The organism is Niveispirillum sp. (genome assembly GCF_017996735.1).
Classification (GTDB): domain Bacteria; phylum Pseudomonadota; class Alphaproteobacteria; order Azospirillales; family Azospirillaceae; genus Niveispirillum.
On record NZ_JAGOGJ010000044.1, the window covers coordinates 1 to 48,269 of the forward strand.

Here is a 48,269-nt window from a genome sequence, read left to right on the forward strand (position 1 = left end):
CGTGCTGTGGCACCTCCAGATCGCCGGAAACCTCGCTGATGGTGCGGAAGGCGGAGGCTGACTTGGACGCCCCTGCCTTGGCCCGCGCCCCATCGCTGGTTTCCTCGATCATCGACGGGTTCAGCCTTTCGCGGCGTCTTCAAACCGCTCGTTGATGCGGCTTTTCAGGACGTGGGAAGCGCGAAAGACCAAGACCTTGCGCGGCAGGATGGGCACTTCCTCCCCCGTCTTGGGGTTACGGCCGATGCGCTCCCCCTTGGATCGGACGGCGAAGCTGCCGAAGGAGGAAATCTTGACCATGTCGCCATTGGCCAGGGCGTCGGCAATCTCATCCAGCACGCTTTCCACCAGATCGGCGGATTCGTTCCGGGAGAGGCCAACTTCCTGGTACACGGCTTCGCTCAACTGCGCGCGGGTGACAGTCTCAGTCATGTTCATCCTCCCCCGGTTATATTGGGAAGACGGTACTTTGACCGGAGAAATCCGTCAATTCAGATGGTTGGCAGGATTTGCTGATCCCATGCGGCAGAAATGCCGGGGGAGGGGGGCTCAGAACCGCACCAGGGCGCCGCCCCAGGTGAAGCCGCCGCCCATGGCCTCCAGCAACAGCAGATCGCCGCGCTTGATACGGCCGTCATTCACGGCCTCGGCCAGGGCCAGCGGGATGCTGGCGGCCGATGTATTGCCGTGGTGATCGACGGTCACAACCACGCGGTCCGCCGACAGCTTCAGCTTGCGTCCGGTGCCTTCGATGATGCGGCGATTGGCCTGATGCGGGACCAGCCAGTCGATGGCATCGGCGGCAAGGCCGTTGGCGGCCAGTGCTTCCTTCACCACATCGGCCAGATTGACGACCGCGTGTTTGAACACTTCCTGCCCGCGCATGCGGACATGGCCTACTGTCTGCGTGCTGGAAGGGCCGCCATCGACATAGAGCAGGTCGTGATGGTTGCCGTCGGAGTGCAGATGTGTGGATAGGATGCCCTGATCATCGGATGTCCCGGCGCCATCCGTGGCGCGCAGCACCACGGCACCGGCCCCGTCACCGAACAGCACGCAGGTCGTGCGGTCGTTCCAGTCCAGGATGCGGGAGAAGGTTTCGGCGCCGATCACCAGAACCGTCTTCGCCTGACCAGCCTTGATGAAATTATCGGCCACCGACAGCGCATAGACAAAGCCGGAGCAGACGGCCTGCACATCGAAGGCGGCCCCCCGTGTCATGCCCAGGCGGGCCTGCACCTTCACGGCGGTGGCGGGAAAGGTGTTGTCGGGGGTGGCGGTGGCCAGGACAATCAGGTCCAGTTCATCCGCCGTCACCCCGGCATGGGCCAGGGCAGAAATCGCCGCGTTATAGGCCAGATCGGAGGTCAGTTCACCGTCGGCCGCGATGTGGCGCGACTTGATGCCCGTGCGTTCCGTGATCCATTCGTCTGAGGTGTCAACGAACTGCGCCAGATCGGCATTCGTCATCACCTTTGCGGGCAAATAGGACCCGCAGCCCAGGATCACAGACCGGATGGCCATTACTGTACCGCCGTTTCGCTGCCCGTTGCGCTCTCATCCTTGGCCTTGTCGGCGGCGGCGGCCAGGGCCGCCTGCAACACCGCCAACTGGTCGCGGATCTTGTCGTTGAAGCCATGGCTGGCCATGTTGAAGGCCGTCGCAATGGCGTTGGAAAAGCCGACGGCATCGGTGCCGCCATGGCTTTTCACACAGATGCCGCGCAAGCCCAGGAACATGCCGGCATTGTACCGGCGCGGGTCCATGCGCTGACGCAGCTTGTTGAAGGCACCGGACGCCAGGACATAGCCCAGCTTGGCCAGAAGCGACGATCCGAACGTCCGTTTCAGAAATTCGGCATAGAGCTTCGCGGTGCCTTCCGCCGTCTTCAGGGCGACATTGCCCGTGAAGCCGTCGGTGACCACCACATCCACCGTGCCCAATCCCAGATCATTGCCTTCGATGAAGCCATGGAAATAGGGGGCAAGCGGGGTTGCCCGCAGGGCGGCGGCCGCCTCGCGGATCTGCTCATGCCCCTTCTGTTCCTCCGACCCGACATTCAGCAGGCCGATGGTCGGGTTCAGCAGGCCCAGGACGGTCCGGCTGAACACAGTGCCCATCACGGCGAACTGCACCAGATTGTCGGCGTCGCATTCCAGGTTGGCACCCAGGTCCAGCATCACCAGCTCCCCACGTTGCGTGGGCAGGATGGAGGCGATGGCTGGCCGGTCGATGCCCGGCAGGGTTTTCAGCACGAATTTGGCGATGGCCATCAACGCGCCGGTATTCCCGGCCGAAACCACGCAGGCGGCGTCACCGGCCGCGACCGCGTCGATGGCCAGCCGCATGCTGGAGTTGCGCCCAGCGCGAAGCGCCACCGACGGCTTGGCGTCCATCGCCACGAAATCAGGCGTGTGCCTGACTGTGGAGATGGGCTTCAAGGCCGGATGGCGCTCAAGCAGGGCGTTGATGCGTGCTTCGTCGCCGACGAACAGGAAGTCGGCATTCGGGCAACGCTCCCTGGCAAGGTCGGCGCCAGCGACGACCATGTCAGGTGCATGGTCGCCACCCATGGCGTCCAAGGCGATGCGCAGGCGCGTTGTCGTCACTTCCGTTCGACGTCCCTAAACCGCGAAACCTGGACCCGTACCGGCGCGATCAGGCGGCAACCGGGGCGGTCACGGTCACTTCGCGGCTGTCATAATGGCCGCAGGAGCCGCAGACATGGTGGGGGCGCTTCAGCTCACCGCACTTGCCGCATTCGTTGTAGGCGGCGGCGGTCAGCCCGTCGTGCGAACGACGCATGTTGCGCTTCGACTTGGAGGTCTTCTTCTTAGGAACGGCCATGATCGTAACTCACAATGTTTTAAGGCGACCGCAAGGGCCGCCCGGACAGAGGCGCTTGAATACTGGATATGGTTTGCCAGGGCAAGTACGAAACCCGGTCAAGAGGGTTTCTTTAAGCGGGACAGGGCCGCAAAAGGGTTCTGGCGGGGTGGTTCGGGGGGCATATCCTCGGTCAGGGACAGCGTATCCGGCCCCACATCCTCCAGAATCGGGGTGAATTCCACCCCATCCTTGCGCGGATACGGGTCCAGCGCCAGTGACAGATTTTGGGCAACCAGTTCACCGATGTCGATACGTCCACCCGGCATAGGCTCGGGGAAGTCCTCGTCCCCGCCCAGGAACTGGAAATGGTCGCTTTCCCCATCCTCCTCCTCCTTGGGAATCAGGTGATCGGGCGCATAGAGGGCGGAGAACTCCTCCTTCACATGGGCGGGCACCGGTTCCAGCGTGACCACGCACCGCTGAACCACATCGGCTTCCAGTTCGCCGGTAACCTTGATGAAGTCCGCGCGCACGCGGCGCAGGCGCATCTTTGCGGTCAACCCGGCGATAGAGATCAGGTCGAATCGTTCGGCCAGGGCGGCGCATTCGGAATCGGTCGCCTTTACGACCTCATGCCCGCCGCCCGTGGTCACCCTGTCGGCGATGACGATGCGGGACAGTTCGGGGGTGGGGGCGGACATCGGGGAACCTCAGCGTTGGTGCGATACATTATATGGTAGGAGATGGGGCCAGTCATACCGGCAGGAATTCAACCTGTCCCGCAAGCAGCCGGTCGATGGGAAAGGCTTCCAGATGGGCCAGTTGCCGGCGGACATAGCGGGCCAGGGCCGTCACATGCGCGGCGTCCGGCAGGGTGGAGCCATAGAGATTGCGGTCCAGGGCCGATTCCAGCACGGACGGGTCGTCCTTGGCGGCGATGCCTGCGTCATAGGCGCCCACGCGGCCATAATAATGGCTGGCCAGGTCCTTGACCTTGTCCCCCACCTTCATGTCGCCCGCCCCCATTTCACGCAGGTTGAAATCCAGGTCGGCGAACATGAAATCGAACAGGCCCTGATTAAAATCGGCCACCGGCTTGCCACCCATGGCCAGCCGCCGCATCACCATCCAGGCATGCAGCGACACGGTTTCGAACCGTCCCTCCAGCGTGTCGGGCACGCCCAGATCGGCAAAAAACACGGGCAACCGGGACTGGGCCACAATGGCGCCATAGAGGGCGGCAATGGTGCGTTCACGCCGGGGGCGCTGGAACAGGCGGCTGAACAAAGCCTTCTCCCTCTCTCTGCTGGCTGCGGACATTGACATTGCGCCAAGGCCGGTGCCAATGTCACCGGCCAGATAGGGGGCGGCAGCCCTGCCGTCAAGCCTGTGCGCATGCCCGTAACGGGGTAACGCGGGCAATGTCGGCAAATCGCCGCTGGTGCAAGGGGGCCTGCCCCGTGCATTGTCCGGCACCATGCCGTTGGTCACACCAAGGTTCGAGAGACGTCACGTTGATGCGCAAGACCCATGCAACCGCCCTGCTGACCTTCGGCCTTATGGGGCTTGGTCTGACCGGATGCAGCCCCATCGTCGCCCAGCGCGGCAATCTGGTGGAAGATACGCGTCTGGCCCAGATCCAGGCCGGCCAGACCACGCGGGAGCAGGTCCAGTATGTGCTGGGCACGCCAAGCTCCACCGGCGTCATTGATGGTTCCACCTGGTATTATATCGGCCGCCGGACCGAGAAGACGGCCTTCCTTGACCCGGAAGTGGTGGCCGAACGCATCATCCGCGTCCGCTTCGATGACGGCGGGACGGTGCAGGAGATCAAGGAACTCGACGGTATGGCCGAGGCGACCTATGTCGAGCCGGTGGCCCGTGTGACCCCGACCGTCGGCCATGATCTGAACTTCTTCGAGCAGTTGCTGGGCAACCTGTCCAAGCCGACGCGCAAGAAGAAGGACGACAAGAAAAAGAAGCGTTGAGGGCACGGGCGGCGTTTATGCCGCCCGCAACCGCTGCCGCAGCGCCAGCACACGCTCGCCATAGTCGCGGGCGCGTGGCACATCCATCCAGGTATGGTAGCGGCCGACGGCCAGCGCCGGATCGTCCGGCAGGCTGTCCAGTGCCTCGCGCAGGATGCCGGCTCCGACGCGCAAATTGATTTCCGCATGCAGCAGGTGGCTGATATCGGGCACGCGGTGCCCGTGCCAGCGCACATTCACCTGCATCCAGCCCAGATCAGCATCCTTCACCTCTTCCGCAGGCAGCCGGTGGATCAGGTTTACGGCCGCGGTGAAATCCTCCGGGAAGTGGGATTCGCGTGCCGTGCGCACGGCATAAGGCCAGGGACCCGTGCGCCCCTTACGGTCCTGCCGGCTTTCCACATAGGACACGGCATAGAGCAAATAGGGGTCCAGCCCGGCCAACTGGCCCGTTTCCTCCCAGATCGTGCCGGACAGCGTGAAAGCCCGCGCTGGCAACGCGCAGGCCAGCCCTAACCCGGCAACCGCCGTCGCCAGCAAGGCGCGACGAGAAAAGCGGTGATGATCAGGTGAAAAGTTCATGGACTCTCTTATAGCCTCCGGGTGGCGGGGCGTCCAGCCGGCCGGGAACGGCACCGGGCGAGCCGGATTGTCCACCATCGCCATAAATTATCCCCGGTGATGAAGCGGGCACAACCAACCATGGTGCGCGCAAAGGTGCCACGTCCGGTCTCCGCTTGATCTGGGTGTCTGTCGGACGCAAGTTATTGGTCATGGCTAATCTCTCAACCACTTATGATGATATCCTTCGCTGCGCGCGGTCCCTGATCGTCGCGGGCGGCTATAACGGGTTCAGCTATGCCGACATCGCAAAGGTGGTCGGCATCCGCAATGCGAGCATTCACCACCATTTCCCCGCAAAGGCCGATCTGGTTCACACGCTGGTCACGCGATACAGGGAGGAGGTTGCGGTCGGGCTGGCCGAACTGACGCTTCATGTCCCGGACCCTGCCGGACAGATCCAGGCCTATATGAGCTACTGGCAGGACTGCATCACCACCGGTTCTGCGCCCATCTGTGTCTGTGCGTTGCTTTCCAGTCAGATGCAGATGCTGCCGACGGAAGTGGCGGCAGAGGTGCGGGCGCATTTTCAAACGTTGTCAGACTGGTTGACCGGCGTCCTGTCCCGGGGGGCTGAGCAAGGCACTGTTGTTCTGACCGACTCCGCAGAGGCGGAAGCCGCGTTGCTGCTGGCCACAATCCACGGCGCTATGCTCTCTGCCCGTGCCCATGGCGACGCCGGCATCTTCGGTGTGATTGCCCGCCCGGCACTGCGGCGCCTTTTTATCCAGCATTAATGCCATTTCGGTTTCTTTGCGGACGATCGCTGTGCGCATGCTCACAGACTACATACTAGTAGGTAGGCAGATTCGAGATATTCCAACCCCTACCCACGAAGGGACCTCGTCATGTTCGGCATTTCACCGCCGGGTTGGCTGCATACGCTGGGCAGCCTTCCCGCCATTCCCGCCGCTCTCTACATGTTGGGGCGTCACGGGCGGATCGTTCCCCGATCGCGATCGGGCCTTATCTATTTTGTCTCGATGCTGACCGGCGCGGCCACGATCCCGCTGGTGGCACATCAGCCGGCAAGTTACGGCATCGGCGTTGCCACGATTGTGTTTCTGCTGGCCGGTTACGGCATCGGACTGCTGCCCAGCCTTCAGAAGACAGGGAAATATATCGAGACGATATTTCTTAGCCTCACGGTGTTCCTGTTGATGGTGCCGACCGTGTCTGAAACCCTGCGACGGGTCCCGGATGGCCATCCGTTGGTCACCGCTATGGACGCGCCATTGCTGTTGGGGGCGCAGGCCAGCTTGCTGTTGATTTTTATCGTCGGCGTGACGGTCCAGATCCTCCGGCTGCGTCGCGGCAATGGGATTCCGGCAAACTGACAAGTGTCGCCCCTTCCTTGCGCATGGCACGCGAAACGGGTAGCGTTCGCGCTGCAACATGGGGATAGGGGACGACCTTGGGACAATCGGCCAATGCGGCGCATGACGCCCCGCGTTCGTCTTTTGGTATGCTGTTCCTGTCCGCAATCGGGGTGGTGTTCGGTGATATCGGCACCAGCCCGCTTTATGCGATGAAGGAAGCATTCGCCGGCCCCCATCCGCTGCCGGTGGACCGGATGCATGTGCTGGGCGTCCTGTCGCTGATCTTCTGGACCGTCCTGCTGGTCGTGTCGGTCAAATATGTCGCCATCATCATGCGTGCCGACAATGAAGGGGAGGGCAGTTCCTTTGCCCTGCTGGCCCTGTTACAGAAGGCGCTCGCCGGCAATCCCGGTATGACGACCCTGGCCGGGACGCTGGGTGTGTTCGCCGCCGCCCTGTTCTATGGCGACAGCGCCATCACGCCCGCCATCTCCGTCCTGTCGGCGGTGGAGGGGCTACAGGTGGCGGCGCCCAACCTGGCCCCCTGGACCGTGCCCATCGCCATTGTCATCCTGGTGGCCCTGTTCGCGATCCAGTCAAAGGGATCGGCTGCCCTGGGCGGCGCCTTCGGCACCATCATGGTGATCTGGTTCATTGTTCTGGCCGTCCTGGGCGTCAGCAATATCGGCAAGTCGCCGGGCGTGCTGGCGGCGCTGTCCCCGCATTATGCCGTGGCATTCCTGGCGCATGATGGCTGGATCGGGTTTCTGGCGCTGGGGTCTGTGGTTCTGTCGGTGACGGGTGCGGAGGCGCTTTATGCCGATATGGGCCATTTCGGGCGGGGGCCGATCCGGCTGGCCTGGTACATGCTGGTCTGGCCGGCGCTGATCCTGAATTATTTCGGGCAAGGCGCGCTGCTGCTGTCCAACCCGGCGGCGGCGGAAAATCCGTTCTTTTTCCTGGGCCCGGCCTGGGCGGCCATGCCGCTGGTGGTGCTGGCGACGCTGGCCACCATCATCGCCAGCCAGGCGGTGATCTCCGGCGCCTTCTCCGTCACCCGGCAGGCGATCCAGCTTGGCTATCTGCCGCGCATGAACATCGTCCACACCTCCGAAAAGGAGATGGGGCAGATCTACATGCCCTTCATCAACTGGTCGCTGATGATTGCGGTGGTGGCGCTGGTCCTGGGCTTCGGCAGTTCGACCAACCTGGCCTCGGCCTATGGTGTGGCCGTGACCGGGACCATGATGATCACCACCACCCTGGTGGCACTGCTGGCCTTCAACCATTGGGGCTGGAACGGCAAGTTCGCGGTCGGGTTTTTTGTGCTGCTGCTGGCCGTCGATGCCGCCTATTTCCTGGCAACGGCGACCAAGATCACGCATGGCGGCTGGTTCCCGCTGGCCGCCGGTCTGCTGGCCTTTACCCTGATGACCACCTGGAAGATGGGGCGCAAGCTGCTGCATGCCAAGCTGCGGGACAGCGCCGTGCCGCTGCAGGAATTCCTGAGTACCGTTTCGTCGCGCATCACGCGGGTGCCCGGCACGTCCATCTTCCTGACGTCGGACCCGGACGGCGTGCCGCTGGCCATGCTGCACAATCTGAAGCACAACCATGTCCTGCATGACCGGGTCGTGGTGATGACGGTCAAGGTGACGGAGCGCCCGCGCGTGCCCATTGGCGAACGGATCGTGTCGGAGAAGCTGCGTGACGACGTGTTCCGCGTCACCATGTATTGCGGTTTCATGGACGACCCGGACGTGCCCAAGGCGCTGGCCAATGCCAAGCGCACCGACCTCGGCTTTGATTACGAACCGCTGCGCATCTCCTATTTCCTGACGCGGGAGACGGTGGTGCCGTCGCCGGAGCCGGGCATGGCGCCGTGGCGGGAGGAATTGTTCGCCTTCATGATGCGCAGCGCCACCACGACGGCCGACTTCTTCCATCTGCCGCTGAACCGCGTCGTGGAACTGGGCGGCCACGTCGAGATCTGACGGGACCGCCGTCCAGTCCGGTCAGACCCCGGTTTCCGCCAGGATCGACCGGTCGATCTCCTTGATCTCCCGCACGCCGGTCAGGGCCATGGCGACGCGCATTTCCTTGGCCATCAGGTCCAGAAGCTGCGCCACCCCGGCCTCCCCTCGGGCGGCCAGGGCATAGAGCCAGGCGCGACCCAGCAGCACGCCCTGCGCCCCCAGGGCCAGCATGCGCACCACGTCCAGCCCGGAGCGCACGCCGCCGTCGGCCAGCACTGTCAGGCGGTCGCCCACCGCGTCGGCAATGGCCGGCAGGGCACGGGCCGACGACAGCACACCGTCAAGCTGCCGACCGCCATGGTTGGAAACGACGATGCCGTCGGCACCGATGGCGGCGGCTTCGCGGGCGTCATCAGGGTCCAGGATGCCCTTGATGATCAGCGGACCGTCCCAGCTCTGCCTGATCCAGTCCAGATCGGCCCAGCAGATCGACGGATCGAAATTGGCGCCCAGCCAGCCCATATAGTCGTTCAGGCCACTTTTGGCGCCCAGCACCGGGGCCAGATTGCCCAGCGTGTGGGGCCGTCCGTTTATGCCGACATCCCAGGCCCAGCCCGGCTTGAACATGGCCTGCAGCACGCGACGCAAGGGGGCGTTGGGGCCGGACATGCCGGAACGGGCGTCGCGGTACCGGGCGCCGGGCACCGGCATGTCGACGGTGAAGACCAGGGCCTTGGCCCCCTGCTCCCTGGCGGTGGCCAGCAGGTCGCGCATGAAGGCGCGGTCCCGGATGACGTAGAGCTGAAACCAGAGCGGCCCGTCAGTGTTTGCCGCCACCTCCGCCAGGGGGCAGAGCGACACGGTAGACAGGCAGAAGGGCAAGCCGGCCTTGTTGGCGGCCCGCGCCGCCTGCACCTCGCCCCGCCGGCGATACATGCCGGAGATACCCACCGGCCCCAGGGCCACGGGCATGCCCAGTTCCTGCCCGAACAGGCTGGTCTTCAGCGAGATGCCGTCCACATTGCGCAATACCCGCTGGCGCAGCGCGATGCCCGACAGGTCATCGACATTGCGGCGCAGCGTCTCCTCCGCATAGGCGCCACCGTCAGCGTAATCGAACAGGAAGCGCGGCAGGCGGCGACGGGCGGCCTCCCGGAAATCGGTGGTGGCGGAAATGATCATGGGTGGCAACGCTCCGGCAGTGCCGGCGAGGTTACCGGCCGTAGTTCACAGTATGGAACAGCGTTTTACATGTTAGTGTCTGATGCGCCTTGCATCAATAGAAGCTGATATCCTTCTCCAGCCCCGCGAAGCGCAGTCCGGCATCGACATACAAGGTCTGACCCGTGGTGACGGCGCTTTGCAGCAGGTAGAGGCAGGCCCTGGCAATATCATCCGCATCCGGCCCGACATGAAGTGGGTTTTGTGCGTGCAGCCGCTCGAACTCCGCCTGTTCCTGTCCGGGGGCGGGGAGGACGTAGCCGGGGGCGATGGCATTGACGCGCAGGCGCGGCGCGCCCGACCGGGCCAGGACCTCCCCCAACCCCATCAGGGCGTATTTGGACAGGGTGTAGCTGAGATGGTCGCCATGCGGGCTGGCCAGTTTCTGGTCCAGGATATTGACGATGCTGCCCGTGACACCATCGGGCAGTTGCGCCAGCAGCGCCTGTGAAAGCAGGGCCGGGGCCACGGTATTGGGCAGGAAATGCGCCAGCATGCGGTCGGCGGTCAGCGTAGATATGTCGTCCCAATCAAAGATCGAGGCGCTGTTGACCAGGGCGGTCAGCGGTCGGCCCAACGCCATTGCCGCCGTCGGCACCACGTCCGGCACCTGGGCGGGATCGGCCAGGTCGGCGGCAATGGCGGCGGCTTTCACCCCCTTGCTGTGCAGGGCGTTCAGCATGTCCGCCACGTCCTGCCCGTCGGTGCGGTAATGGAGGGCGACATCCATGCCGGCCGTGGCGCAGGCCAGCGCCATGGCGGCCCCCAGTCGACGGGCCCCACCGGTGACCAGGACGGCATGGGGGAGGGACATTAATCGCGCTCCAGTTCAATCTGACAGGTGAAGGCGGGGTCGGACGGGCTGTGGATGCCGATCCGTTGCGACAGGATACGCTGGTCGAAATCGAAGATGAACCGGCCCAGCAGTCTGGCAAGCCCCTCGGCATCGGCGAACGGGCCACCATCGCGGAACGGTCCCAGAATGTGGCGCACGATCTTGGAATAATCGACGGTCAGGTTGATATCGTCGGGATCGCCCGTGAAGGGGCCGGTGATGCTGGTGCCCAGCCGCAGGTTGACACGGATATCAAGGTCTGTTGTCCGTCCCGAGACGGGCAGCGCCACCGCCACCTCGCGCACCAGGATCTGGAAATGGGGGGAGGGGATCATGGGTCTCTCGTCCGCCGGCTCGACAAAGGCGCTTGCCGGGCTAATATCAGGCCCCAACGGGAAGGGAAACAGCGGATGCATCGGGCGCGGCAATATAGCGGGATGCGGGCGTGAGCGGCGATCTTCTGCGCCTGCGCGGCCTGTCCCTGACCTATGCCAGCGGCACCAGGGCGCTGGACACTGTCGATCTGGGTGTCCTGGAGGGGGAGTTCCTGTCGCTGCTGGGCCCCAGCGGCTGCGGCAAAAGCACCATCCTGCGGCTGGTGGCCGGCCTGCTGGAACCGACCGGCGGCACGGTGGAGCGGGCGCGTCCGGCCATGCGCGGCGATACGGGGTTCGTGTTCCAGGAACCGACCCTGATGCCGTGGGCCCGGATCATCGACAATGTACGGCTGCCGCTGGATCTGGCCGGCGTGCCGCGGGCAGAGGCGCAGGACAGGGCGGAAGATGGCCTGTCGCGCGTCGGTCTGGGCGATTTCCTGCGGGCCTTTCCGGCGGAACTGTCAGGCGGCATGAAGATGCGGGCAGCGCTGGCGCGTGCCCTGGTTACCGGCCCGCGCCTGCTGCTGCTGGATGAACCTTTCGCGGCGCTGGACGAGATCACGCGCCTGAAGCTGAATGACGATCTGCTGGCCCTGTGGGAGCGGGAGCGGTTCACGGCGATCTTTGTCACCCATTCCGTTTTTGAGAGCGTCTATCTGTCCGGGCGCATCGCCATCATGGGGCCGCGTCCGGGCCGGGTGGTCGATGAGGTGGTGCTGGACCTGCCCTGGCCGCGCGACCTGTCGGTGCGTACCGGTGCCGCCTATGGTGCGCTATGCCGCGACGTGTCGGACCGGCTGCACCGGGCCATGGGGGTGATGCCATGAACGGGATGTGGATGCGCCGTTTGCTGCCGCCGCTGGTCGGGCTTGTGTTCCTGCTGGGCTGGGAAGGGGCGGTGAGAGCGTGGGAGGTGCCGGTCTTTGTCCTGCCGCCGCCCAGCGCCGTGGCGCTGGCCCTGTGGAATGATTCCGGCCTGTTGCTGCAATCCAGTTGGATCACCCTGATCGTCACGGTCCAGGCGTTTCTGCTGGCGCTGGTCAGCGGGGTCGGGCTGGCGGTTCTGTTCAAACAGTCGCGCGCGCTGGAGGCCGCCCTTTATCCCTATGCCGTCATCCTGCAGGTCACACCCATCGTGGCCATCGCCCCCCTGGTGGTGATCTGGGTGGGGTATGAGCGGGTGAACCTGTCCTTGCTGATCCTGGCCTGGATCGTGGCCTTTTTTCCGGTCCTGTCGAACAGTTCCGTGGGGCTGGCCGCCGTGGACCCGAACCTGCGCGATCTGTTCCGGCTGTATGGGGCCAGCCGCAGGCAGATGTTGTGGCGGCTGCAATTGCCCTCCGCCCTGCCCTATATCCTGGCCGGTGCCCGCATCTCCGGTGGGCTGGCCCTGATCGGGGCCGTGGTGGCGGAATTCGTGGCCGGATCGGGTACGGCCACGGGCTTGGCCTGGCGCGTGATCGAGGCGGGGAACCGCCTGAACATGCCCCGGCTGTTCGCGGCGCTGACGCTGCTGTCCGTGCTGGGCATCCTGATCTTCGCCATCCTCACCTGGGTGCAGCGGCGGATGCTTCGCCACTGGCATCCCGGCGCGACAGGGTAGGGGTGGTTCCCCTGAAATAGGTAAGGCCAGCCGGGTAACGCCAATGCGCCCCGCGCCCATTTCCCCCGTCAGGCGTTAACGCCACATGCTGCTGACTGGTCCCCCCAGCCGGCGGCACAACAAAATGACGGAGACTGGAAATGACCACCTACAGCCAATTCAACCGCATCACCGGCACCGGAGCGGCCGACACGCTGACCGGCGGTGTCGCCTTCGATCTGCTGACCGGCGGTGCCGGCAATGATGTGCTGGATGGCGGCGGCGGCCTGAATGCGGCCGTGTTCAGCGGTACCGCCAGCCAGTACGACATTGATGTCGACGATGGTGTCGCCATCATCCGTGGCCCCGACGGGACCGACACCCTGCGCAATGTGCAGTTCGCCATCTTCGGCGACGGGGTGAAGCCCCTGTTCGAGGCGACGAAGCTGCGTGATGGTTTCGATGAGGATTTCTATCTTCAGAGCAATCCCGACGTCTATGCGGCCGTCATGGCGGGCACCTATGAGGACGGAAAGGACCATTTCGAGAAATACGGCCAGTTCGAGAATCGCATCCATCAGGCCACCAACGGATTCGATGCCGCCTATTACGCCGAAGTCTATGGTGACGTGGCGGCGGCCGGTATTCCCGCCATCACCCATTATGCGAACAATGGCAAGGCAGAGGGGCGCAGCACGCATCTCTATTTCGATGCCAATTATTACCTGGAGGCCAACCCCGATGTGGCGCTGGCCAAGGTCGATGCCTGGACACATTTCGAGAATTACGGCTGGCGTGAAGGCCGCGATCCGTCGCCCTTTTTCGACGTTTCAGCCTATCTGACCGCCAATCCGGACGTGGCGGCGGCGGGTATCAATCCGCTCTATCACTATTTGAACTGGGGGCATGATGAAGGCCGTCAGGCCTATATCGATGCGGCCTATCTTAATATTGCCTGACCCATCCTTTGGCGACAGTCCGCGTGCGGGCTGTTGACCGTCCATGACGGTTAATGTCAATTGACATGGTGCGTCGCCCTTTCGATGCGGCGCACCATGGGCCAGGAACGTGCAGACCGGAACCATCACATCCGCGTGGGAAGAAAACCAGTTTGTCCTGGCAGCGGCCGGTCGCTGGGATATCGCGTCCGCCGAACGGCTGGGACCGCAGCTCCGCAACCGGGAGCCGGACCGCAAGGGCGCCCCCGTCTGTCTTGACCTGTCGGGCCTGACGGCCCTGGATACGGCCGGCGCGCTGTTGCTGGACCGGTTGATCCGCCGGCTGCGTGAACAGGGGCATGTCGTGGCCGTGGTCGGCGCGCGTCCCGACCTGTGCGAATTGCTGAAGGATGTGCAGCGGGCGGCGGCCGGGTCGGTTGCCCGCAATCCCGCCCCCGCCGAAAAGGGGCCCGCCTTTCCGCTGGCCGATCGGATCGGTCGCGCAACGGTCGGCATCTGGCATGATATCCTGTCCATGCTGAACTTCCTGGGGCTGGTCACGGTGACGGCGCTGCGCCTGCTGCGTGACCCGCGCCGCATCCGGCTGAAGCCGCTTTTTTTCCATCTGGAGCAGGTGGGGCTGAACTCCCTGCCCATCGTTGGCCTGCTCTCCTTCCTGATTGGCATCGTTCTGGCCTATCAAGGGGCGGATCAGCTCCGTCGTTTCGGTGCCGAAATCTATGTCGTGAACCTGCTGGGCATCGGTGTCCTGCGCGAGATCGGCATTCTGATGACCTCCATCATCGTTGCCGGCCGTTCCGGTTCCGCCTTCACCGCCCAGATCGGGACCATGAAGGTGAACCAGGAGGTGGACGCCATGCGCACGCTGGGCCTGGACCCGCTGGAAATGCTGGTGCTGCCGCGCATGCTGGCGCTGGTCATCGCCCTGCCGCTGGTTGGATTCTTTGCCAATATCGTGGCGCTGGCGGGCGGTGCCGTGATGGCCTATGTCTATCTCGACATCAATTTCGGGCAGTTTGCCCGGCAATTGCAGATCGCGGTCAGTGCCACGACCTTGTTCGTGGGGCTGGTGAAGGCACCGATCTTCGCCGCCGTCATCGCGCTGGTCGGCTGTTACGAAGGGTTGCGGGTCAGCGGCAGCGCCGAAAGCGTCGGCCTGCTGACCACCCGTTCCGTCGTTGTCTCCATCTTTCTGGTGATCGTTCTGGATGCCGCCTTCTCCATCCTCTTCTCCTATATCGGGATCTGACATGACGGCACCCGTCATTTCCGTCCGGGGGTTGAAGACACGCTTCGGCGCGCAGGTCGTGCATGACGGTGTCGATCTGGATGTCACCAAGGGAGAGGTCATCGGCCTGGTCGGCGGGTCGGGCACGGGCAAATCCGTGCTGCTGCGCGAGATTGTGGGGCTGATGGATCCGTCCGCCGGCACGATCCAGGTGCTGGGCAAGGACACGGCTAACCTGTCGGAACAGGAAAGGCTGGCCCTGCAGGCGCGCTGGGGCATGCTGTTCCAGGATGGGGCCTTGTTCAGTTCCCTGACGGTCCTGGAAAATATCAAGGTCCCGCTGAAGGAACATACAAACCTGCCGCCCGACCTGATCGACGAGATAGCGCGGGTGAAGGTGGCCATTGTCGGCCTGCCGCCCGATGCGGGCGACAAGTATCCGTCGCAATTGTCGGGCGGCATGCGCAAACGGGCCGGTCTGGCCCGCGCGCTGGCCATGGACCCGGAAATCCTGTTCCTGGACGAGCCGACGGCGGGGCTGGACCCGATCGGGGCGGCGGCCTTCGATGAACTGATCGGTTCCTTGCAGAAAAGCCTGGGCCTCACGGTTTTCATGGTGACCCATGACCTGGACAGTCTATATGCCATCTGTGACCGCATCGCTGTCCTGGTGGACAAGAAGCTGGTGATCGGTACGATTGACGAGTTGTTGCGCCAGGAGCATCCCTGGATCCGCGACTATTTTCATGGGCCCCGCGGCCGGGCCGCCAGTGCGGCGAAAGGGAGTTAGGGCATGGAAACACGGGCCAATTACACGGCTGTCGGTGCCTTCGTCCTGGCACTGGCCGCGGCGGCGTTTGTCTTTGTCATCTGGCTGGCCAAGGTCCAGTTCGACAAGGCGATCCAGCCCTATTACATCATGGTCACAGGTACCGTGACGGGGCTGGTGGAAGGCGGACCAGTGCGCTATCGCGGTGTCAATGTCGGCACCGTCAGCGATATCCGCATCAATCCCGAGAATGTCGAGGAAGTCCGGCTGACCATCGAGGTGCCAGAGGATACGCCCATCAAGACCGACGCCATCGCCTCGCTGGAGCCGGTGGGCGTGACGGGCGGCGTCTATGTCGAGATCGCGGGTGGCAGCAAGGATGCGCCGATGCTGCGTGATAAGGTGAAGGGCATTCCCGTCATCCCGTCAAAGGAAAGTTCCATCGCCGCCGTTCTGTCCAAGGCGCCTGAGGTGCTTGAGAATCTGATGAAGATCTCTGAACGCCTGACCCAGTTGCTGAATGACGACAACCAGAAATCCATCGGCACGCTACTGGCCAACCTGGCCCAGGCATCGGGCAATGCCAATGACACGATGCGCAATGCCAACCTGCTGATCGTTGATCTGCGGCAGCATGCCGATACGCTGAGCAAACAGGCGGAAGTCCTGATGACCACCGCCAACGATACCGTGGGCAAGGTGGGCCGCGACACGACCGTGATCACCGCTGAACTGGCCAAGACTAGCAAAGAGATCAATAAGTTGTCAGCTTCTCTTGCCGGTATGATTGAAGAGAACCGGGAGCCGATCCGCGATTTCACGGCCACCGGTCTTTACGATCTCTCGCAATTGCTGATCCATCTGCAGGACCTGACCAACAATCTCAGCCGCGTGTCGCGCCGGCTGGAGCGCGATCCGACCGACCTTCTGTTCGGCGGCAACAGCGGAGTGAAAGCGGAATGACCCTTCCCAAATCCCTGAACCGCCGCCATCTGCTGGCGCTCGGCTCCGCCCTGCCGCTGGCCGCCTGCTCGCCCGCCACGTTCCTGACCGGCGGCAAGGCGCAGAAGATTTTTGTTCTGACCCCGGCGCGGGAGTTCACGGCCGGTCTGGCCCGCGCGCCGTGGCAGTTGCTGGTGGAAACGCCGCTGGCCAATGCCGCCATCGATACGCCGCGCATCATGCTGGGGGAGAATTCCAACCGCATGACCTATTATTCCGGCGCCACCTGGGCTGACACGGCGCCGGACATGATGCAGAATCTGCTGGTTGAGAGCTTCGAAAACAGCCGGCGCATTGTGGCAGTCGGCGTTGAACGGTCGGGCCTGCGGGCCGATTTCATCCTGAAGGCCGACCTGCGCGACTTCCAGGCCAATTACAAGGGCCATGATTCGCGCGATACCGCGCCGGAGGCGGTGGTGCGCATCAATGCCAAGCTGGTGCGTCTGCCCCGCCGCAACATCGTGGCTGGCGACACGTTCGAAGCCACGGTGCGCGCCGCAAGCCCCGCGCTGGAGGATATCGTCCGCGCCTTCGATCAGGCGACGGGGGCCGTGCTGCGCCGGATTGTCGAATGGACGCTGCAGCAGGGCATGACCAATGTGGATGCCTATCCGCTGGCCTGGGCCGCAGAGCCGGCTTCTTTCCGTTGACCGGGGATTGAGCGCTTGACCCGTTTTCTATTTTCGTCCGCCCTTGCGGCACTGGCCCTGACGCTGCTGCCCTGCATTGTGCCTGCCATGGCCCAGCAGCCGCAGCCCAAATCCGTCGTCGTGGCCAGCGGGACCGTCACCGGCCTTTATTATCCTGTGGCCGGCGCCATCTGCCGGCAGATGAACCAGGAACGGCCGCGCCATGGGCTGCGTTGTCTGGTGGAGGCCACGGAAGGGCCGGTCCAGAATCTGAATGCGTTGCGGGCGGGTGAGGTCGATCTGGCATTGGTGCAGTCCGACTGGCAGGCGGCGGCCGTGCGGGGCGATGGCCGCTTTGCCGGTGCCGGCCCGTTCACCGATCTGCGTGCCGTTGCCACCCTGCATGCCGAAACCATCACCCTTTTGGTACGACCGGAGGCGGAGATCGATGAGTTGTCCAAGTTGAAGGGCAAGCGCGTCAATCTGGGGCCGCGCGGTTCCGCCCTGCGCAACCTGTCGGATCTGGTGATCGATGCGGCGGGTGTCCGCCTGCCGGACGATGCCGACATGGCGCCCGACGCGGCGCTGGCCGCCCTGTGTGCCGGACAGTTGGATGCGGCCTTCTTTGCCGTCGGTCATCCCAATGCCAGCATCATGCAGGCGACGGCCCAATGCGGGGCGGCGCCGCTGGCCGTGACCGGTGCCGGTATCGACAAGCTTCTGACGGGGCGCAAGGACCTGACGCGCGCCGCCATTCCGGCCAACCTCTATCCCGGTGTGCAGGAAGAGGTGGCGACCATCGGCGTGGCGGCCACCCTGGTCACCCGTGCCAATGTACCCGAGGCCATCATCGCGGAGGTGATGCGCGTGCTGCTGGAGGAACGGTCCGAACTGTCCGGCCAGCATCCGGTGTTCAATGGGGTGACGGTTGATGGCATGGCGGACCGGGGCCGCACGGCCCCCCTGCACCCTGCCGCCGCCGCAGCCTTTGCCGCCACGGGGCCGGCCAAACGCTGATCCAACGATTCGTTGCGTGATCGCCTACGGACAAGGGCCATGCTCCGTCCGGACCGGGTGCCGGGCGCAAAAGACCTATCCTTCCGGATGATGGTTTTAGCTCGCTCTGCGTGGCACGAGTGGTTTGTTTCGGTTTGTTCTTCTTTTTGGCGTTCGCAATTGGCAGCGGCTTGCACTAAATGTTAAGGAAACACGAGCGACGCTTGGCTGCCGGCCGTCAGGCCGCCATGTCATCGCCCGGTCGTCCCAGGGAGGGTTTGTCCACCCCATGTCCGACAAGTTGTCCCAGCAGGATGTTCAGCGGCTGCTGACCGATCCTTCGCCCAATACCCGCGCCGAGATGGCCGGGAAGGTCGCGCAGCATTTCTCCGCGACGGATCTGTCGGCGTCGGAAAGGGTGCTGGCCGAGGACATCGTGCGCATCATGGCGCGCGACGTGACGACCCGCGTGCGGGCCGCCCTGGCCGAAAGCCTGAAGACCAATTCCGGCATCCCGCGTGACATCGCCCTGTCCATGGCGCGTGACGTGGAAGAGGTGTCGCTGCCCTTCATCGAGGTCTCGACCGTCCTGACGGATGAGGATCTGGTGGAGATCATCCGCTCCGGCTCCTCTGAAAAGCAGACGGCGGTCGCCAAGCGCCCCAACGTGACCGAGTCCGTCGCCGACGCCCTGGTCGAACGCGGCAGCGAGAAGGCCGTGGCGACGTTGATGTCGAACGACACGGCCGCTGTCGGCGAAAAGGCCCTTGTCAAGGCATTGGACCGGTTCCCCGATAGCGAGACGGTGGCCGCCCCCATGGTCAACCGGGCCAAGCTGCCCGTGACCGTTGCCGAACGGCTGGTGGCCCTGGTCTCCGAACAGCTACGCGAACGGCTGGTCGCCAAGCATGAACTGCCCAACGATATGGCCGCCGACATCGTCATCCAGACGCGCGAGAAGGCCACCTATGGTCTGGTCGGCGGCGCCGGTGATGCGGATCTGGAAAAGCTGGTGGTGCAACTGCGCCGCAGCCACCGCCTGACCCCGTCGCTGCTGCTGCGGGCGCTGTGCATGGGCGATGTGCCGTTCTTTGAAATGGCCATGGCGCAACTGGGCCAGGTGCCGGTGAACAACGCCCGGCTGCTGATCCATGATGCCGGCCGGCTGGGTCTTAAATCCCTGTTCGACCGTACGGGCCTGCCGCCCAAGCTGTATCCGCCGCTGCGTATCGCGCTGGATGTGGCGAACGAGACGGATTTCGACGGTCTGGACCATGATCTGGAACGTCACCGCCGCCGTATGCTGGAACGTATCCTGACCCAGTTCGAGGAACTGGCCAGTGACGATGTCGATTATCTGCTGACCAAGCTGAGCGACCTGACGGCGGCGGCCTAGGCTTTTGGCGTTGCTCCCTCACCCTCCCGTCTGCTGACGCATCCGGGCCCCTCCCTCTCCCGCAAGGCGGGCGAGGGGAGGAAATTTGCCGCTAGGCTTGATTTTTGCCCCTCGCCCACGAAAGTGGGAGAGGGAGGGGCCCAAGCCGGAAGGCTTGGGAGGGTGAGGGTGAAACGGCAACCCGAACCACGAAACCCGGGAGTGTGTGAGGGTACGAAGCCCCCCACTCCTCACCCCCGTAGATACCATTCCCATTCCAGCGGCGTGACCCGCTGGTTGAACTTGGCGCGCTCGGCCCGTTTTGTGATGGCGTAGGTATCCACGAACGCATCCCCCAGCCAGCGGCGCAGCACGGCCGATCCCTGGAACAGGTCCAGGGCCGCGCCCCATTCATCGGGCAGGCGCGGGGCGTCGGCCTCATATGCGTTGCCTTCCAGGGCCGGGCCGGGATCAATCCGGCCATCCAACCCGTGCAGAAGCCCGGCCAGCATCCCGGCCAGCACCAGATACGGATTCGCGTCGGCCCCGGCGATACGGTACTCGACGCGGCGGCTGTCCGGCCCCCCGGCGGGGATGCGCAGCGGGGCCGTGCGGTTGTTCACGCCCCAGGCGATGACGGTGGGCGCATAGGAGCCGGTCTGGAAACGCCGCCAGCTATTGGCGCCGGGGGCGGCCAGCGCCATGCAGGCGGGCATGGTTTCCGCCATGCCGCCGATGGCATGGCGCAGGGCGTCGGACCCTTCCGCCGCTTCGGCCGCAAAGATGTTGCGGCCGTCCTTGTCCAGCACGCTCATATGGATATGCATGCCGCTGCTGGCTTGATCGCTATAGGGTTTGGCCATGAAACTGGCCTCATACCCATGGCGGTGCGCCACGCCCCGCACCGCCCGCTTGAACAGCACGGCATCGTCGGCGGCGCGCAGGGCGTCGGGGCGATGGGACAGGGTGATCTCATACTGGCCCGGTCCATATTCGGCGATGGCGGTGCCGGCGGGGATACCCTGGGCCTGTGCCGCCGCCGTGATCTCGTCCAGCACCTCCTCGAAATCCTCCAGTTCCATCAGGCCATAGACCTGTGTCCGGTTCTGGGGCAGGCCGCTGCGTTTTGATACGGGCGGGCTGGGCGGTGCGTCGGCGGCGCGGTCGCGGTTGAACAGATAGAATTCCAATTCGATGGCCACCATGGGCGTCAGTCCCCGACGCGACAGTTCCGCCACCAGGGCCTCCACCAGCGCGCGCGGCGCATAGGGGAAGGGGGAGCCGTCGCCATCACGCATGGACAGCATCACCTGACCCAGCGGCTTGGCGGCCCAGGGCACGGGCGTCAGCGTGCCGGCCACGGGGCGGCAGATGCGGTCGGGCACGCCCTTTTCGACGGACATGCCCGTTTCCTCCACCGTGTCGCCGGTGATGTCGACGGCGAAGGTGCAGCCCGGGAAGGCCACGCCCTCCTTCCACACTTTCGACAATTCGTCGATCGGCACCCGTTTACCCCGGAACACCCCGCACAGATCGGGCAGCAGCACATCGACGGCCGTGATGGCCGGATGCTGCTGCCGGAAAATCTCGATCTCGTGGAACAGGTCGGGGCTGCTGGTCATTCCGGGGGGCGTTCCCATCGCGGTTGGTAAGGGGGGCATGGCAGCAGGGGGCGCCGGTGCTGTCAAGGCGGCCGGGCGCCGGGGTGGATTGAAACAATTGTATCCATGGGGGCAGGGCGCGGGTTCTTGCCCCGACCCAAGCCTTGCGCGCATAAAGGAGCAGCTTCTTTGCGACGGGGCCGCAGGGCATGTTCAGGACCATCCGCTTCAAACTGGCCGCGGCGTTCGCGGTGGCCGTGCTGGCGGCCGTGACCATTGGATTGGTGGCGGTGCTGGTGGTGCGGTCCACGGGCGATCTTGTGATCCGCATGTATGACCAGCCGTTGCAGGCCATCAATTACGCCCGGCTGGCCCAGACAAATTTTGTCATGCTGGACCTGATGGTTGATCGGGCCCTGAAATCGCCAAACGGCCTGCCGGAGAATTTCCGCGAGGACCTTGATATCAATGATGAGGATTTCCTGGCCAGTCTGGACGTGGTGGAGGAGCGCGGCCTCAACCCGGAAATCCGTACCTATACGGCCCGCATCCGCGAACAGAATGCCGACTGGCTGGCCGCCGTCCGGCAATTGACGGAGATGCAGGGAACATCCCCTGATCATGCATCGGCTATGGAGGGCATGGAAAGGCTGGGGGCTGGCATCATCACCAACCTTGAAATCGTCACCCAGATGGCCGCGGAGGACGGGTACCGATTCCGCCTGTCGGCTGAAGAAACGATCAAGGCGGCGGCCGACCGGACCACCCTGCTGATCGCGGCCCTGTTCACGCTGGTCGTGGGCATCACCATCGCGCTGATCCGCAATATCGTGACGCCGCTGAACCGTCTGACCCGCGCGACCATCCAACTGGCCGGCGGTAACATGGATGTGGCGGTGCCGCACACATCCCGCCGGGACGAGATTGGCAGTGTCGCCGGCGCACTGGGCGTGTTCAAGGGCGCCATGGAGGTGGTGCGCGAGGCGCAGGAGAAGGCGGAGGCCGCCACCCGCGCCAAGTCCGAATTCCTGGCCATGATGAGCCATGAAATCCGCACCCCCATGAATGGTGTGCTGGGCCTGACGCGTCTGCTGCTGCGGTCGGGCCTGAACGAGGAGCAGGCCAAGCTGGCGACCACGGTCCTGCAATCGGGTCAGTCGCTGCTGCGCATTCTGAACGATATCCTGGATTTCTCCAAGCTGGAGGCCGGGAAGGCCGATATCGAGACCCTGGATTTCGAACTGGTCTCCCTGATGGCCGGCACCAGTATGCTGATGCGCAACCGGGCAGAGGAAAAGGACCTCTGGCTGCGGGAGGAGGTGGACGAGGCGCTGCCCGTCTATCTGAAGGGCGATCCCAACCGGCTCCGGCAAATCATGCTGAACCTTGTGGGCAATGCCATCAAGTTCACGGAAACCGGCGGCGTGACCCTGCGTGCCGGCGCATGCGCCCAGGGGACGCGGCTGCGGGTGGAGGTGGCCGATACAGGCATCGGCATATCGGAGGCGGCGCGGTCCAAGCTGTTCGGCAGCTTCGTCCAGGCCGACAGTTCCATCACGCGGCGATTCGGCGGCACCGGTCTGGGGCTTGCCATCTGCAAGAAGCTGGTGGAGGCCATGGGCGGCACCATCGGCGTGGACAGCGTCCAGGGCCAGGGCAGCACATTCTGGTTTGAAATCCCGCTGGTGGAGGGCAGCCCCATCACGGCGGATGCCGCCGGCGATTATGACGAACATGCGGTGCGGCCGCTGCGTATCCTTGTGGCTGATGACAATGCCATCAACCGCAAGGTGCTGGCCGGCGCCCTGGCCGAGCATGGCCATATGGTGCTGTTTGCCGAGGATGGAGAGACGGCCGTCGCCATGGTGCGCGATGCCGACCCGCCGCTGGATCTGGTGCTGATGGATGTGCATATGCCGCGCATGGACGGCATGACGGCCACACGGGCCATCCGTGCCCTGCCGGGACCGGCATCCGGCGTGCTGATCGTGGCGGCGACGGCCAGCGTCGGCGGCAATGGGGTGCAGCGCTGCCTGGATGCCGGCATGAATGCCTATGTGTCCAAACCCATCGACCCGGCCAACCTGTTCAAGGTCATCCACCGCCTGTTCCCCGATGGCGAGGGGCCGCCGGCTGAATTCGATATCGAGATGGCAGACGCCGGGGCAACCGCCGGCTCGCTGCTGACCGGCACGGAACCCTTCGTGGCCGACATGCTGACCGACATGGCCGACAGCATGGGGCCTGACATGGCGCTGGACCTGATCGACACGTTCTTGTCGATTCTGCCGGAGGTGGAGCCGGACCTGTTCCCCAGCGACGGAACGCCCCAGCCGCAGCAGGTGGCGGAGGTGGCGCATTCCCTGAAATCGGCGGCCGGCAGTCTGGGGCTGGCCCAAGTGTACCGCACGGCGGCATCGGTGGAGGCGGCGGGCCAAACGGGCGACTCGGCGGGTCTGGCTTCCTTGTTATCGCAACTCCGCGTTGATCTGGATGAAGGCGTGGTCTGGCTGCGTGAAAGACGCGCCATGGTCGAGGCCGCCATGGCGGAGGCCGGCCCATGACACCGCTGCGGGATGGCGCCGGGCTGCGCGTTTTGCTGGCCGAAGATAATGCCTTCGAGGCCCGTCTGGTGCAGGGGGTGCTGCGGCAGTTGGGGATCGGCACGATAACCGCCTATCGTGATGGCGCCGAGGCCATATCGGCGGTGACGCCACAGGCGATGCCATTCCATCTGGTCATTTCGGACTGGAACATGCCGGGCGCCACGGGGCTGGACCTGTTGCGCCATGTACGGGCCGTGTGGCGCCACACACCGTTCCTGATGCTGACGGCCCATGCCGGCGTTGACTTCGTCACCAATGCGAAGGCCAATGCCGTCGATGCCTATCTGGTTAAACCCTTCGCCCCGCGTGAACTGGCCAACCGGGTCACGCTGCTTGTCGCCCGCTGAAAAGACGCCCCCCATGCTGACACGTGACCATATACCCGGGTTCGAGAAGCTGAATGTCCTGTTGGTCGAGGATAATGCCTTTGCCCAGCGGTTGGCGCGGCAGGTGCTGGTGCAACTGGGCGTGCAGAATATCCATATCGTGCCTGACGGGAAGGCCGCGATCGAGGCGCTGGAGGACAGCGAGCTTCGTTATGATCTGATCATTTCCGATTGGAACATGCCCAATGTCACGGGGCTGGAACTGCTGCAGCATGTCCGCAAGACGTGGGAGAACATGCCCTTCCTGATGCTGACCGGTAATCAGACGGTGGATTTTGTGCAGGCGGCCCGTGCCAACAAGGTGGATGCCTATATCATCAAACCTTTCTCCCCCATGCAGTTGCGGCATAAGATCTGCGCCATCTTCAACATCAAGATTTGATGTCCTGTTCTAATGGATAGCTGACAGGCGCCACCAATGGCCTACCTTATTCGGGCAGCCGCGGCCGGGATCAGGCCGGGCACAAAGCCGGGGAGGGGTCGAATGAACGGGCGTAAAGGGTTGGTGGCGTGTGCGACGCTGGCTGTTCTGGCGGGAATGGCGGTGCCGGCGGGCGCACTGGAGATTGCGGGCCTGAACCAGCGCAACGAATTGCTGCTGTTCTCCGACACCGCACCGGGCAAGGTGAAGACCGTGCCGGTGACGGGTGTGAAGGGCAAGCTGCTGGGCGTGGATGTACGCCCGGCCAATGGCAAGCTTTACGGGCTGGCCACCGATAACAGCCTCTATGCGATCGACCTGGAGACGGGAGCCGCCACCGCCGGCCCGAAACTGTCGGTGGCCCTGACCGCCATCGACCATGTCGTGGTTGATTTCAACCCGCAGGCCGACCGTTTGCGCATCATGGGATCGGACGGGCAGAACCTGCGCGTCAATGTGGAAACGGGACAGGCCGCCGTCGACAAACCCCTGGCCTATCACCCCAATGACAAGGTGAATGCCGGCAAGAGGCCCGCCGTCTATGCCGGTGCCTATATCAACTCCTTCGCGGGCGCCACGCAGACGCAGCTTTTCGACGCCGACAGCGGCACGGGCGCCTGGCTGTCGCAGGACCCGCCCAATGACGGCGTATTGCGTACCATCGGTCCGCTGGGTGTGCCGGCCGGGACCATCGTGGAGGGGGTGGATATCTTCACCGACAGCCAGGACGAGTATCATGGCCGCGCCGTGGCCGGCGGAACCTTGTACAGCCTGGATGTCCAGCGCGGCACCATGAAGAAGATGGGCCGTATCGGTGATGGCGGTACCGTCATCGATATCGCCATCCTGGACAAGCGCTGAACCGGTTGTTGGGGGAAGGCATGCCGCGTCAGGGTGTTGCAGCGCTACGGGTGTTTTTGCCCCTGGCTGTGCTGGGCGTATTGGCCGGTTCCGGGGGCGCGCAGGCGCCGAAGACCATCGCCCAGCGCGATATCTCTTTCGTCCCCCGGACCGTCTCCATCAAGGTGGGTGAACAGGTCGTTTTTCGGAATGACGACCCGTTCGGCCACAATGTCTATTCTCCGGCGCAGGAGAATATTTTTGATATCGGGCTGCAGGAACCGGGGACGGAGACGCCAGTCACCTTCTCCGTCCCCGGCGAATTCACCATTCAATGCCGCATCCATCCCAAGATGCGGGCCAAGGTGACGGTGACACCCTGATCAGGCCTGGGCCACCTGCCGCCGGCGCAGCGGCAGGATGGTGATCACGATCCCGACGAACAGCAGCGCCATGCCCAGAAGCCGCATCGGGCCGAACACCTCCCCGAAAGCAAAATGGGCCGCCACGGTACCGGTGACGGGCACCAGCAGGGAAAAGGGCGCTACCAGGCTGGCCTTGTATTCACGCAACAACATGCCCCAGATGCCGAAGGCCACCAGCGTGGACAGGCAGACGATGTAAAGCAGCGACAGGCCGGCAGTCCAGCCGAAGCCGGTCAGCGCCGCCCAGACCCTGTCCGGCCCTTCCACCAGCAAGGACAGGGCGAAGACCGGCAGCGGCGGCACGGTCGACAGCCAGACCATCAGCGGCAGGGTCGGGGTGGGTGGCAGCCGGCGCATCAGCACATTGCCCATGGCCCAACTGGCCGCCGCCAGCAGCGTCAGGATGAAACCGGTCCAGGTGACATCCAGACCGACGGTGCTGCCCGTCACGACCAGCCCCGCCGCCGCCACGCCAGCCCCTGCCAGTTGCTGTGCCTTAGGCCGTTCGCCCAGCATGCCGGCTGCGAAAAGCATGGTCAGGAAGGCCTGACATTGCAGCACGATGGACGCCAGCCCCGGCGCCATGCCCTGGTCCATGCCCATGAACAGGAAGATGTAATGGCCGGTGAACAGGAAGGTAGACACCAGCGCCAACTGCCGGAACCCGATCCCCGCCGGACGCGGGATCAGCAGGGCCGGAAGGCAGGCCAGCGTGAAGCGCAACGCCGTCAGCAGGATGGGTGGAAAGCCGGTCAGGGCCAGCTTGATCACCACAAAATTGGCGCCCCAGATCACGGCGACCAGAAAGGCGAGGGCGATATGGAGCGGGCGCATGGTGCGGGCATCCGATAGGACGGTGTCGGGATCATGATCGGAACATGTCAGTATTGCTGACGCAAACCCCAACATGTGCCGGTGACAATCGACAACGCCTTGCCGTGCCTGATTTAGGCCCGTTTCTGGCTGTTTCTATTTCTTGCCAAGTTGGAATAGCCGGTCAATCTGGGCAAAGACAGGGGGCGCATCCCGCCCTAATGCTTCTAATATGGTTATGAATTCGAGCAAATCCACCCTTCTCTGGCCCGTTTCATAAGAAGATATAAACGACTGAGGTTTGCCCAGACGTTGCGCAAGCTCCTGTTGCGTTACCTCTGTTTCTTTACGGATTCCCTCCAGGCATTTACCGACCAATGCGTGGTCTCGCGGTGTAATCCACATGCCTGCCTCCGATCTCGCACAAGTTGAATGCTGATAGATCGAAAAATCCGATATTGAAAAATCCGATATCGGCCGGCACGATGCCCCTTCTCTGTGTCCTTTCTGGAAAAACTGGAATCCAGGGATGCAAAGAATCGGAAAAACTGGAAAAATATCGACGGGGTGACCAAATGAAAGCCGAGAAAATTTCAATAAGTACACGAATATTATCGATTATATCGATAATGATTTTCCTATCGGGTCTGATACTCGTAATAGGACAAAGAAATATGCAGCATATTGATAAAGAATATTCATCTCTCATTGAAAAAGAAGTCTCTGTTATGGTCCGATTGGCGCGTACCAATCGGAATATAATTGCTATTGGCAAACAAACATACAAGGCTGTGACATTGAGTGGTCAGCCTGAGGGGGCGGAGGCCGCCCGGCAAGCCCTGCAGGATTTCGATCAGGCGCGGTCGGATTATGCCGACATGCGGGGCACGCTGCCGCGCTGGGCCGGTGATATCCAGGCGCTGGAGCGGCAACTGACCGGGTTGAAAGCAGAATTCGAGCGTGTCGCGGGGCTGGCTGCCGCCGGCAAGGCGGCAGAGGCGCAAAAGCTGACCCTGACCTCCTTCGACCCGCAGATCGACACGCTGCGCGATGGCAATATCGAACTGACCAATACCATCCGCAAGGCCATTGATGATGGTTCCAAGGCCGCATCCGACAATGTCGCTGTGGCGACAACCAGCATGCTGGTCGTGGGTGGAATCGGGGCGGTGCTGTCGCTGGCCCTTTCGCTTTACGTCGCCATCATCACCATCACGCGCCCGCTGTCATCGGTGACGGCGGCCATGGACAGGGTGGCACAGGACGAGTTGTCCATCCAGGTGCCGGGGCAGGATCGCGGGGACGAGATCGGCCGTCTTGCCAAGGGCCTGGAACAATTCCGCCGCAACGCGTTGGAGGCCCGTGACCTTCGTATCAAGATGGAGGAGGCGGAGAAACAGGCGGCAGAGGATCGCCGCCGGGCCCTGCACACCATGGCCGACCAGTTCGAAGGCAGTGTGTCCGCAGTCGTGGCCCAGGTGGCGTCCGCCGCGACCCAGCTTCAGAGCAATGCGCGCGACCTGTCCGGCATGGCGGAAGTGACCCGCAACCAGACGGGCATGGTGGCCGCTTCTACCGGCCAGACCAGCGCCAACGTCCAGACCGTCGCCGCCTCGGCCGAGGAGATGACGGGGTCCATCGGGGAAATCACGCGTCAGGTCGGGGCGGCGGCCGACATTTCCCGCAATGCCACGGAACGGGCGGAGGAGACGAACCGCACCATCCAGGCGCTGGCGGCGGAAGCCAACGCCATCGGGGCCGTGGTGCAGTTGATCGCAGACATCGCCAGCCAGACCAATCTCCTGGCGCTGAACGCCACGATCGAGGCGGCGCGGGCGGGGGAGGCCGGCAAGGGCTTCGCCGTCGTTGCGTCGGAAGTGAAGAGCCTGGCCACCCAGACGGCCAAGGCCACGGAGGACATTGCCACCCGTATCGCCGCCGTGCAGCAGGCCACCAGCACCGCCGTGACGGCCACGGTGGAGGTGACCCGCACCATCGGGGAGATCGCCGAAATCGCCACCGCCATCGCGGCGGCCGTGGAGGAACAGGATGCCGCCACGCGGGAGATCGCCCGCAATGTGCAGCAAGCGGCCGTGGGCACGCAAGAGATTGCCAACAATATCGGCGTGGTGGATGAAACCGCGCAGAATACCGGGCACGCGGCCAACCAGCTTCTGGGTGCGGCCGGCAACCTGTCGAGCGAGGCGGACCGTCTGCGCGGGGAGGTCGACCGCTTCCTGGCGGAAGTGCGCGCGGCCTGAACAGGCTGGGGCGGCGGCAATGTGGGGGTTGCCGCCGACCTTGCCACCGGGCACTCTCCTTCCCGACAGGCGGGGCATGCCCCGCCATAACGGGAGAGAGACCGAGAATGGACGCCATCGCCGCCACGAACTGGCAGGAACGCGCCGCCGGGCTGCAATTCCGCACCCAGGCCTTCATCGACGGCGCCTATGTGCCCGCCGCCAGCGGCAAGACATTTGCCAATATCAGCCCACGCGACGGCGAGGTGCTGACCCATGTCGCCGAATGCGACGCGGAGGATGTCAACCGCGCCGTGGCCGCCGCCCGCCGCAGTTTCGAATCCGGCATCTGGCGCGACCAGCATCCGCGTGCCCGCAAGGCCGTGCTGCTGAAGCTGGCGCGGTTGATGGAAGAACATGCGGACGAACTGGCGCTGCTGGAAACGCTGGACATGGGCAAGCCCATCCGCGACAGCCGATCCATCGACATCCCGCTGTCGGTGCGCTGCGTCCAGTATTACGCGGAGGCCATCGACAAGCTGTATGATCAGGTCGGTCCCAGCGGGCCGGACGCCATGTCGCTGATCCTGCGCGAACCGCTGGGCGTGATCGGGATTGTCGTGCCCTGGAACTTCCCGCTGATGATGGCGGTGTGGAAGGTGGCGCCGGCCCTGGCCACGGGCAATTCCGTGGTGTTGAAACCGGCCGAGCAATCACCCCTGACCGCCATCCGGCTGGGCGAACTGGCGGTGGAGGCGGGGGTGCCACCGGGCGTACTGAATGTCGTGCCCGGTTTTGGGGAAACGGCGGGACAGGCCATCGGCCGCCACATGGATGTGGACATGCTGGCCTTCACCGGGTCCACCGAGGTCGGCAAGTTCTTCATGCGCTATTCAGGGGAAAGCAACCTGAAGCGCGTGTCGCTGGAATGCGGTGGCAAGACGCCGCATATCATCATGCCCGACGCGGCCGACCTGGATAAGGCTGCCGCCAACGCCGCGGGCGGCATCTTCTTCAACCAGGGCGAAGTCTGTAATGCCGGGTCCCGCCTGCTGGTGCATGAGAGCATCAAGGACGAGTTCCTGGAACGGGTCATCCATCATTCACGGCGCTGGACCCCCGGCGACCCGCTGGACCCCACCACCAACATGGGCGCCATGGTCGATGCCAGACAGCATGAACGTGTCCTGTCCTATATCGCCAAGGGCAAGGCGGAGGGGGCGGCTCTGCGCCTGGGTGGGGCCGCCGCGCGCACCGACACCGGCGGCTATTACATCGAACCGACCCTGTTCGATGGGGTCGACAGTTCCATGACCATCGCGCGGGAGGAGATTTTCGGGCCCGTCCTGTCCACCCTGACCTTCAGGACCACGGAGGAAGCGTTCAAGATCGCCAATGACACGATCTATGGTCTGGCATCCGCCATCTGGACCCGCGACATCTCCGTCGCCATGAAGGCGGCGCGAACCATCAAGGCGGGGTCGGTCTGGATCAATTGCTTTGATGCGGGCGATATCACCACGCCGTTCGGCGGGTTCAAGCAGTCCGGCTTCGGCCGCGACAAGAGCCTGCATGCGCTTGAAAAATACACGGACTTGAAAAGTGTCTGGATCGACCTCTCATAAGTATGTGAAACCGACCCAATGATGGGTTGAACCGCAGCCCATTTCCCGCTAGGTCAGTAAATGCAGAATACCAAATTCAGGAGTGCCGCCTTGCTCGTCAATCCGATCCGTCTTGAGGACGAAAAGCCGGAGTCCGATGCCCAGGAGGAAAAGGGCAAGACGCCCCCCTCCATTGCGCAGAACCTGTTCAAGGCCCGCACCATCCTGCTGTTCGGCGAGATCAACCAGAAGGTCGCGCAGGCCGTGACGGCGCAGTTGCTGGGTCTTGCCGCCGAGAATGACGAGCCGATCAAGCTCATCATCAACTCGCCGGGCGGACATGTCGAATCCGGCGACACGATCCATGACATGATCCGCTTCGTGAAGCCGCGCGTCATGGTGCTGGGGACCGGCTGGGTGGCCTCGGCCGGTGCGCATATCTTCCTGGGTGCCGCCAAGGAAGACCGGTTCTGTCTGCCCAACACCCGCTTCATGATCCACCAGCCCGCGGGCGGCGTCGGCGGTCCCGCCACCGACATTGCCATCGAGGCGAAGGAAATCATCAAGATGCGCAAGCGCATCAATGAAGAGATCGCCTGGGAGACGGGCCAGCCCTATGAACGGGTTGCCATCGATACGGATCGTAATTTCTGGATGTCGGCGCACGAGGCCAAGGAATATGGCATCGTCAGCCACATCATCAATCACGCTGCGGCCTTCGCGTAATACCGGCGGGTGAGGTTTGTTTCCCTCACCCTCCCACCCGCTTGACAGCGGGCGCCTCCCCTTCTCCTGACTGACGGGAGAGGGGGCCCAGGGCCACGAAATCATGACCGATGGTCAAGCTTTCGTGCGCCTCAATCGCCGGCGGGCGCATCCGCGCCCTTGGCTACGCGGCAGGGGCCGCGCGGCGGCAGTCGCCGCCGTACCATCGGTCAAGAATTTTGACCGATGGTATTAGCCAATGGGAGGGTTGAGGGAAAACACCAGCCCTCGCGGAGGCGGTTGGAAAACGACCGGCCCCGATCCCGGTCTTCCGTTCTACGCCGCCGCTTCCTTCTCGTCCTTTTCCTTGGCGGCCTGATTCATCTTGCGGCGCTGGTTGGCCATTTCCAGGATGGCGCCGCGCAATTCCCCATGCTGTCGGGTGAACTGGTTGAAATCGCGACGTTCCAGAATCAGGAACTGGCAATAATCCAGCGCGGTAATGTCGGCGCTGCGCCGCCGGCCGGACAGCAGGGCCATTTCGCCAAAAAAAGCGCCTGTCTCCAGCTTGATCTTGTGGCCGGGCAACTGCACCTCCACCGCACCGCTGGCGATGAAATACATGCCGTCGGCGGGATCGCCGCTGCGGATCACGCGTTCGCCTGGTACGGCGGCGGCGGGCCGGAACATCAGCAGCAAACGTTCCAGCTCATGCTTGTCCAGATGCGACAGGACGGGGAACGTCTCCACCAGTTTCTGCACCTGCAGGCCGTGCGCCTTTTCCCGATCCGCCATCTTGTCGCGGACGCGGTTGATCTGCTGCGTCAGGCGTTTGAATTTCGGCTGTCCATAGCTGGACCATTCCGGGTGCCTTGCCTTGACCTTGCCGGTCAGCTTTTCCACCGCCGTGAAGACCAGCGGGTTCAGCGTGATGGACAGAAGCGCGCCGGCCAGCACCAGATCGCGCCCCTCCGGCGGCAACAGGTTCATGGACACGCCCAGCCCGACCAGGATGAAGGAGAATTCCCCGATCTGTGCCAGGCTGGCGGAAACCAGCAGGCCGGCCCCCATCGGGTAGCCCAGAGCCAGCACGATGGCGAAGGCGACCAGCGACTTGCCCACGATGATGGTCAGCAGCACGGCCGCCACTGCCAGCGGTTCGCGCAGCAGGATCGATGGGTCAAACAGCATGCCGACCGACACGAAGAAGATCACAGAGAACGCATCCTGCAGGGGTAGGCTGTCGGCTGCCGCCTTGTGGCTGAACCGGCTTTCGGCCAGCACCACACCCGCAAAGAAGGCGCCCAGCGCGAAAGACACGCCAAAGACCTGGGCCGAGCCGTAGGCGATGCCCATGGCGATGGCCAGAACGGCCAAGGTGAACAGTTCGCGGGAGCCGGTGCGCGCCACCTGGGCCAGCAGCCAGGGCACGATGCGGGGACCCAGCAGCAGGGCCACCGCCGCGAACAGACCCACCTTGCCCAGCGTGATGGCAAGGGTCAGCAGCACAGGGGCATCGGTCGGGGCCGGCGCGCCATGCCCACCGCCATCGGCGGGCACCGTGCCGCCCAGCAGGCCCGCGAAGGCCGGCAGCAGCACCAGCGCCACCACCATGGCCAGATCCTCCACGATCAGCCAGCCAACGGCAATTCGACCGTTAGGGGTGTGCAGGAGGTTGCGTTCTTCCAGCGCCTTCAGCAGCACCACCGTGCTGGCCACCGACAGCGACAGGCCCAGCACAATGCCGGCCCCCAGCCCCCAGTCCCAGTAGAGGGCCAGGCCCAGGCCCATCAAGGTGGCGATGATGATCTGTCCCACCGCGCCGGGGATGGCGACACCCTTCACCGCCATCAGGTCGGCGGCGGAAAAATGCAGGCCGACCCCGAACATCAGCAGAATGACACCGATTTCCGCCAGTTCCAGCGCCAGCTTGCCATCCGCCACGAATCCCGGCGTGAAGGGTCCCACCAGCACGCCGGCCACCAGATAGCCCACCAGGGGCGGGAGCCGCAGGCGGTCGGCCAGGAAACCGAAGCCAAAGGCCAGGACAAAGGCGATGGAAAGGGTGGCAAGCAAATTGGTGTCGTGCGGCACGCGGATAAACCTTGGGAACGGAACTATCAACAAGTGGCCGTAGTATGGGCAGCGGCGTGACCGGACGCATCTGTAAAATCAATGGCATCGCGCGAATGTCATTCGCCGCCCAGCTTCACCTCCAACTCGTCCAGGCGGCGGGCCATGGTCCGGATATTGTCGATCAGAAGCTGCACCAGTTGCCGCAGCAGCGGGTCGGCGCCGTACAGGCTTTCGCGCAGCACACTGGCCGGCATGCGCATCAGCACCGATTCCACCTCCGCGCTGGCATGGGCCATGCGGGGTTTGCGGTCGAAGATGGCCATTTCGCCAAAAATGCCGCTGGTTTCGACCCGACCGATAATGGTGGGGTGGTCCGCATCGCCGCGCCAGATGCGCACGCGGCCGCTTTCCACCACATAAAGACTGTCACCGGGATCACCCTCCTTGAAGATCATCTCGCCCGGTGCGAAAGTTCGGCGTTCGAAAGCGGCGGACATGGTGGTGGACCCCGGCATCTGGCTGCGCCCGCGACCAGCGCAGGCCTGCCAAGCTTTACGCTGATTGCTCCGCTTTTGCCACGGGCTTGACAATAGTACGACCGTTCGTATTATTTGAGCCCTATGAGCAAAGGTGAACGCACACGCGCCGCAATCCTGGACCAAGCGCTGGCCATGACCAGCACGGACGGATTGACCGGCCTGACCATCGGGACACTGGCCGACCGGCTGGGCATGTCGAAATCCGGGCTTTTCGCCCATTTCGGCAGCAAGGAACAGCTTCAGGCGGCGGTGCTGGAACGGGCGGCGGAACTTTTCGCCGATACGGTGGTGCGCCCGGCCCTGGCACAGCCCCGCGGCCTGCCGCGCGTGCTGGCCCTGTTTGAGAACTGGATCGCCTGGACGATGGACCCGGTGCTGCCCGGCGGCTGTCCCATCCAGGCGGCTTCGATTGAATTCGACGACCGCCCGGGTCCCATCCAGGACCTGATCGTCAAGCAGCAGGAGGATATGCGCCGTGTCGTCATTGGCGCGACCCGCCGTGCGCTGGAGGAGGGGCATTTGCGGGGCGACCTGGACGTGGAGCAGTTCGCGTTCGAAGGCATCTCGCTCTGTTATGGTTTCACCCAGTCCTATCGGCTTTTGAAGAACCCGAAGGCGGAGGTCTGGGCCCGTACCGCTGTCCATGGTCTGATCGACCGGGCGCGAGCGCGGGTGCGGGGGTAAGGGTTGATCCGGTTCCGCATGCGTCGGGCCGGATCGGGTTTCATCGCGGCGCCCGCCCGGATGGACGGACGCCCCCATTGGGGGAGAGTTCCATGGCTTATTTTTTGTCCGAAAAAAGCACGAACGTTCGTAATAATACCGAAGGCGGGTGGCTGGATGGGCTGGCGGGTCTGTTCCAACCCTGGTCGCGGCAGGGGCAGGTCCTGGCCGAAGGGAGGCGCATGTATCTGATGCCTGAACGGGCCGTGACGCCGCCGGCCTTGCCGGAACCGGCGGGCGGCGTCGTGCTGGCTGTTCCCGGCTTCACGCCGCATCTGGCCGCCCGTCTGTGGGGCGCGCAGCGGGGGGATACCGCGCCGCTGGTCATGCTGGTCCATGATTGGGAATACCAGATCCATGACATGCTGCCCTTTGTGCAGCCGCTGCTGGATGCCGGCGCCCGCGTCGTTGCCTTCGATGCGCCGGCCCATGGGCGCAGCAGCGGGGACGAGGCGACGCTGCCGGTCATGGCCGCCGCCATTCGTGCAGTTGCCGCCGCCGCCGGGGGCAGGGTGGTGGGGGTGATCGCCCATGGCGTGGGGGCAGCCGCCCTGACCCTGGCCATCCAGGATGGATTCGATGCCGGGCGGGCGGTGCTGCTGGCCCCGCTGGTTGATCTGACCCTGCCGCTGCGTCAGATCGCGCATGTCCTGCGTCTGGACAGCGATGGGGAGCATGCGCTGGGGCGGATGGTGGATCGGGCGCTGGGCACGCCGCTGGCCTCCCTGCATCTGCATGGCGATGCCCTTACGCGCGCCCTGCTGATCCATTCCGTCGATGACCGGATCATGCCGGTGTCGGACGGTCTGTTGCTGGCCGCGTCCTGGCCCGGCCTGTCCACACATCTGGTCCAGGGGCTGGGCCATCGCCGGTTGCTGTCGGATGTGGGCGTTGTGGACCGCGCGGTCGGCTTCGCATTGCGGGGGGAATGACCGCTCCGCTATGCTATGACGTGGAACGATAAACAAACAAAGGGGGGAGATCATGCAGGTTGGGGTGTCTGCGCTGTATGCGGGACTGCTGGGTGTGCTGCTGCTGGTGCTGAGTTACCGCGTGTCGATGTACCGGCGGCGCCATGGCGTGTCGTTGGGCGATGGCGGGCACAAGGATCTGCATGCCGCGATCCGCGTGCAGGGTAACTTTGTGGAATATGTGCCGACGGCCCTGATCCTGCTGGTCCTGATCGAACTGTCGGGCCGGCAGCCGGGCGTGGTTCACGGGCTGGGGGCCGCCCTGTTCCTGGGGCGTGTGCTGCATGCCCAGGGATTGACCGCCAATCCGGCCGGCAAGAGTTTTGGCCGAATGACCGGCATTCTGCTGACCTGGCTGATGCTGCTGGTTTCCGCAATCCTGCTGGTGCTGGGCGCCGTCGCCGGCATCTGAGGGATTATGAGACGTCAAGCCACGCAGGCGACCCGTAAGGGCCTGCGTGGCTTTTTTATGGGGACCGGTTCACCCGGTTAAAAGTTCTAAAAATCGGCTTAACGGGCAAGCCAGGGCGCGCACCGGGGGCTAGGATCATGGCCGAACGACAACGACCGTTCGCCATCCATACCGCCTCCCCCTTCCATCAGGCCGGCGCCGTCCTGACAATGAACCGACGCGCCCTGGCAGCAAGGAATTGAACCCATGCCCATCGTCGCGACCCCGACCCCCGGTCCGCTGCTGCTCTCGCCCGCCGATCACACGCTGATCATGATCGACTTCCAGTCGCAGATGGCCTTTGCCACCAAGTCCATCGACGCCGTGCAGTTGCGCAACAATGCAGCCTTGGTGGCCCATGCCGCCAAGGGCTTCGGCGTCTCCACGATCCTGACGACGGTGGCGGAGAAAAGCTTCTCCGGCCCCATGTTCAACGAGATCACCGACGCCTTCCCCGGCGAGAAGCTGCTGGACCGCACCTCCATGAACACGTGGGAGGATGCGGGCGTGATCGAGGTGGTGAACAAGATCGGCAAGGACCGTCTGGTGTTCTGCGGTCTGTGGACGTCGGTCTGCATCGTCGGTCCGACCCTGTCGGCGCTGGCCCAGGGTTATGAGGTCTATATCATCACTGACGCCTGCGGCGATGTGTCGGACGAGGCGCATGAGCGCGCTGTGGAGCGCATGGTCCAGGCCGGCGTGCGCCCCATGACCTCGCTTCAATACATGCTGGAGCTGCAGCGCGACTGGGCGCGTGGCGAGACCTATGAGCTGACCACCGGCATCGCCAAGAAGTTCGGTGGCGCCTATGGCTTGGGCATCATTTACGCCAAGACCATGTTCGGGGCGTCGGAAGGGCACTGATTGCCGGTTGCCGTTTTGCCCTCACCCTCCCAGGCCTTTGCAGGCCTGGGCCCCTCCCTCTCCCGCCATGCGGGCGAGGGGCTGAATTTCCACCCCTCGCCCACGAACGTGGGAGAGGGAGGGGCCTATTGGTGTCAGCCAATGGGAGGGTGAGGGCAATCCCGTTCCTTCCTTCCTCCACCCACCCGGGGAGCCATTCCCATGAAGCCCTATCTCCTGTCGCTGGGTGCCGGCCTGCTGGTCGGTGTCATCTACAGCCTGCTGAATGTGCGCTCCCCGGCCCCGCCGACCATTGCGCTGATCGGGCTTCTGGGCATCCTGTTGGGGGAACAGATCGTGCCGCTGGCCAAGCGCCTTTACGCGGGTGAGGCGGTGACCGCCTATCTGCGGGAGGATTGCGCCAAGCATGTGATGGGCCGCCTGCCGGGCGATGAAAGCCGCAAGACATGACCGGGCCGACCCGCCGCACCACACTGGCCGGGGCCGCGTCCCTGCTGATGACACCTTTTCTGGCCGATCCGGGGAAAGCCGCTATGCCGACCAAAGACCTGATCCTGACCAACGCCAAGGTCACCACGCTGGACCGCGCCAACCCGCAGGCCCAGGCGGTCGCCATCCGCGACGGGCGCATCCTGGCGGTGGGGACGGAAGCCGAGGTCAGGGCCGCCGCCGCATCGGATGCGACCCTGATCGATGCCAAGGGCCGGCGCGTCATTCCCGGCCTGATCGACAGCCATATGCACATCATCCGCGGCGGCCTGAACTATAATATGGAGCTGCGCTGGGACGGGGTGCCGACGCTGGCCGACGCCATGGCCATGTTGAAGAAGCAGGCCGAGGTGACGCCGCCCCCGCAATGGGTGCGCATCGTCGGCGGCTTCACCGAACATCAGTTCGTGGAAAAGCGCCTGCCCACCCTGGATGAGATCAACCAGGCGGCCCCCGATACGCCCGTCTTCATCCTGCATCTTTACGACCGCGCCCTGTTGAACCGCGCGGCGCTGCGGGCTGTCGGCTATACGCGCGACACGCCCAACCCGCCGGGTGGCGAGATCCAGCGTGACCAGAACGGGGAACCGACGGGCTTGCTGCTGGCCAAGCCCAACGCCACCATCCTTTATGCGACGCTGGCCAAGGGGCCGAAGCTGCCACCGGAATACCAGTTGAACTCCACCCGCCATTTCATGCGGGAGATGAACCGGCTGGGCGTGACCGGCGTCATCGATGCCGGTGGCGGGTTCCAGAATTATCCCGACGATTACGCCATCATCGAGAAGTTGCATGGCGACGGCGAACTGACCTTGCGCATCTCCTACAACCTGTTCACGCAGAAGCCGAAACAGGAACTGTCGGACTTTTCCGGCTGGGCCAAACAGGTGACGCCGGGGCAGGGGGACGATACCTACCGCCATAATGGCGCAGGCGAAATGCTGGTCTATTCCGCCGCCGATTTCGAGGATTTCCGTGTGGAACGGCCGGAAATGCCGCCCAACATGGAAAGCGACCTGGAACCCGTGGTGCGCCTGCTGGCGGAGAACCGCTGGCCCTGGCGGCTGCACGCCACCTATAACGAAACCATCACCCGCGCGCTGGACGTGTTCGAGAAGGTGAACCGGGACGTGCCCTTCAACGGGCTGCACTGGTTCTTCGACCATGCCGAAACCATCGACCAGCGCAATATCGACCGTATCGCGGAGCTGGGCGGGGGTATCGCGGTTCAGCACCGCATGGCCTATCAGGGCGAATATTTCGTCGAACGCTATGGCGCCAAGGCGGCCGAGGCGACGCCGCCCATTGCCAAAATGATGGCAGCGGGCATCCCCGTGGGGGCCGGCACCGATGCCACACGGGTCGCCAGCTACAATCCCTGGGTCTCGCTGTCCTGGCTGGTAACGGGCAAGACGGTGGGCGGCACCAGCCTGTATCCGCCGGCCAACCGGCTGGACCGGGAAACGGCCCTGCGTCTGTGGACGGAGGCCAATACGTGGTTCTCCAACGAGCAGGGCAAGAAGGGGGTGGTCAAGGCGGGGCAGTTGGCCGACCTGATCGTCCTGTCCGACGATTATTTCAGCGTGGCGGAAAGCGACATCCCGCACATCACGTCCGTCCTGACCCTGCTGGGCGGCAAGGTGGTGCATGGGTCGGGCGATTATGCCCCGCTGGCACCCGACCTGCCCAAACCCATGCCCGACTGGTCGCCCGTGCGTACCTTTGGCGGCTATTGGCAGCCGGCGCGGGACAAGAATGGCAAGCTGTTGAAGATGGCGTCGCTCTGCGGCTGCGCCTCCTCCTGCGCGGTGCATGGCCATGACCATGCGGCTTCCTATGCCAGTCCGGCCCCGGCAGCGGACGAGGCCGGGTTCTGGGGGGCGTTCGGCTGTGGCTGCTGGGCGGTTTGAGATGCGCGACACGCCCGCCCCCATCGCCGCCCTGCTGGAAAGCCCCGCCCTGAACCTGGGCGGCCGGGTCCTGCTGACCCTGCCGTTCTGGAGCAGCGGGATCGCCAAGCTGCTGGACATCAACGGTGCCCTGGCGGAGGCGGCGCATTTCGGGCTGGAACCGGCCTGGGCCACTGTCATTGCCACACTGATCGTGCAATTGGGCGGGTCGGCGGCGCTGATCGTGGGGCGGTTCGCCTGGGTCGGGGCGGGGGCGCTGGGCGTGTTCACGGCGCTGGCCACCCTGATCGCGCATCCATTCTGGAATGTGGCCGATCCAATGCTGCGGTTTCATGAGCGCAACACCTTCCTGGAACATGTCGGGCTGGTCGGCGGGTTGATCCTGGCCGCAATCCTGACCCATCGCAAAGGCCGGCATTGATGGCGGACCCCAACAGCAGCGCGGCCCAAAGCCCGACGCAAAGCCCGCTGCGTCTGCCCCTGTTCCGGGCGCTGTGGATCGCCACCATCGTGTCGAATGTCGGTACCTGGATGCATGATGCCGGGGCCGGCTGGCTGATGACCAGCCTGTCCGACGCACCGATCATGGTGGCCCTGGTCCAGGCGGCCACCACCCTGCCCATGTTCCTGTTCGCCCTGCCCGGCGGGGCGTTGGCCGACATTGTCGACCGGCGCCGGCTGCTGATCCTGGCCCAGTTCTGGGCGTTGATCTGCGCCGGGCTGCTGGCGCTGGCCACGTTTCAGGGGCTGACGGGACCGGGGCTGCTGCTGGGCCTGACCTTTGCGCTGGCGACCGGGGCCGCGCTATCGGCCCCGGCCTTTCAGGCCATCGTGCCGGAACTGGTGCCCAGACAGGCGTTGCCGGAGGCGGTATCGCTGAACAGCCTGGGCATCAATATTTCCCGCGCCATCGGCCCGGCCCTGGGCGGCTTCATCATCGCGGCGGCGGGGCCGGCGGCGGTGTTCGCCCTGAACGCCCTGTCGGTGCTGGGCGTCTGGCTGGTGCTGCTGGCCTGGAAGCGCCAGGCGAAACATAACACCCTGCCGGCCGAACATTTCACCGGCGCCCTGCGGGCCGGCGCCCGCTATGTCCGCCATTCGCCGGCCCTGCGGACGGTGCTGGTCCGCTCGATCGGGTTCTTCATCTTTGCCAGTGCGCTCTGGGCCTTCGTGCCGATCATCGCGCGCCGGGAACTGGGCCTGGGGGCCGCCGAATATGGGGCGCTGCTGGGCAGCATGGGGGCGGGCGCCATTGTCGGCGCCGTGCTGCTGCCGCATGTGCGCAGGTTTCTGTCGGCCAATGGTCTGACCATCGCCGCCACCCTGCTGTTTGCGTGCGTCAGTGTCGGGCTGGCCTTCGCCCATGGTTTCGCGCAGGCGGCGGCCTGCATGGCGTTCGCGGGCATGGCCTGGATCACCATGCTGTCCAGCTTCAATGTGGCGGCACAGACGGCGGCGCCAAGCTGGGTGAAGGCCCGCGCCCTGGCCATCAATCTGCTGGTTTTCCAGGGCTCGATGGCCGCCGGCAGCGCAGGCTGGGGCTGGACCGCCGGGCATCTGGGCATCCCCAATACGCTGCTGATCGCCGCTTCCGGCATGGTGCTGGCCTTGGGTCTGGCGCTGCGTTGGAAGATCAAGGGCGACATGGCGGGCAATATCGCGCCGTCATCCCACTGGCCCTCGCCCATCGTGGCGGTCGACAGCCCCACCGACCGGGGGCCGGTCATGATCACGGTGGAATATCTGATCGACCCCGCCCGCAAGGCCGGGTTCGCCAAGGCCATGGGCACCCTGCGCCGCATCCGCCACCGCGACGGGGCCATCAGTTGGGCGCTGTATGAAGACGCCGCCGAGCCCGGCCGCATGGTGGAAAGCTTTGTCCTGGAAAGCTGGCTGGAGCATCTGCGCCAGCATGAACGCGTCACCCATGCCGACCGTGAGGATCAGGAGGCGGTACGCGGTTTCCATCTGGGGACGGAACCACCCGTCGTGCGCCACCTGATCGCGCCATAGGTCGCGTTTAGGGTACCTTTCCACCGCCCGCCGCGATCCAGCCATTGATACGCTGTTCCAGCATGGTCATCGGCATCGGCCCGTCATTCAGCATCAGGGCGTGGAACTGCTTGATATCGAATTTGGGCCCCAGCGCCCGTTCCGCCCGCGCCCGCAGTTCCGAGATTTTAAGCTGTCCGATCTTGTAGCCCAGGGCCTGAGCGGGCCAGCCGATATAGCGGTCGGTCTCGCTCTGGATGTTCTTTTCGGCCAGCGCGCTGTTGTCGCGCAGGCAGCTTGCTGCCTCCTCGCGACCCATGCCCTTCCAATGGATGCCCACATCCATGACCAGCCGGCAGGCCCGCCACATCTCCATGGACAGCATGCCGAACCGTTCATAGGGGGTGGTGTAGAGTCCCATCTCGGCCACCAGTTGCTCGGTATAGAGCGCCCAGCCCTCGATATAGGCCGTGATATCCTCCTGCCGGCGGAACTGCGGCACGCCCTGCAGCTCCTGCGCCAGGGCGATCTGGAGATGATGCCCTGGCACCCCTTCATGCGCGACCAGGGCCGGCAACTCATAGAGCGGCCGCATCGTCAGATGCGAGGTGTTGATCATCAGGCCACCGGCCACGCCCTGTTCCGGGCTGCCGGGATGGTAGCGGCCTGAAGTATAGCCTTCCTCGATCTCCGCCGGCACCGGCCGCACGCCATAGGGCAGGCGCGGCAGCAGGCTGAAATATTCCGGCAATCGGTCATCGATGCGCTTGGCCAGCCGGCTGGACTTTTCCAGCAACTGCTCGCGCGAGGTGGCATAGAATTCAGGTGATGTCCGAAGAAAGGCCAGGAATGCCTTGAAATCAACTGTAAAACCGGTCTCCTTGATGATGCCGTCCATGGCGGCGCGGATGCGCGCGATCTCGCTTCGGCCCAGGTCGAAAACCTGATCCGGGCTCATCTCCGTAGTCGTCTCGCGCTTCACGCGATAGGCATAGTACGCCTTGCCTTCGGGCAGCGACGACGCGCCCAGACTGGCCCGTGCCTTGGGCAGGTATTCCTTGGCGAAGAAATCGGCCAGGGCGATTTCCGCCGGCTTCACCTTGTCGGTCACCAGCTTTTGCCCATTGGCCAGAAACGCCTGACGCTGTGCCGCCGGGATGGTGGCAGGAAGGGATTTCAGGGGTTCCAGCAGGGCATTTTCGTCCGCCTTCATGTCGGCCAGGGTGCGGGTCATGCGCACTGCCGCTTCCGCCACCAATTTGGGCTGAACGAACCCGGTCTTCAAACCGCGCCGCATATTGGCGATATTGGTGGCGTAATAGTCGGGCAGGGCGGCGATACGGGCCAGATAGGCTTGAACCTCCACCTCATTGCGCAGGCGTGTGCTGCCGGCCGTATAGCTGGCCACGTAGAAAAAGCCGCTGTCGCTGTTGAAGGGCATGCGCTCTTCATCGAACCGCGCACCTTCCAGGTCCAGTGTCAGTTTGCGCAGCAGCAGCGCATGGTTCAGCGCATCCTGACCCGACAGACCCGCCGCCGGAAGGGCCGCCAGCCGGTCGCGCAGGCGGGTGATGGCCTGTACTCTTTCCTTTACCGCCGCCGGGCTGTCATCAGGCCAGCGTTTCGCCGCCGCCAGGTCGCCGCGCTGTGCGGCCCCGATCGGGTCATTCTGGTTTAACAAATGGTCGTAATCACTTAGAACTACTTGCAAATCCTCAACCGGACCTGCCCAGGCCCCCGCGCTGCTCAGCAGCATAAGGGCAAGGCCGGCACCCATGGCGTGTGACAGGATCGGGCGTTTGCGAGACCGGGCGGCGGGAATCGGCATGGCTGAACCTTTTCTTGTTTTTCAGATATTTAATACATATTCCTAAACCACGGTGAATCCCGCCCAGAACGGGTCTTCGCGGTCGATCCAGATGGTGTTGAAGCCGGTCGAAATGGCGCTGCCCTGGATGGAGGGGATGATGGCGTTGTGCCCGTTCAGGTCAACAGCCGCCTCCACCTTACCGATGAAACGGCTGCCGATATAGCTTTCATGCACGAAGCTGTCGCCCACCGACAGCCTTCCCTTGGCCACCAGATGGGCCAGCCGGGCCGAGGTGCCGGTGCCGCACGGGCTGCGGTCGATGGCGCGTTCGCCATAGAAGACGGCATTGCGCCCGTCCGCCCCGTCGCCGCGCGGCCTGTCCACCCACAGGACATGCGACACGCCCCGGATGCGGCTGTCCACCGGATGCACCGGCTCGATCTTCTCCCGCATGCACGCGCGGACGGTGCGCGACAGTTCAACGATGCGCGCCGCGCCCAGATCGTCCAGGCCCGTATAGGGTCCCTGCGGTTCGACAATGGCGTAATAGTTCCCGCCATAGGAGACATCGACCGACAGCGGGCCGAAATCCGGCACCTCGATCTCCACGCCCATGGCCGCGACATAGGCGGGCACGTTGCGGATACGCACCCAGGTGACGCGATGCCCCTCGGTCCCGTACTCGATATCGATGATACCCGCCGGCACCTCCACCCGCAGCTTTCCCGGTTCTCGCGGCAGGATCAGGCCGTTTTCCAGACCGAAGGTGATCATGCCGATGGTGCCGTGCCCGCACATGGGCAGACAGCCGCTGGTCTCGATGAACAGGATGCCGATATCGCTGTCATCTCGTGTCGGCGGGTACAGGAACCCGCCCGACATCATGTCATGCCCGCGCGGCTCAAAGCACAGGCCGGTGCGGATCCAGTCGAACCGCTCCAGAAAGTCCTGTCTGCGCTCCGCCATCGACGCGCCGCGCAAAAGCGGCGCCCCGCCGGCCACCAGCCGCACCGGATTGCCCGCCGTGTGCCCGTCGATACAGAAGAAGGTATGGCGCATCTTTTCAGTTCCCCTCACGCCGGGCGTCGCCATCCGGCGGCCTGGCTGCGTCAGATCGGCCGCGTCGCGGCGGCCTTTTCGACCATGGCGACGACCTGGGCGCGGCGTTCCCCGGCCAGCGGCAGGCGGGGCAGGCGCACCCGTTCCGACCCACGCCCCATGATCTGTTCGGCCAGCTTGATCGACTGTACCAGATCATGTTCGGCATCCAGATGCAGCAGCGGCATGAACCAGCGATAGATGCGCCGCGCTTCGGCAATGTCGCCCTTTTGCAGGGCCTTGACCAGCGCCACCGACTCTTGCGGGAAGGCACTGGTCAGGCCGGAAACCCAGCCATGGGCGCCCAGGATCATGCCTTCCAGCGCCACATCATCCAGCCCGGCCATCAGTACGAACCGATCGCCGAATTCATTGATCAGGTCAGTGAAGCGGCGCGGGTCCGGCGCGCTTTCCTTCACGGCCACGATATTGGGAATGTCGGCCAGCTTCTTCAAAACCCGGGCGGAGATCGACACACGATAGGCCGGCGGGTTGTTGTACAGCATGATGGGCAGGCTGGTCGCCTCGGCCACACTCTTGAAATGGGTGTAAAGCTCTTCCTCGGTCGGGACATAGACCATGGCCGGCAACAGCATCAGTCCATCCGCGCCCAGCGCCTCCGCATCGCGCGCGAAGGCCACGGCGCGCTTGGTGGTCAGTTCCGACACTCCGGCCACCACGGGCACGCGGCCGGCCACGGCGGTGCGGGCGCGGTCCAGCACGGCGCGCTTCTCGTCGGGTTCCAGGGAGTTGTTCTCCCCACAGGTGCCCAGCAGGATCAGCCCGTCCACCCCGTCGCGGATCAGCGCATCCTGTACCCCGGCCGTCGCGTCATAATCGACGGACAGGTCCTCGGCGAACTGCGTGGTGGCGGCGGGATAGACACCCGTCCAGGAAAGCGTGGCCATGATCATCGCTCCGTTGGTGGATCGATAATCGTATACGATATACTTTTGGCGAAGGGAAGGGGGGTTCACTCCCCCAATTGGTCGCGCAGATCGTCCAGTGTGGCCTGGATATGCTCCCGGATCAGCCCCTCGACCAGCGGCGTATCACCGGCCGTCCAGGCGTCCAGGATGGCGCGATGTTCGCGTTTGGCCCGGTCCTCGCGGCCCTTGGGTTCCAGATGCATGCGCACATAGCGTTCCGACAGGATCAGCAGCCGGGTCAGAAGCTGAAAGGTCACCGGCCCCGCCGGCTGGATCATCGACAGGTGGAACAGCCGGTTCTGCGTGACATGGTCGGCCCCGTCCATGTCCTGGTTCTTTTCCAGGGCCTCCAGCGCGGCGCGTGCGGCCGCATGGTCCTCTGCCGTGGCCCGGCCTGCCCCATCTGCCACCGCACCCGGTTCCAGTTTCAGGCGCAGGGCGAAGATCTCCGACGCCTCTCCCATCGACATGGGCCGCACGACATAGCCCCGGTTGGGGTAGGAGGTCAGCAGGCCATCCTGTTCCAGACGGCCCAGCGCCTCGCGCAGGGGGATCTTGCTGACGCCCAGTTCAGTGGCAATCACGTCCTGGCGCACCGGTGTACCCGGCGCGATCCCGCCGGACAATATCCGCCGCCGGACAACTTCATAGGTCTGGTCGGACAGGGTTCTGACAATGATGCTCATGAACGGCCACGGGTGCGGGGAACGGAAACGGGCGGCAGGGGACATTCCACCCCTGCCGCCCGTACAACTTATACAATTCCGTTCCGGGCGGCCATGTGGCATCGACACGCCGCCCGGCACCCGTGCATTGCAGGAAAAGGGGCCGGTGCCTGCCAGCCCCAATCCTCCTACTTCAGCCCCAGTTCCTTCACGATGGCTTGCGCGCCATAGACGTTACGCAGGGCCTCGGCCATACCGCGCACATCGACCATGACGGTGCGGTTGCGCTTGGGCTCATAGCCATAATCGCCCGACAGGCTGTGGATATTGCCGTCGAAGACCAGGCCGATCACTTCGCCCTTGGCATTGATGGCGGCCGAACCGGAATTGCCGCCGATAATGTCATTGGTGGAGACCGCGTTATAGGGGGTCGCCATGTTGACCTTGTCCTTGGCTGCCACCCAGCTCTTGGCCATGTCGAACGGGAAGGCGCCGGTATTGCGCTCATACAGGCCGCCGATGGTCGTGTAAGGCTTGACCTCGGTGCCATCCAGTTCGGTCCAGCCCTGCATCTTGCCATAGGACAGGCGCAGCGACAGGGTGGCGTCGGGATAGACGCTGTCGCCGTAAAGCGCGAAGCGGGCCTTGGCGATGCGGGCCTGGGCCTGCTCCACCACCGCGTCCACTTCCTCTTCCACCGATTTGCGGGCGGCGCGGGCGGCGGCGTCCACCACCTTCATCAGCTTGATCATCGGGTCGTCCGACGCGTCAACGGCTTCCTTGCCGCCTTCGAACAGGCGCAGACGCTCGGCCGGATCGCCCAGCTTGCTGGCCTTGACGGCTGCGGCGGCCACCTGATCGGGCGACTGCTTGCCCAGCACTGCCTTGACCATGGCGTCATCCGGCCCGAACTGCTCCCGGAACTTGGTCAGCGAGAAGGTCAGCAGGGCGACTTCCAGATCGGCATGGACCGGGGCAGGGTTGGACAGGCGCTGTTTCAGGGCAGGCAGGCGGCTGTCGCCATATTCGCGCAGACGCTGACCCGACGGCAGCAGACGCTCATCCCCGGCGCGCAGCAGCAGGCGGGCATTAGTGGCCAGCACGCTGTCGAAGGCGCGCATACGCTCCAGATGGATCACACGCTGATAAAGCTGGGCGAAACGGACCTGCGCCTTCTCGATCTGCTCGAACGCATCGCCGACCTGGGCGGCCAGCTTGGGATCGGCGGCGATTTTGGCGCGCAACTCCTGTTCGGCCTTCACCTTGGCGCCGAAGAATTCCTTGTCGGCCAGCGCCATCTGGCGGCCCTTCCAGACCTTGATGGAATTCTCGATGCTGTTCAGGTCGTCAAAGGCCTCGCGGTTGCGGTCGGCATTCTCCCGCCCGAATTCGATCAGGCGGCCGCGCTTTTCCTGAGCAAAGAACAGGATGGAGGGGGCGACATTGTCGCGCACGAATTCCAGTTCGGCGATGGTGCGCAGGCGGCTGGTGGAACCGGGATTGCCGATGACGAAGCTGGCATCGCCTTCCTTGCTGCCGTCCCTGGACCATTTGAAATGATCCGGGCTCTTGATCGGCTTGCCATCCTCGTAAACCCGCAGCAGCGACATGTCGAGCGCGTAGCGGGGGAAGTTGAAATTGTCCGGATCGCCGCCGAAGGACGCCGCCGCCGCTTCAGGCGCGAAGGCCAGACGCACATCCTGATAACGCTTGTACTTGTACAGGTTATAGCGGCCGCCCTGGTACAGGGTCACGGCGTCGCAGCGCAGCTTGGCGTCGCCGCCGGCGCAGTTCTTCTCGATATCGGCCAGAACCGTGCGGCGGGCATTGGCGAAATCCTGGCCGGTCTTGCCGGCGGTGGCGGCTTCGACCTGGGCGGTGATGTCGGTGATTTCAACAAGCTGGTTGATCTCGATACCGGCGCAGCTTTTCTCCTCCGGGCGGGCCTTGGCCAGGAAGCCGTCGGCCTGGTAATCCTTGTCGGCGGACGACAGTTCGGCGATGCAGTCGGCGACGCAGTGATGGTTGGTCATCACCAGCCCTTCGCCCGACACGAAGCTGCCCGAGCAGCCGCCGGCCAGACGGACATAGGATTTCTGCGCCTTGTTCAGCCATTTTGCATCCGGCGTGAAGCCGGTTGCCTTGGCGATGGACGCCGTCGGCACATTGTCGATGGTCCACATGCCTTCATCGGCCTGGGCCGCCCCCACCAGAAGGGCGATGGTCGCGGCGGTCGATACCACCAGCTTCACCGGCTTCACCATGTTTGTTCCCGTCCTTGTTTCTTGGCGCCTGATTTCGCGTTTGCATGGATGCTGTTGTGCTCCCGTGCCTGCGCGCGGGAACAGGGCCGGCACCATGCGCCCAAGCCAAGGGGCCGGTCAACGCCGTCATGGTGCCGGCCC

Annotated in this window: 49 protein-coding genes; 29 read left to right on the forward strand and 20 right to left on the reverse strand. The window is 64.3% G+C overall.

All coding sequences use genetic code 11. The features are described 5' to 3' along the window. Positions 1 to 120 precede the first annotated feature (120 nt). The 6 genes from KBA48_RS15155 to KBA48_RS15180 form a co-directional block, all read right to left on the reverse strand. A complete protein-coding gene (locus KBA48_RS15155) occupies positions 121 to 432 on the reverse strand; it encodes an integration host factor subunit alpha (protein WP_292907789.1) in 312 nt (103 codons plus the stop codon). Between the two features lie 117 nt (positions 433 to 549). Next, a complete protein-coding gene (locus tag KBA48_RS15160) occupies positions 550 to 1,524 on the reverse strand; it encodes a beta-ketoacyl-ACP synthase III (protein ID WP_292907791.1) in 975 nt (324 codons plus the stop codon). Further along, positions 1,524 to 2,609: a phosphate acyltransferase PlsX gene (gene plsX, locus KBA48_RS15165; protein ID WP_292907793.1), complete on the reverse strand. Its 1,086-nt coding sequence runs from the start codon at positions 2,607 to 2,609 to the stop codon at positions 1,524 to 1,526. Before plsX ends, KBA48_RS15160 begins: the two co-directional genes overlap by 1 nt. A gap of 49 nt (positions 2,610 to 2,658) precedes the next feature. Further along, positions 2,659 to 2,847, reverse strand: coding sequence for a 50S ribosomal protein L32 (gene rpmF, locus KBA48_RS15170; RefSeq protein ID WP_292907795.1), 189 nt, complete (start codon positions 2,845 to 2,847; stop codon positions 2,659 to 2,661). Between the two features lie 98 nt (positions 2,848 to 2,945). Continuing rightward, positions 2,946 to 3,530: a DUF177 domain-containing protein gene (locus KBA48_RS15175; protein ID WP_292907797.1), complete on the reverse strand. Its 585-nt coding sequence runs from the start codon at positions 3,528 to 3,530 to the stop codon at positions 2,946 to 2,948. Positions 3,531 to 3,582: 52 nt separating this feature from the next. Continuing rightward, on the reverse strand, positions 3,583 to 4,149 hold the full coding sequence (locus KBA48_RS15180; protein ID WP_292907798.1) for a ubiquinol-cytochrome C chaperone family protein: 567 nt from the start codon (positions 4,147 to 4,149) through the stop codon (positions 3,583 to 3,585). Positions 4,150 to 4,346: 197 nt separating this feature from the next. Between KBA48_RS15180 and KBA48_RS15185 the strand changes: the two genes are divergently transcribed. Continuing rightward, positions 4,347 to 4,817, forward strand: a complete 471-nt coding sequence (locus tag KBA48_RS15185; RefSeq protein WP_292907800.1) for an outer membrane protein assembly factor BamE — start codon at positions 4,347 to 4,349, stop codon at positions 4,815 to 4,817. A gap of 15 nt (positions 4,818 to 4,832) precedes the next feature. Here KBA48_RS15185 and KBA48_RS15190 read toward each other — a convergent pair whose 3' ends face one another. After that, the gene (locus KBA48_RS15190) at positions 4,833 to 5,399 is read right to left on the reverse strand and encodes a transglycosylase SLT domain-containing protein (RefSeq protein WP_292907802.1); all 567 of its coding nucleotides are present in this window, start codon (positions 5,397 to 5,399) and stop codon (positions 4,833 to 4,835) included. A gap of 191 nt (positions 5,400 to 5,590) precedes the next feature. Between KBA48_RS15190 and KBA48_RS15195 the strand changes: the two genes are divergently transcribed. The 3 genes from KBA48_RS15195 to KBA48_RS15205 all read left to right on the forward strand — a co-directional run bounded on the left by KBA48_RS15195 (position 5,591) and on the right by KBA48_RS15205 (position 8,751). Next, positions 5,591 to 6,175: a TetR/AcrR family transcriptional regulator gene (locus tag KBA48_RS15195; RefSeq protein ID WP_292907804.1), complete on the forward strand. Its 585-nt coding sequence runs from the start codon at positions 5,591 to 5,593 to the stop codon at positions 6,173 to 6,175. A gap of 111 nt (positions 6,176 to 6,286) precedes the next feature. After that, a complete protein-coding gene (locus KBA48_RS15200) occupies positions 6,287 to 6,775 on the forward strand; it encodes a hypothetical protein (protein WP_292907806.1) in 489 nt (162 codons plus the stop codon). Positions 6,776 to 6,852: 77 nt separating this feature from the next. Continuing rightward, positions 6,853 to 8,751, forward strand: coding sequence for a potassium transporter Kup (locus tag KBA48_RS15205; protein ID WP_367273838.1), 1,899 nt, complete (start codon positions 6,853 to 6,855; stop codon positions 8,749 to 8,751). 21 nt (positions 8,752 to 8,772) lie between these two features. On the opposite strand, the gene lldD is transcribed toward KBA48_RS15205, so the two are convergent. The 3 genes from lldD to KBA48_RS15220 all read right to left on the reverse strand — a co-directional run bounded on the left by lldD (position 8,773) and on the right by KBA48_RS15220 (position 11,124). Continuing rightward, positions 8,773 to 9,915: an FMN-dependent L-lactate dehydrogenase LldD gene (gene lldD, locus KBA48_RS15210; RefSeq protein WP_292907808.1), complete on the reverse strand. Its 1,143-nt coding sequence runs from the start codon at positions 9,913 to 9,915 to the stop codon at positions 8,773 to 8,775. 94 nt (positions 9,916 to 10,009) lie between these two features. Beyond that, positions 10,010 to 10,768: an SDR family oxidoreductase gene (locus KBA48_RS15215; protein ID WP_292907810.1), complete on the reverse strand. Its 759-nt coding sequence runs from the start codon at positions 10,766 to 10,768 to the stop codon at positions 10,010 to 10,012. Beyond that, the gene (locus KBA48_RS15220; RefSeq protein WP_292907812.1) at positions 10,768 to 11,124 is read right to left on the reverse strand and encodes a hypothetical protein; all 357 of its coding nucleotides are present in this window, start codon (positions 11,122 to 11,124) and stop codon (positions 10,768 to 10,770) included. Before KBA48_RS15220 ends, KBA48_RS15215 begins: the two co-directional genes overlap by 1 nt. Positions 11,125 to 11,234: 110 nt before the next feature. Here KBA48_RS15220 and KBA48_RS15225 point away from each other — a divergent pair, with 110 nt between their 5' ends. The 9 genes from KBA48_RS15225 (at position 11,235) to KBA48_RS15265 (ending at position 19,727) form a co-directional block, all read left to right on the forward strand. Continuing rightward, positions 11,235 to 11,993 (forward strand): ABC transporter ATP-binding protein, encoded by a 759-nt coding sequence (locus KBA48_RS15225; RefSeq protein ID WP_292907814.1) that lies wholly within the window; start codon positions 11,235 to 11,237, stop codon positions 11,991 to 11,993. Between the two features lie 11 nt (positions 11,994 to 12,004). Further along, positions 12,005 to 12,769, forward strand: a complete 765-nt coding sequence (locus KBA48_RS15230) for an ABC transporter permease (RefSeq protein WP_292907816.1) — start codon at positions 12,005 to 12,007, stop codon at positions 12,767 to 12,769. Positions 12,770 to 12,909: 140 nt separating this feature from the next. After that, positions 12,910 to 13,707 carry a hypothetical protein gene (locus tag KBA48_RS15235; protein WP_292907818.1) on the forward strand — a complete coding sequence of 266 codons (798 nt, stop codon included), beginning with the start codon at positions 12,910 to 12,912 and terminating at the stop codon, positions 13,705 to 13,707. A 109-nt stretch (positions 13,708 to 13,816) separates the two neighbouring features. After that, positions 13,817 to 14,956 carry an MlaE family lipid ABC transporter permease subunit gene (locus KBA48_RS15240; protein ID WP_292907820.1) on the forward strand — a complete coding sequence of 380 codons (1,140 nt, stop codon included), beginning with the start codon at positions 13,817 to 13,819 and terminating at the stop codon, positions 14,954 to 14,956. Between the two features lies 1 nt (position 14,957). Continuing rightward, the gene (locus tag KBA48_RS15245) at positions 14,958 to 15,725 is read left to right on the forward strand and encodes an ABC transporter ATP-binding protein (RefSeq protein ID WP_292907822.1); all 768 of its coding nucleotides are present in this window, start codon (positions 14,958 to 14,960) and stop codon (positions 15,723 to 15,725) included. A gap of 3 nt (positions 15,726 to 15,728) precedes the next feature. After that, entirely contained in the window at positions 15,729 to 16,667 is a 939-nt protein-coding gene (locus tag KBA48_RS15250) for an MlaD family protein (protein WP_292907824.1), read from the forward strand. Continuing rightward, positions 16,664 to 17,356 (forward strand): ABC-type transport auxiliary lipoprotein family protein, encoded by a 693-nt coding sequence (locus tag KBA48_RS15255; RefSeq protein WP_292907826.1) that lies wholly within the window; start codon positions 16,664 to 16,666, stop codon positions 17,354 to 17,356. The genes KBA48_RS15250 and KBA48_RS15255 overlap by 4 nt, the downstream gene beginning before the upstream one ends. 15 nt (positions 17,357 to 17,371) lie before the next feature. Continuing rightward, positions 17,372 to 18,352, forward strand: a complete 981-nt coding sequence (locus KBA48_RS15260; RefSeq protein WP_292907828.1) for a TAXI family TRAP transporter solute-binding subunit — start codon at positions 17,372 to 17,374, stop codon at positions 18,350 to 18,352. Between the two features lie 268 nt (positions 18,353 to 18,620). After that, entirely contained in the window at positions 18,621 to 19,727 is a 1,107-nt protein-coding gene (locus KBA48_RS15265) for a DUF2336 domain-containing protein (RefSeq protein ID WP_292907830.1), read from the forward strand. A 230-nt stretch (positions 19,728 to 19,957) separates the two neighbouring features. On the opposite strand, the gene KBA48_RS15270 is transcribed toward KBA48_RS15265, so the two are convergent. After that, a complete protein-coding gene (locus KBA48_RS15270; RefSeq protein WP_292907832.1) occupies positions 19,958 to 21,328 on the reverse strand; it encodes a glutamine synthetase family protein in 1,371 nt (456 codons plus the stop codon). Positions 21,329 to 21,516: 188 nt separating this feature from the next. On the opposite strand from KBA48_RS15270, the gene KBA48_RS15275 reads away from it, so the two are divergent. The 5 genes from KBA48_RS15275 to KBA48_RS15295 all read left to right on the forward strand — a co-directional run bounded on the left by KBA48_RS15275 (position 21,517) and on the right by KBA48_RS15295 (position 25,943). After that, positions 21,517 to 23,871 (forward strand): ATP-binding protein, encoded by a 2,355-nt coding sequence (locus KBA48_RS15275; RefSeq protein WP_292907834.1) that lies wholly within the window; start codon positions 21,517 to 21,519, stop codon positions 23,869 to 23,871. After that, on the forward strand, positions 23,868 to 24,260 hold the full coding sequence (locus KBA48_RS15280; RefSeq protein WP_292907836.1) for a response regulator: 393 nt from the start codon (positions 23,868 to 23,870) through the stop codon (positions 24,258 to 24,260). Before KBA48_RS15275 ends, KBA48_RS15280 begins: the two co-directional genes overlap by 4 nt. A 13-nt stretch (positions 24,261 to 24,273) precedes the next feature. Continuing rightward, complete coding sequence (locus KBA48_RS15285) at positions 24,274 to 24,681, forward strand: response regulator (protein WP_292907838.1); 408 nt, start codon at positions 24,274 to 24,276, stop codon at positions 24,679 to 24,681. Between the two features lie 102 nt (positions 24,682 to 24,783). Then, positions 24,784 to 25,581: a DUF4394 domain-containing protein gene (locus tag KBA48_RS15290; protein WP_292907840.1), complete on the forward strand. Its 798-nt coding sequence runs from the start codon at positions 24,784 to 24,786 to the stop codon at positions 25,579 to 25,581. A 20-nt stretch (positions 25,582 to 25,601) separates the two neighbouring features. Then, positions 25,602 to 25,943: a plastocyanin/azurin family copper-binding protein gene (locus KBA48_RS15295; RefSeq protein WP_292907842.1), complete on the forward strand. Its 342-nt coding sequence runs from the start codon at positions 25,602 to 25,604 to the stop codon at positions 25,941 to 25,943. Here the strand turns inward: KBA48_RS15295 and KBA48_RS15300 are convergent, their stop codons facing one another. After that, positions 25,944 to 26,819 carry an EamA family transporter gene (locus KBA48_RS15300; RefSeq protein ID WP_292907844.1) on the reverse strand — a complete coding sequence of 292 codons (876 nt, stop codon included), beginning with the start codon at positions 26,817 to 26,819 and terminating at the stop codon, positions 25,944 to 25,946. It lies immediately after the preceding gene. 135 nt (positions 26,820 to 26,954) lie between these two features. Next, entirely contained in the window at positions 26,955 to 27,203 is a 249-nt protein-coding gene (locus tag KBA48_RS15305) for a helix-turn-helix transcriptional regulator (RefSeq protein WP_292907846.1), read from the reverse strand. Positions 27,204 to 27,373: 170 nt separating this feature from the next. Between KBA48_RS15305 and KBA48_RS15310 the strand changes: the two genes are divergently transcribed. From KBA48_RS15310 to KBA48_RS15320, 3 genes are all read left to right on the forward strand, one after another. Further along, entirely contained in the window at positions 27,374 to 29,059 is a 1,686-nt protein-coding gene (locus tag KBA48_RS15310; RefSeq protein WP_292907848.1) for a methyl-accepting chemotaxis protein, read from the forward strand. Positions 29,060 to 29,166: 107 nt separating this feature from the next. Then, positions 29,167 to 30,663 carry an aldehyde dehydrogenase gene (locus tag KBA48_RS15315; RefSeq protein WP_292907850.1) on the forward strand — a complete coding sequence of 499 codons (1,497 nt, stop codon included), beginning with the start codon at positions 29,167 to 29,169 and terminating at the stop codon, positions 30,661 to 30,663. Between the two features lie 60 nt (positions 30,664 to 30,723). Next, positions 30,724 to 31,368 carry an ATP-dependent Clp protease proteolytic subunit gene (locus KBA48_RS15320; protein WP_292907852.1) on the forward strand — a complete coding sequence of 215 codons (645 nt, stop codon included), beginning with the start codon at positions 30,724 to 30,726 and terminating at the stop codon, positions 31,366 to 31,368. 315 nt (positions 31,369 to 31,683) lie between these two features. Here the strand turns inward: KBA48_RS15320 and KBA48_RS15325 are convergent, their stop codons facing one another. Next, positions 31,684 to 33,441, reverse strand: a complete 1,758-nt coding sequence (locus tag KBA48_RS15325; protein ID WP_292907854.1) for a cation:proton antiporter — start codon at positions 33,439 to 33,441, stop codon at positions 31,684 to 31,686. Positions 33,442 to 33,539: 98 nt separating this feature from the next. Beyond that, on the reverse strand, positions 33,540 to 33,920 hold the full coding sequence (locus KBA48_RS15330) for a Crp/Fnr family transcriptional regulator (protein ID WP_292907856.1): 381 nt from the start codon (positions 33,918 to 33,920) through the stop codon (positions 33,540 to 33,542). Positions 33,921 to 34,043: 123 nt separating this feature from the next. Between KBA48_RS15330 and KBA48_RS15335 the strand changes: the two genes are divergently transcribed. From KBA48_RS15335 to KBA48_RS15370, 8 genes are all read left to right on the forward strand, one after another. After that, the gene (locus tag KBA48_RS15335) at positions 34,044 to 34,646 is read left to right on the forward strand and encodes a TetR/AcrR family transcriptional regulator (RefSeq protein WP_292907858.1); all 603 of its coding nucleotides are present in this window, start codon (positions 34,044 to 34,046) and stop codon (positions 34,644 to 34,646) included. A gap of 92 nt (positions 34,647 to 34,738) precedes the next feature. Then, the gene (locus KBA48_RS15340; RefSeq protein WP_292907860.1) at positions 34,739 to 35,617 is read left to right on the forward strand and encodes an alpha/beta fold hydrolase; all 879 of its coding nucleotides are present in this window, start codon (positions 34,739 to 34,741) and stop codon (positions 35,615 to 35,617) included. A 52-nt stretch (positions 35,618 to 35,669) separates the two neighbouring features. After that, a complete protein-coding gene (locus tag KBA48_RS15345) occupies positions 35,670 to 36,068 on the forward strand; it encodes an MAPEG family protein (protein WP_292907862.1) in 399 nt (132 codons plus the stop codon). Positions 36,069 to 36,314: 246 nt separating this feature from the next. After that, positions 36,315 to 36,971 carry a hydrolase gene (locus tag KBA48_RS15350; protein WP_292907864.1) on the forward strand — a complete coding sequence of 219 codons (657 nt, stop codon included), beginning with the start codon at positions 36,315 to 36,317 and terminating at the stop codon, positions 36,969 to 36,971. Between the two features lie 201 nt (positions 36,972 to 37,172). Continuing rightward, on the forward strand, positions 37,173 to 37,421 hold the full coding sequence (locus tag KBA48_RS15355) for a DUF1427 family protein (RefSeq protein ID WP_102115352.1): 249 nt from the start codon (positions 37,173 to 37,175) through the stop codon (positions 37,419 to 37,421). Continuing rightward, entirely contained in the window at positions 37,418 to 39,370 is a 1,953-nt protein-coding gene (locus tag KBA48_RS15360) for an amidohydrolase (RefSeq protein WP_292907874.1), read from the forward strand. Before KBA48_RS15355 ends, KBA48_RS15360 begins: the two co-directional genes overlap by 4 nt. Position 39,371: 1 nt before the next feature. Further along, entirely contained in the window at positions 39,372 to 39,791 is a 420-nt protein-coding gene (locus KBA48_RS15365; RefSeq protein ID WP_292907876.1) for a DoxX family protein, read from the forward strand. Beyond that, positions 39,791 to 41,383, forward strand: a complete 1,593-nt coding sequence (locus KBA48_RS15370) for an MFS transporter (RefSeq protein ID WP_292907878.1) — start codon at positions 39,791 to 39,793, stop codon at positions 41,381 to 41,383. Before KBA48_RS15365 ends, KBA48_RS15370 begins: the two co-directional genes overlap by 1 nt. Before the next feature lie 7 nt (positions 41,384 to 41,390). Here the strand turns inward: KBA48_RS15370 and KBA48_RS15375 are convergent, their stop codons facing one another. The 5 genes from KBA48_RS15375 to KBA48_RS15395 all read right to left on the reverse strand — a co-directional run bounded on the left by KBA48_RS15375 (position 41,391) and on the right by KBA48_RS15395 (position 48,128). After that, entirely contained in the window at positions 41,391 to 43,190 is a 1,800-nt protein-coding gene (locus KBA48_RS15375) for a DUF885 family protein (protein ID WP_292907880.1), read from the reverse strand. Positions 43,191 to 43,232: 42 nt separating this feature from the next. Next, positions 43,233 to 44,231, reverse strand: coding sequence for a 4-hydroxyproline epimerase (locus tag KBA48_RS15380; protein WP_292907882.1), 999 nt, complete (start codon positions 44,229 to 44,231; stop codon positions 43,233 to 43,235). Positions 44,232 to 44,281: 50 nt separating this feature from the next. Continuing rightward, positions 44,282 to 45,178, reverse strand: coding sequence for a dihydrodipicolinate synthase family protein (locus KBA48_RS15385; protein ID WP_292907884.1), 897 nt, complete (start codon positions 45,176 to 45,178; stop codon positions 44,282 to 44,284). Positions 45,179 to 45,243: 65 nt separating this feature from the next. Next, positions 45,244 to 45,885 carry a GntR family transcriptional regulator gene (locus tag KBA48_RS15390; protein WP_292907886.1) on the reverse strand — a complete coding sequence of 214 codons (642 nt, stop codon included), beginning with the start codon at positions 45,883 to 45,885 and terminating at the stop codon, positions 45,244 to 45,246. 167 nt (positions 45,886 to 46,052) lie between these two features. Continuing rightward, entirely contained in the window at positions 46,053 to 48,128 is a 2,076-nt protein-coding gene (locus tag KBA48_RS15395; RefSeq protein ID WP_292907888.1) for a S46 family peptidase, read from the reverse strand. Positions 48,129 to 48,269: the final 141 nt, after the last annotated feature.

Coding starts and splice junctions, on each gene's coding strand:
- KBA48_RS15180 (WP_292907798.1), bottom strand. CDS start 4,149: ATGTCCGCAGCCAGCAGAGAGAGGGAGAAGGCTTTGTTCAGCCGCCTG.
- KBA48_RS15380 (WP_292907882.1), bottom strand. CDS start 44,231: ATGCGCCATACCTTCTTCTGTATCGACGGGCACACGGCGGGCAATCCG.
- KBA48_RS15360 (WP_292907874.1), top strand. CDS start 37,418: ATGACCGGGCCGACCCGCCGCACCACACTGGCCGGGGCCGCGTCCCTG.
- KBA48_RS15320 (WP_292907852.1), top strand. CDS start 30,724: ATGCAGAATACCAAATTCAGGAGTGCCGCCTTGCTCGTCAATCCGATC.
- KBA48_RS15290 (WP_292907840.1), top strand. CDS start 24,784: ATGAACGGGCGTAAAGGGTTGGTGGCGTGTGCGACGCTGGCTGTTCTG.
- KBA48_RS15190 (WP_292907802.1), bottom strand. CDS start 5,399: ATGAACTTTTCACCTGATCATCACCGCTTTTCTCGTCGCGCCTTGCTG.
- KBA48_RS15285 (WP_292907838.1), top strand. CDS start 24,274: ATGCTGACACGTGACCATATACCCGGGTTCGAGAAGCTGAATGTCCTG.
- KBA48_RS15315 (WP_292907850.1), top strand. CDS start 29,167: ATGGACGCCATCGCCGCCACGAACTGGCAGGAACGCGCCGCCGGGCTG.
- KBA48_RS15350 (WP_292907864.1), top strand. CDS start 36,315: ATGCCCATCGTCGCGACCCCGACCCCCGGTCCGCTGCTGCTCTCGCCC.
- KBA48_RS15275 (WP_292907834.1), top strand. CDS start 21,517: ATGTTCAGGACCATCCGCTTCAAACTGGCCGCGGCGTTCGCGGTGGCC.
- rpmF (WP_292907795.1), bottom strand. CDS start 2,847: ATGGCCGTTCCTAAGAAGAAGACCTCCAAGTCGAAGCGCAACATGCGT.
- KBA48_RS15245 (WP_292907822.1), top strand. CDS start 14,958: ATGACGGCACCCGTCATTTCCGTCCGGGGGTTGAAGACACGCTTCGGC.
- KBA48_RS15230 (WP_292907816.1), top strand. CDS start 12,005: ATGCGCCGTTTGCTGCCGCCGCTGGTCGGGCTTGTGTTCCTGCTGGGC.
- KBA48_RS15375 (WP_292907880.1), bottom strand. CDS start 43,190: ATGCCGATTCCCGCCGCCCGGTCTCGCAAACGCCCGATCCTGTCACAC.
- KBA48_RS15385 (WP_292907884.1), bottom strand. CDS start 45,178: ATGGCCACGCTTTCCTGGACGGGTGTCTATCCCGCCGCCACCACGCAG.
- KBA48_RS15305 (WP_292907846.1), bottom strand. CDS start 27,203: ATGTGGATTACACCGCGAGACCACGCATTGGTCGGTAAATGCCTGGAG.
- KBA48_RS15250 (WP_292907824.1), top strand. CDS start 15,729: ATGGAAACACGGGCCAATTACACGGCTGTCGGTGCCTTCGTCCTGGCA.
- KBA48_RS15280 (WP_292907836.1), top strand. CDS start 23,868: ATGACACCGCTGCGGGATGGCGCCGGGCTGCGCGTTTTGCTGGCCGAA.
- KBA48_RS15265 (WP_292907830.1), top strand. CDS start 18,621: ATGTCCGACAAGTTGTCCCAGCAGGATGTTCAGCGGCTGCTGACCGAT.
- KBA48_RS15355 (WP_102115352.1), top strand. CDS start 37,173: ATGAAGCCCTATCTCCTGTCGCTGGGTGCCGGCCTGCTGGTCGGTGTC.
- KBA48_RS15295 (WP_292907842.1), top strand. CDS start 25,602: ATGCCGCGTCAGGGTGTTGCAGCGCTACGGGTGTTTTTGCCCCTGGCT.
- KBA48_RS15300 (WP_292907844.1), bottom strand. CDS start 26,819: ATGCGCCCGCTCCATATCGCCCTCGCCTTTCTGGTCGCCGTGATCTGG.
- KBA48_RS15395 (WP_292907888.1), bottom strand. CDS start 48,128: ATGGTGAAGCCGGTGAAGCTGGTGGTATCGACCGCCGCGACCATCGCC.
- KBA48_RS15340 (WP_292907860.1), top strand. CDS start 34,739: ATGGCTTATTTTTTGTCCGAAAAAAGCACGAACGTTCGTAATAATACC.
- KBA48_RS15270 (WP_292907832.1), bottom strand. CDS start 21,328: ATGACCAGCAGCCCCGACCTGTTCCACGAGATCGAGATTTTCCGGCAG.
- KBA48_RS15185 (WP_292907800.1), top strand. CDS start 4,347: ATGCGCAAGACCCATGCAACCGCCCTGCTGACCTTCGGCCTTATGGGG.
- KBA48_RS15175 (WP_292907797.1), bottom strand. CDS start 3,530: ATGTCCGCCCCCACCCCCGAACTGTCCCGCATCGTCATCGCCGACAGG.
- KBA48_RS15390 (WP_292907886.1), bottom strand. CDS start 45,885: ATGAGCATCATTGTCAGAACCCTGTCCGACCAGACCTATGAAGTTGTC.
- KBA48_RS15310 (WP_292907848.1), top strand. CDS start 27,374: ATGAAAGCCGAGAAAATTTCAATAAGTACACGAATATTATCGATTATA.
- KBA48_RS15345 (WP_292907862.1), top strand. CDS start 35,670: ATGCAGGTTGGGGTGTCTGCGCTGTATGCGGGACTGCTGGGTGTGCTG.
- KBA48_RS15365 (WP_292907876.1), top strand. CDS start 39,372: ATGCGCGACACGCCCGCCCCCATCGCCGCCCTGCTGGAAAGCCCCGCC.
- KBA48_RS15255 (WP_292907826.1), top strand. CDS start 16,664: ATGACCCTTCCCAAATCCCTGAACCGCCGCCATCTGCTGGCGCTCGGC.
- KBA48_RS15330 (WP_292907856.1), bottom strand. CDS start 33,920: ATGTCCGCCGCTTTCGAACGCCGAACTTTCGCACCGGGCGAGATGATC.
- KBA48_RS15155 (WP_292907789.1), bottom strand. CDS start 432: ATGACTGAGACTGTCACCCGCGCGCAGTTGAGCGAAGCCGTGTACCAG.
- lldD (WP_292907808.1), bottom strand. CDS start 9,915: ATGATCATTTCCGCCACCACCGATTTCCGGGAGGCCGCCCGTCGCCGC.
- KBA48_RS15200 (WP_292907806.1), top strand. CDS start 6,287: ATGTTCGGCATTTCACCGCCGGGTTGGCTGCATACGCTGGGCAGCCTT.
- KBA48_RS15235 (WP_292907818.1), top strand. CDS start 12,910: ATGACCACCTACAGCCAATTCAACCGCATCACCGGCACCGGAGCGGCC.
- KBA48_RS15215 (WP_292907810.1), bottom strand. CDS start 10,768: ATGTCCCTCCCCCATGCCGTCCTGGTCACCGGTGGGGCCCGTCGACTG.
- KBA48_RS15195 (WP_292907804.1), top strand. CDS start 5,591: ATGGCTAATCTCTCAACCACTTATGATGATATCCTTCGCTGCGCGCGG.
- KBA48_RS15220 (WP_292907812.1), bottom strand. CDS start 11,124: ATGATCCCCTCCCCCCATTTCCAGATCCTGGTGCGCGAGGTGGCGGTG.
- KBA48_RS15335 (WP_292907858.1), top strand. CDS start 34,044: ATGAGCAAAGGTGAACGCACACGCGCCGCAATCCTGGACCAAGCGCTG.
- KBA48_RS15160 (WP_292907791.1), bottom strand. CDS start 1,524: ATGGCCATCCGGTCTGTGATCCTGGGCTGCGGGTCCTATTTGCCCGCA.
- KBA48_RS15370 (WP_292907878.1), top strand. CDS start 39,791: ATGGCGGACCCCAACAGCAGCGCGGCCCAAAGCCCGACGCAAAGCCCG.